Genomic DNA, 53,869 nt, shown 5'->3' on the forward strand with positions numbered 1-53,869 from the left:
CCCGCTTCGCCGCTGTCCGAGGGTTCTTCCTGGGTCTTGATGTCGACCAGCGAGACCTGGCCGGCTTCCAGCGCGGGCTGGCCGGCGGCGATGTCGTCCGCATAGATCTCGTTGATGGTCTGGGCGTATTGCTGACGGACCAGCTCGGCGGTCTTGGCCGCATCGCAACTGTAGTCATAGCCACCGCAGCCAGTCAGGGAAAGCACCGCAGCTGTGAGTATGAGGTGACGTCTGGACATGCCTGAATTCCTTGGAACGATGGGTAGAGCCTGGCGGCGCTGGCCGCGCCTGCGTCGATCCACAGTGCAGGAGGTTGGCGCAGCGGTCGGGGATGGCGAGGGCCCATGGTGCTGCCGCTCGCCCATCCTGTCCATCAGACGCCGCCAGCGTCATTCAGGACACCCGGCCTGGCTGGCCGGTCAGTGCCCGGCTCAGGCGCGGTCGGCGCTTTCGCAGGTTTCGAAGTCCTTGCTGTCGACGCGGTTCATGCTATCGAAGCCGATCGAATAGACCTGCTCCTTGCCGTCCTTGTTGAGCACATAGTTGTTGCAGGTGCCGGGGCGGTACTTGCGGGTATAGGTGCTCGACGGGGTACCGCCGATGCGCAGCACGTCAGCCTTGCTCATGCCCTTGTCCACCTGCTTCACCAGGGGTTGCTCGCGAAATTCGACGCGGCCCACGGTGTAGTCGGCGGTGTTCTTTACCGAGGCGCAGCCCGCCAGCACGGTGCCAGCCAGCAGGGCGGTCGCGACTGCAATCTTCTTGTTCATGGTGTGATCCCTTCAAAGGCGGAAGTGCCTGACACTTCGACGATGGCGGCGCCGATAAATTCGCTCTCCGTCGCACTTCTCGCCGTTTGCCGCTTTGACGGATCACCCACTGGCGACGGCAAGTGACTGTATCTAAAGCTGATTCTGCAAACGAACGCTATGCCCCCGTTTTTTAAGGATTATTTTGTCCGAACGGCAGTTGACAGGGGCCGGGCGGCAGGCGATCTTTAGCGTTATGTTGTAACTTCCCAGCCGTTTCTCGTTTCTCGCGAGGACCTCATGAATCGCCGTCGTCTGCTCAATCTGATCCTGGCTGGCATGACCTTGCCCGTCGGGTTGCCGGCGTTCGCCGCCCGGCAGCAACTCAAGGGTGCCCGGGCCTGGCAGGATGCCGACAAGCTCCGCCTGGTGTTCGATCTCACCGGGCCGGTCCGCTACAAGACCTTCACCCTGGTCGCGCCGGACCGCATCATTCTCGATCTCGCCGATACCCAGGCGCCGGCGGTACTCAATCATCTCGCCCTGCAGGGGTCGCCGGTGCGCGCCGTGCGCAGCGCCCACTACGGCGCCCAGGACACCCGGGTGGTGCTGGAACTGGCCCATCCGGTGGAGGTGGAGAGCTTCATCCTCGGTCCGGGCGAAGGCGCGGCCAATCGCCTGGTGCTGGATCTCAAGCGGGCCGGGGCGCCGGCGGTGGCCGCGCGCAAGCCGGTCGACGCCGAGCCGCCGCTGGAGGTCAAGCGCGGCAAGGGCCTGGCCACGGGTCGCGACATCATGGTGGTGGTCGATGCCGGTCACGGCGGCAAGGACCCGGGAGCGCTGAGCGCGCGCGGTGATCGGGAAAAGGACATCGCCCTGATCGTGGCGCAGAATCTGGCGCGGCGGATCAATCTGCAGAAGGGCTTCAAGGCCAAGCTGGTGCGCAACGACGACTTCTTCGTGCCGCTGCGCAAGCGCGTCGAGGTCGCCCGCAGCTACAACGCCGACATGTTCGTCTCGGTGCATGCCGATGCCGCGCCACGCCGCACCGCCTACGGTGCCTCGGTCTATGCCCTGTCGGAGCGGGGCGCGACCTCCACCACGGCGCGCTTCCTGGCCGACAGCGAGAACAACGTCGACCTGATCGGCGCCAACGAGATTCTCAAGGGCCGCGACCCCATGCTCGCCGGCGTGCTGCTGGACATGTCGATGAACGCCACCATCTCGTCGAGCCTGGACCTGGGCCACAAGGTGCTGGGGCAATTGTCGAGCATCACCAACCTGCACCAGAAACGAGTGGAGCAGGCGGGCTTCGCTGTGCTCAAATCGCCCGACATCCCCTCGATCCTGGTCGAGACGGGCTTCATTTCCAATGATCGCGATTGCCGACGCCTACTCGACAGTCGCCACCAGAAGCAGCTGGCCGATTCCATCTTTGCCGGACTGCATGGCTATTTCCAGGAGCGCCCCCCGCTGGGCACCTACCTGGCCAGCCTCAAGAACACCCAAGGAGTGACATGAGTTTGCAAGACAAGGCGCGTCGTTACTGGCGCGTGGTGGTGCTGGTGATAGGTGCGCTCTGTGTCGTGGCCGGGTTGATCGGCTACGGTCAGGGCGGTGGCGACAAGCAGGGCAGTGCCCAGGAAGGCTTCGTCAACAAGGTCTGGCAGATCAAGACCAGCAACAGCATCGAGCCGGGAATGCTCTACGTCTTTCTCAGCGATGGCACCCTGGTGATGGCCTCGCCGAGCAGCCAGCCCTCCCTGGGCCGCTGGACGCGCACCGAGAAGGGCCTGAACCTGATCGAGGAAGGCATCACCTATCCCACGGAAATCCTCAGCCTCTCGCGCGACGAATTCCGTATCCGCAGCCTCAATCCCGGCGATCCGGTGGAGCTGCAGCTGGCTCCGGCGGCGCGTTGAGACGCCCTCAGGCGTCGTCGGCGTAGCGCTGTTCCTGCCAGGGGTCGCCGCGGTCGTGATAGCCGCGCATTTCCCAGAAGCCCGGCGTGTCGCCGACCCGGAAGTCGATGCGCCTGAGCCATTTGGCGCTCTTCCACAGATAGAGGTGCGGGATCATTGCCCGCACCGGCCCGCCGTGCTCGGTGGTCAGCGGCTGACCCTCCCAGCTGTGGACCAGCATGGCACCCGGTACGGCGAAATCCGTAAGAGGCAGGTTGGTGATGTAGCCGTCGTAGCTGTGCAGGAGCACATGGGTCGCCTCGTCCCGCGGCTGCACTTCGTCGAGCAATTCGCTTACCGGCAGGCCGATCCAATGATTGTCATAGCGTGACCAGGTGGTGACGCAGTGCATGTCGCTGACGGCCTGGCTGGTCGCCCGCGCCGCGAAGGTCTCCCAGTTCCAGCGCAGCGTCCTGCGCACTGCGCCGGTCACCGCCAGTTGCCAGCGCTCCCGGCTGACCTCCGGCCGCACCCCCAGATCCAGGACCGGCCAGTTGCTAACGCGATGCTGGCCGGGCGGCAACCGCTCGCTTTCCGGACGGGCGCCCTGGCCGGTGAGGAAACGGCCCTCCTGGGCCCAGCGTTCCTTGGAACGGGTCAGCTTGCTTGGCTCATCGCTCATCGAGGGATCCTCTTCACAGGTCGTGGGCTTCTGACCGCCATGATGGCCTTTCGTCGGCACAGGCCGAACCCAGACGGCGTCTTGCGCCTCCTATCCTGCAGGCACTCAGAGAGGCGCCTCCTTTTTCTTAACCTGCCGGAGAACGACCATGGTAGATGCAACCCAGATCAAAGAGCATGCGGAAGTCGTCGGTTCGGACGGCCAGCACGTGGGCACCGTCGACCATATGGAAGGCGCCGATCGCATCAAGCTGACCAAGCGCGATCAGGATGCCCAGGGCAAGCACCACTACATCCCGCTGAGCTGGGTCCAGTCCGTGGAAGGCAGCCAGGTGCGCCTGGTCAAGACCCGCGACGAAGCCGAGCGCGAGTGGCAGGCCGCCTGAGGCGCCTGGCACAGCAACAAAAAGCCCCGCACTGGCGGGGCTTTTTGTTGGCCGGCGAATAGGGATCAGTTGATGTATTCGAACAGCTTGACGATGCGCTGCACGCCCGAGACGCTCTGGATCAGCTGCACGGCGTGGGCGGCTTCCTGCTGGGTTACCAGGCCCAGGAGGTAGACGATGCCGTTTTCGGTGACCACCTTGATGCGCGAGCCGGGGATGTCCTCGTCGGCGAACATCTGGGTCTTGATGCGGGTGGTCAGCCAGGAATCGTTGCTGCGCGCCAGCAGCGAGGAGTTGCCGGTCACCTGCAATTCGTTGTGGACGGTCTTGACCCGCTGCACGCTGCGCACGGCCTGTTCGGCCTGGGCCTTGAGATCGGCCCGCGGCGTCTGGCCAGCGATCAGCACCACGCCGTTGTAGCTCACCACCACGATGTGCGAGCTGGCGAGATCAGCATTGGCCTTGGAGATGTTGACCGAGGCCTTGGTCTCGATCAGGGCATCGTCCACGGTGCTGCCCAGGGTACGGGTGCCGCGGTTGTCGTCGATGGGCTTGTCGCGGCTGGCGGTGACCACGTTGCTGCAGCCGGCGACCGCAAAGGACAGCGCCAGGATGGCGAGCAGAGGAGCCTTCTTCATTCTTCGCTTCCAAACAGTTGCTGATCGATCTGGTCGCACAGGCAGTGGATCACCAGCAGGTGCACTTCCTGGATGCGGGCGGTGACCTTGGCCGGCACGCGGATCTCGACGTCTTCGGGCAGCAGCAGGGAGGCCATGCCACCGCCGTCGCGGCCGGTGAGAGCGACCACGGTCATCTCGCGGTCGTGGGCGGCCTGGATCGCCTGGATCACGTTGGCCGAGTTGCCGCTGGTGGAGATGGCCAGGAGGATGTCGCCCGGCTGACCCAGGGCCCGGATTTGCTTGGAGAACACCTCGTTGTAGCTGTAGTCGTTGGCGATGGAGGTCAGCGTCGAGGTGTCGGTGGTCAGGGCCAGGGCCGGCAGGCTGGGACGCTCGCGCTCGAAGCGATTCAGCAGTTCCGAGGAGAAGTGCTGGGCATCGCCGGCGGAACCGCCGTTGCCACAGGTGAGAATCTTGCCTTCGTTGAGCAGGGCCGCAACCATGACCTGGCTGGCCAGATCGATATGCGGAATCAGGACTTCCATGGCCTGACGCTTGGTTTCGATGCTGTCCCGGAAGAGTTTCTGGATGCGGGCGTGGGTGTCCATCGCGATATCTTTGACCTGTGCTGTAGAGGGCCTCAGGCGTCGAAGGCCTGTTTGATCCATTCGAGTGCCTGAGGGGATGCGTCGGCCCCGGGGCCGATCGCGATCACGTCGAAACGACAAGGCCGCTTGGCCCAGCGCGCTTCGGATTGCAGAAAGAGGGCGGCGCTGTTGACCAGTCGCTGCCGCTTGCGGGCATCTATGCTTTCCGCGGCGCCGCCCCAGGCGGTATGCCTGCGGGCGCGTACCTCGACGAATACTACTGTATCGCCGTCGAGCATGACCAGATCGAGCTCGCCACCCTGCCAGCGCCAGTTGCGGTCCAGCAGGTGCAGACCGCGCGTCTGCAGGAACTGCAGCGCGCGATCCTCGGCCTGCCGGCCGCACTGGAGGTGCGGCGCCTGCTTCACGGGGTGCTGAGCGAGGCCGGCACGCTGGTGGTGGGCAGCGGCGCATTGCTGGCCGGCAGCGGCTGGGCCACGCCGTTGCGGAATTCCGCCCAGGGCAGGTGACGCACCACGCGCTGATCGGGCGCCACGCTCAGGTTGCCGGACAGGCCGGGCAGCTCGGAGTTGGGCAGGGCCTTGAGCTGCTGCAGGTGCAGCGCCAGCAGGTAGGCGTCGGCGCCCATGGCGTAGAGGCGACCGATGCTGGTGCCGGCCTGGGGCCACTGGGCGGTGATCTTGGCGCGCAACGGATTGCTCGGGTCGAGCAGCCAGGGCGTTTCGCAGAACAGGATGCCGTTGAGGTCCTGGTTCACGCCGGGTTCATTGACCCCGCTGTTGAGGTTGGAGGTGGCGTACACCGGCAGATCGCGGGCGTTCTGGTAGACCAGGATCGGCTTGATCTGGCGGGCCTGGGCCGGGGTCGAGGCGAGGAAGATGAAGTCCATGCCCTGGCGCATCTGCAGCAGGCTGCTGATGCGATTGGCGATCTCGACCGGCTGGCCGATGCGCTCGGCGGCGACCAGGCGACCGCCCAGTTGCTGCCACTCGTTCTGGAAGGCAGCCAGCACGCGGGCACCCCAGTCACCCTGGGGCACCATGGCGCCGGCACTGCGCTTGCCATCGGCCCAGGCGCGGCGCGCGGCTTCGCGGGCCTCGTCCTCGGCGGCCAGGCCGAACTGGAAGAGTTGCGGCGGCTGAGCGCCCTGGCTGTCGCCATAGTTCAGCGCCAGGGTGTTGATCGGCAGCTGCGGGCGATCGCCGAGCTGCTTGACGAAGTTCTTCTCCAGCGGACCCACTACCAGCTGGATACCGGCGGCCTGGGCCTGGCGGTAGAAGGCGTCCAGCGAGCCCATCTGGGTGCTGTCGTAGACGGTCACGGCCGGCGCACTCTGGCCGGCGGCCAGGGCTTCGTAGCGGGCGGCCATGAAGCCGTCCTGCAGCGCGCGGGAGACGCCGGCGAGCTGACCCTGCAGGGGCAGCAGCAGGGCGACGCGATTGAGCGGTTCCCGCGCCAGGGTCTTCAGGCGCTCCAGATCATCGGGCAGGTTGCGCGCGGCGGGATGACCGGGGTGCTGCTTCTGCCAGTCCTCGATGGCGGCCAGCTGCTGATCCAGCGCCAGGTTGCCGCGGGTGATGGCGGCCAGCGCCAGCCAGCCATTGAGATCGGCGTCCTTCACGCTCTGGCGCAGTTGCGCATCCGGCAGGCTGGTGATCAGTTGCCAGATCTGCTCGCGATTGTCGTGGGCGGCATCGCCGTCCAGCAGCGGACCGAGAAAGATCCGCTCCTGGGCGGCGGCGAGCGGCTGGCCGTTGGCGGCCTGGGCATCGGCCTTGGTCAGGCCGCTGCGGATCTGCTGCTGGGCCGGCAATTCGCCCAGCTGGGCGAAACTCGGATGGTCGAAGCGCTTGACGGCCTGCGCCGGCTGCTTGTCGAGCAGGTCGAGCTGGGCCAGCAGGGTCTGGGCGAACATCTGCTGGGCCGGCTTGAGGCCTTCGAGATTGATGGAGCCCAGGATCTGCCGCGCTTCGCGGGAGTTCTGCTGGGCATAGGCCTTGTCGGCGGCGGTCAGGCGCAGCAGATTGGCCTGCTCGGACTGACTGGAGCCGGCCTGGTTCAGCAGTTGCTCGATGCTGGCCTGGCTGGGCTGGGGCAGGTCGCCGAGGGAGTTGTTGACGGGCGAGCTGCTGCAGGCGGCGAGCAGGGCGAAGGCGGTGGCGCAGAGCAGCGGACGCAGGCGGAACTTCATGCTGTGGTTCCTGAGCAAATGTCTGGAAAGGGGGCGATTGTCTCACAGCACCCAAGCGCTGCGAACGCCGAGGGCGAGAGCGGCGTACACTGTTGGGCTATTTCCAGTCCGTCAGGTTTCATCATGATTTCGCCGGGTACTCTTTATGTGGTTGCCACGCCCATCGGCAACCTGGACGACATCACCACCCGCGCGCTCAAGGTGCTGCGCGACGTGGCCCTGATCGCCGCCGAAGACACCCGTCATTCGGCGCGCCTGCTGCGCCATTTCGGCATCGAGACGCCCCTCGCGGCCTGCCACGACCACAACGAACGCGATGCCGGTGGCCGCTTCATCACCCGGCTGCTGGCGGGGGACGATGTGGCCCTGATCTCCGATGCGGGCACGCCGCTGATTTCCGATCCGGGTTTCCATCTGGTACGGGCAGCGCGCGCCCAGGGCATCAAGGTCTCGCCGATACCGGGCGCCTGCGCGCTGATCGCGGCGCTGTCGGCAGCCGGGCTGCCCTCGGATCGCTTCAGCTTCGAAGGCTTCCTGCCCGCCAAGGCGGTGGGCCGGCAGGGGCGCCTGGCGGCCCTGCGCGAAGACCCGCGCACCCTGATCTTCTACGAGGCGCCCCATCGGCTTGAGGATTGCGTGGCCGACATGGTGAGCACCTTCGGGCCTGAACGGCACATCGTGCTGGGTCGCGAATTGACCAAGACCTTCGAGACCCTGCGCGGCTTGCCCGCTGGCGAGCTGCTGGCCTGGATCCGCGCGGATCTGGATCAGCAGCGCGGCGAGTGCGTGCTGCTGGTGGCCGGTTGGGCGGCGACCGAGGACGCCGAGGTCGATGCCGAGACCCTGCGCATCCTCGATCTGCTGCTGGCCGAGCTGCCGATCAAGCGCGCCGCCGCCCTGGCCGCCCAGATCACCGGCGCGCGCAAGAATCTGCTCTATCAGCTGGCGCTGGAGCGCAAGGGCGAGTAGGGCGAATTAGTGGGCATCTTTCCTTGTTATCCGCCCCCAGTCTCTATACCCTTGCGCCGCGAGAGCCGACCGGGCAGTCGCTGTCGTGATCCGCAAGGGTTGCGAGGGAGGAAAGTCCGGGCTCCATAGGGCGAGGTGCCAGGTAACGCCTGGGAGGCGTGAGCCTACGGAAAGTGCCACAGAAAATAACCGCCTAAGCGCGCAAGCGCCGGTAAGGGTGAAAAGGTGCGGTAAGAGCGCACCGCACGGCTGGCAACAGTTCGTGGCTAGGTAAACCCCACCTGGAGCAAGACCAAATAGGAATCCATAGGCGTGGCCCGCGCTGGATTCGGGTAGGTCGCTAGAGGCAATCAGCGATGGTTGTCCCAGAGGAATGACTGTCCTCGACAGAACCCGGCTTACAGGTCGGCTCTCGCACCCCCTCCCTCCTGGGCCCCTGCGCCCGGGCTTGTGACCTCTTCTTGAGACATCACTTTAATCAATTGAGCCAATCAATTGACTTCATTTCCGTTTGTCGGAAATCGATGTCGTTCGTCCTGGTCGTGAACTCGTGCAATTTGCTCGAAATCCCCGTCCCACGCGGCCTGGGAACCCCCTCGCTTACCTTGACTGAAAGCGGCCCTCCTCAATATAGTGGCGGCCGGTGGTACGAAGTGGGGCGAAGTGGGATTTAATGGCAAGGACAGCCTATTAGAGGACGCGAAATTGTTCCGGGGAGCGAACGCCATCAGTCTCGACGCCAAGGGGCGCGCCGCGATGCCGAGCCGGTATCGTGACGAGCTGCTGGAGCGTTGTGCCGGCCAGCTCATCGTGACGATCGATGCCGTCGACCCCTGCCTTTGCGTCTATCCACTCCCGGAATGGGAAATCATCGAAAGCAAGCTGCGGCAGTTGCCCTCGCTACGCGAGGAGACTCGCCGCTTGCAGCGCTTGCTGATCGGCAATGCGGTGGATCTGGAGCTCGACGGCAGTGGCCGCTTCCTGGTTCCGCCGCGCCTGCGTGAATACGCCAAGCTGGACCGGCGCGTGATGCTGGTCGGGCAGCTCAACAAGTTCCAGTTATGGGATGAGGATGCCTGGAGTGCCGTGTGCGACGCGGATCTCCTGGCGATTAAGGAACCCGGCGGTATGCCGGATGAAATGCGCGATTTGATCCTGTGACCATGAACCCAGTCTTCCACCACGTCTCCGTTCTCCTGGACGAGGCCGTACAGGCATTGGCGATCCAGCCTGCCGGCCGTTATCTGGACGGCACCTTCGGCCGCGGCGGACACAGCCGGGCCGTGCTGCGCCTGCTGGGTGGAGAAGGGCGGCTGCTGGGTTTCGACAAGGATCCCCAGGCGATCGCCGCCGGCCAGGCCCTGGCCACGGAAGACCCGCGATTCGAGATCGTCCAGCGCAGCTTCGCCGAGCTGGGCGATGAACTCGTCGGCCGGGGCTGGTCCGGTCAGGTCGATGGCGTGCTGCTGGATCTGGGCGTGTCCTCGCCCCAGCTCGACGATCCCGAGCGCGGTTTCAGCTTCATGCAGGACGGCCCCCTGGACATGCGCATGGATCCGAGTCGGGGGCAGAGCGCCGCCGCCTGGATCGCCACCGCGCCCGAGGCCGACATCGCCCAGGTATTCAAGGAATTCGGCGAAGAGCGTTTCGCCAAGCGCATGGCGCGTGCCGTGGTGCAGCGCCGTGAGGTCCAGCCCTTCGAGCGCACCGGCGACCTGGCCAAGGTGCTCACCGAGGCCAATCCGGCCTGGGAAAAGGGCAAGCATCCCGCGACGCGCGCCTTCCAGGGTCTGCGCATCTACATCAACCGCGAGCTGAGCGATCTGGAGCAGGGCCTGCAGGCCGCTTACGAGCAGCTGGCCGTGGGTGGCCGGCTGGTGGTGATCAGCTTCCACTCGCTGGAAGATCGCATCGTCAAACAGTTCATGCGCCGGCTGGCCAAGGGCGAGGCCGATCAGTTGCCGCGCGACCTGCCGATCCGCGCCACGGTCTTCGAGCCCTCGCTGCGCCTGCTGGGCAAGCCGGTCTATGCCGGCGAAGCCGAACTGGCCGCCAATCCCCGCGCGCGCAGCGCCGTGATGCGCGTTGCCGAGAAGCTGAAATGAGCCGGCTCTTCGTCAAGAAACTGCCCCTGGGCAGCAGCGTCATGCTGGTGCTGTTCGCCGGTGTGCTGCTGTCGGCGGTGGCCGTGGCCTATAGCGCCCACTGGAATCGCCAGCTGCTCAACACCCTCTATGGCGAAATGGCCATCCGCGACAAGGCCCAGGCCGAATACGGCCGGCTGCTGCTGGAGCAGAGCACCTGGACCGCCCACAGTCGCGTCGAGGCCCTGGCCAGCGGCCAGCTGCAGATGCGCATCCCCGATCCGGCCGAAATTCGGATGGTCAATCCGTGAAAGGCCTGATCGCGCGCCTGCCATGGCGCTTCAGCCTCATCATCGGGCTGTTGCTGGTCATGGTCGGCACCATCATCTGGCGCATCGTCGATCTGCACGTGATCGACCGGGCCTTTCTGAAGGGGCAGGGCGATGCGCGCAGCGTGCGCACCATCCCCATTCCCGCGCACCGCGGCCTGATCACTGACCGCAACGGCGAACCCCTGGCCGTGAGTACGCCGGTCACCACTCTGTGGATCAATCCCAAGGAGCTGCTGGGCGCCGAGGATCGCTGGGCGACCCTGGCCGATGCCGTCGGCCAGCCACGGGCGGAACTGGCCAAGCGCATCGAGCAGAACGCCAGCAAGGAATTCCTCTACCTGGCCCGCGGCCTCACGCCCGAACAGGGCGATGCGGTGATGACCCAGGTCAAGGCGCACAAGATTCCCGGTGTCTACGACATCGAGGAATTTCGGCGTTTCTATCCGGCGGGTGAAGTGGCGGCCCATGTGGTCGGCTTCACCGACATCGACGACCACGGGCGCGAGGGCATCGAACTGGCGTTCAACGAGTGGCTGTCCGGCGTGCCGGGTCGTCGGCAGGTGGTCAAGGACCGCCGCGGTCGGTTGATCCGCGATGTCCAGGTCGCCAAGAACGCCAAGCCGGGCAATACCCTGGCGCTGTCCATCGATCTGCGTCTGCAGTATCTCGCCGCGCGCGAACTGCGCAACGCCCTGACCCAGTTCGAAGCCGAGGCCGGCAGCCTGACCATCGTCGACGTCAAGACCGGCGAGGTCCTGGCGATGGTCAACATGCCCACCTACAACCCCAACAATCGCCGCAGTCTGGAACCGGCCGCCATGCGCAACCGGGCGATGATCGACGTGATGGAGCCCGGTTCGGTGATGAAGCCGATCTCCATGACCGCCGCGCTCGCCAGCGGCCGCTGGAAGCCTACCGACAAGGTCAACGTCTATCCCGGTTCGCTGCAGATCGGTCGCTACACCATCAAGGACGTCTCCCACAGCGACGGCGCCCTGGACCTGACCGGCATCCTCATCAAGTCCAGCAACGTCGGCATGAGCAAGATCGCCTTCGACGTCGGTGGCGAGAACATCTACAACGCCATGCGCGCCGTCGGCCTCGGCCAGGACACCGGTCTGGGCTTTCCCGGCGAGCGGGTCGGCAATCTGCCCAACCATCGCAACTGGCGTCCGGCCGAGACCGCGACCCTGTCCTATGGCTATGGCCTGGCGGTGACCGCCGTGCAACTGGCCCACGCCTATTCGGTGCTGGCCAACGACGGTCGCTCTGTGCCGCTGTCCATGGTGCGCCTGGACAAGGCCCCGCCCAGCGATCAGGCAGTGGAAGAACGCGTTGCCAAGACTCTGCAGGGCATGTTGCAACAGGTCGTGGAAGCCCCCGGTGGCGCCTTCCGCGCCCAGGTGCCGGGCTACCACGTCGCCGGCAAGAGTGGTACCGCGCGCAAGACCAGCACCGGTACCCGTGGCTATGCCGAGAATTCCTATCGCTCGCTGTTCGCCGGCTTCGGCCCCACCAGCAATCCGCGCCTGGCCGCGGTGGTGGTGATCGATCGTCCCAGCAAGGGCGGCTACTACGGCGGCGTGGTCTCGGCGCCGGTGTTCAGCCGCGTGATGTCCGGTGCCCTGCGCCTGATGAACATCCAGCCGGACAACCTGCAGCCGCTGCCCGTGCAGCAGGCCCAGGCCCATGCTGCCGCCAAACCGCTGCTGGTCGGGGAGCGTGATCGATGAGCCGTCTGCTGACCGACCTCCTGCCTGAAGCCACCGCCGCCGTCGATATCGGCGGTCTGGCGCTGGACAGCCGCGAAGTTCAGCCGGGTTTCCTGTTCCTCGCCATTCCCGGTCTGCACAGCGACGGCCGCGCCCATATCGCCGCTGCCGCCGAGCGCGGAGCCGCGGCCATCGCCTACGAAGCGAAGGACGCCCCCGCGCTGCCGACCCTGGACATTCCCCTGATCGCCGTCGAGGGTCTGGCCACCCAGCTTTCCGCCATCGCCGGGCGTTTTCACAACGAGCCCAGCCGGCGCCTGGCGCTGGTCGGCGTCACCGGTACCAATGGCAAGACCAGTATCAGCCAGCTGATCGCCCAGGCCTGCGACCTGCTCGGTCAGCGTTGCGGCATCGTCGGCACCCTGGGTAGCGGCTTTTATGGCGCCCTGGCCGAAGGCCGCCATACCACGCCGGATGCCCTCAAGCTGCAGGCGACCCTGGCCGAACTGGCCGAGGGTGGCGCCGCCACCGTGGCCATGGAAGTCTCTTCCCATGGCCTGGCCCAGGGCCGGGTGGCGGCGCTGGCCTTCAAGGTCGCGGTCTTCACCAATCTCTCCCGCGACCACCTCGATTATCACGGGACCTTGGTCGCCTATGGCGAAGCCAAGGCCCAGCTGTTCGCCTGGCCCGGGCTCGGCACCCGCGTCCTCAATCTGGATGACGCCTTTGGCCGCGAGCTGGCGGCTCGCCCCAGCCCGGCCGCGACCCTGACCTACAGCCTGAGCGATCCGGCCGCCAGCCTCCATTGCCAGGCCGTCCAGTTCGACGACCACGGCGTGCGCGCCCAGCTGGTCACCGCCCAGGGCACCGGCGAGCTGCGCAGCCAGCTGATCGGGCGCTTCAACCTGAGCAATTTGCTGGCCGCCATCGGTGCCCTGCTGGGTCTCGGTCATGCACTGGCCGACATCCTCGCCATCCTCCCGCAGCTGCAGGGCCCGGCCGGACGCATGCAGCGCCTGGGCGGCGCTGGGCGGCCGCTGGTGGTGGTGGACTACGCCCACACCCCCGACGCCCTGGACAAGGTGCTCACCGCCCTGCGGCCCCATGTGGGTGCCGAGGGTCGTCTGGTCTGCGTGTTCGGCTGTGGCGGCGATCGCGATCGCGGCAAGCGACCGGAGATGGCCGCGGTGGCCGAGCGCCTGGCCGATCAGGTGGTGGTGACCGACGACAACCCCCGTACCGAGGATCCGGCCGCCATCGTCGCCGACATCCGCGCCGGCTTCGCACAGCCCGAGCAGGTGAGCTTCGCCGGCCGGCGCGAGGTGGCGATCGCCCAGGCCGTGGCCGCGGCGACCGCCCAGGACATCGTGGTGCTGGCTGGCAAGGGCCACGAGCCCTACCAGGAGATCGCCGGTGTCCGCCATCCCTTTTCCGATCTCGACCAGGCCGAGCGGGCCCTGACCGCCTGGGAGCGACAGCATGCTTAGATCCTTCACCCTCACCGAAGTGGCCGAGGCCCTGACCGGCAACCTGCTGGGCGCCGATGCCCTGTTCGACGGCGTCGGCACCGACAGCCGCAAGGCCGTGGCCGGACAGCTCTTCGTCGCCCTGACCGGGCCGCGCTTCGATGGTCATGCCTATCTGGCCGACGTGGCTGCCCAGGGCGCCGCAGCGGCCCTGGTCGAGCGTGCCGTCCCCGAAGTGCACCTGCCCCAGTTGGTGGTGGCCGATACCCGCCTGGCGCTGGGTCGCCTGGGCGCCTTCAATCGTGACCTGTTCCAGGGCCGGCTCGCCGCCGTGACCGGCTCCAGTGGCAAGACCACGGTCAAGGAGCTGCTCGCCGCCATCCTGCGTCAGCAGGGCGCCACCCTGGCTACCCAAGGCAATCTGAACAACGACCTGGGCGCGCCCCTGACCCTGCTGCAACTGGCCGCCGAGCATGCCTATGGCGTCATCGAGCTGGGTGCTTCCCATGTCGGTGACATTGCCTACACCGTGAGCCTGACACGCCCGGATGTCGTTATCATTACCAACGCCGGCCAGGCCCATGTGGGCGAATTCGGCGGCGTCGATCGTATCGTCGAGGCCAAGGGCGAGATCATCGAAGGCGTGGGCGAGGGTGGCACCGTGGTGCTCAATCGCGACGACGCGGCCTTCGAGACCTGGCAGCGCCGCGCGGCCGGTCGCAAGGTCGTCGCCTTCGGCCTGGATGACCGCGCCGACGTCCGCGCCAGCGCGGTCACCCTGGACGCCCAGGGCCGCCCGAGCTTCCTCCTGCACACCGCCCAGGGCGAGGCGCCGGTCACCCTGCAACTGCTGGGCGCCCACAACGTCGGCAACGCCCTGGCCGCAGCTGCCGCCGCCCTCAGTCTGGGCCTGGAGCTGGCCACCGTCGCCCGTGGCCTCGCTACCGCGGCACCGGTCCAGGGCCGCACCCTGACCCGCACCAGCCAGCGCGGTGCCCAGGTCATCGACGACAGCTACAACGCCAACCCTGCGTCGGTGAAAGCCGGGATCGACCTGCTGGCGGCCCTGCCGGGCCGTCGGGTGGTGGTACTGGGCGACATCGCCGAGCTGGGCGAGTGGACCGAAGAGGGCCATCGCGACGTGGGCGAGCATGCCCGCGGCAAGGTGGACGCCTTCTACAGCGTCGGTCCCGCCATGGCCCATGCGGCCCGCGCCTACGGCGCCGCGGCCCGGCATTTCACCGATCGCGAACAGCTGATCGAGGCCCTGGCGGACGAGGACCGGGCCGGAACCACCCTGCTGATCAAGGGATCCCGCAGCGCCGCGATGGACAAGGTCGTCGCCGCGCTCTGCGCCATTAATACCGAGGAGAAACACTGATGCTGCTGCTGTTGGCGGAGTTCCTGCAACAGTTCTACAAGGGCTTCGCCGTCTTCCAATACCTCAGCCTGCGCGGCATTCTGGGCGTCCTGACCTCCCTGTTGCTGTCGTTGTGGCTCGGCCCCTGGATGATCCGCACCCTGCAGATCCGCCAGATCGGCCAGGCCGTGCGCAACGATGGCCCCCAATCGCACCTGTCCAAGTCCGGCACCCCCACCATGGGCGGCGCCCTGATCCTGACCACCATCGGCATCAGCACCCTGCTGTGGGCCGATCTGCACAACCGTTACGTCTGGACCGTGCTGGCGGTGACCTTCCTGTTCGGCGCCATCGGCTGGGTCGACGACTATCGCAAGGTGATCGAGAAGAACTCCCGGGGCCTGCCCAGTCGCTGGAAGTACTTCTGGCAATCGGTATTCGGCCTGGGGGCGGCGATCTTCCTCTATGTCACGGCCAAGGCGCCCATCGAAACCACGCTGATCCTGCCGCTGCTGAAGAACATCGAAATCCCGCTGGGGATTTTCTTCGTTGTGCTGACCTACTTCGTCATCGTCGGCTCCAGCAACGCGGTCAACCTCACCGATGGCCTCGACGGCCTGGCGATCATGCCCACCGTGATGGTCGGCGGCGCCCTGGGCATCTTCTGCTACCTGTCGGGCAACGTGAAATTCGCCGACTACCTGCTGATTCCCTATGTGGAGGGTTCCGGCGAGCTGATCGTCTTCTGCGGCGCCCTGATCGGCGCGGGCCTGGGGTTCCTCTGGTTCAACACCTATCCGGCCATGGTCTTCATGGGTGACGTCGGGGCTCTGGCGCTGGGCGCCGCCCTGGGCACCATCGCCGTGATCGTCCGTCAGGAAGTGGTGCTGTTCATCATGGGTGGCGTCTTCGTCATGGAGACCCTCTCGGTGGTCATCCAGGTCGCCTCCTTCAAGCTGACCGGCAAGCGCGTCTTCCGCATGGCGCCGATCCACCACCATTTCGAATTGAAGGGCTGGCCCGAACCGCGGGTCATCGTGCGCTTCTGGATCATCACCGTGATCCTGGTGCTGTTCGGTCTCGCCACCCTGAAGCTGAGGTAATCGCAGTGCTCATCGCTTCCGACCAGTTCCGTATCGTCGTCGGCCTCGGCAAGAGTGGCATGTCGCTGGTGCGCTTTCTCGCGCGCCGGGGCGTGCCCTTTGCCGTGGCCGATACGCGGGAACAGCCGCCGGAACTCGCGACCCTGAGAACCCAGTATCCCCAGGTCGAGGTGCGCTGCGGCGAGCTGGATGCCGACTTCCTGGCCCGCGCCGCCGAACTCTACGTGAGTCCCGGCCTGGCCCTGGAAACACCGGCGCTGCAGGAAGCAGCCGCCCGCGGCGTGCGGCTGTCCGGCGACATCGATCTGTTCGCGCGCCATGCCCAGGCACCCATCGTCGCCATCACCGGTTCCAACGCCAAGAGCACCGTCACCACCCTGGTGGGCGACATGGCGCGGCGCGCCGGCAAGCGCGTGGCCGTGGGGGGCAACCTGGGCACTCCGGCGCTGGATCTGCTGGCCGATGACGTCGAGCTCTATGTGCTGGAGCTGTCGAGCTTCCAGCTGGAGACCTGCGAGCGGCTCAACGCCGAGGTCGCCACGGTGCTCAACCTCAGCGAAGACCACATGGATCGCTACACCGGCATGCCGGCCTATCACCAGGCCAAGCACCGTATCTTCCGCGGCGCCCGCCAGGTGGTGGTCAACCGCGACGATGCGTTGTCGCGGCCGCTGATCGGCGAGGGCGTGCCCTGCCTGACCTTTGGCCTGGGACGTCCGGATTTCCGTGCCTTTGGCATTCGCGAGGAGGAGGGCCGCCGCTATCTGGCGCTGGCCTTCGACAACCTGCTGGATGTCGAGGAACTCAGGATCCGCGGTACCCACAACCACAGCAATGCCCTGGCTGCGCTGGCACTCGGCCAGGCCGCCGGTCTGCCCATGGCGCCCATGCTGGAGGCCCTGCGCGCCTTCCCGGGGCTGGAGCACCGCTGCCAGTGGGTGGGCGAGGTCGCGGGCGTCAACTACTACAACGATTCCAAGGCGACCAATGTCGGTGCGGCGCTGGCCGCCGTGGAAGGCCTGGGCGACGACATCGCCGGCCAACTGGTGCTGATCGCCGGCGGCGACGGCAAGGGTGCCGATTTCAGCGCCCTGCGCGAACCCGTCGCCCGTCACTGCCGCGCCGTGGTGCTGCTGGGGCGTGATGCCGCGCGGATCGCCGAGATCCTGCCGGCCACCGTGCAGCAGCTGCGCGTCGCCACCCTGGAAGAGGCCGTGGCCGAGAGCCGTCGGCTGGCCCAGCCGGGCGACGCCGTGCTGCTGTCGCCGGCTTGTGCCAGTCTCGACATGTTCCGCAACTTCGAAGAACGCGGACGGCTGTTCGCCCAGGCCGTGGAGGCATTGGCATGATCCTCAGCCTGCTGCGTCCCTATCCCTCGCCGCTGGCGAGCCGCCACGGCATCGACCTGGACTTCCCGCTGCTGGCCGGCTGTCTGTTGCTGCTCGGCCTCGGTCTGGTGATGGTGACCTCGGCGTCTTCCGAGGTGGCTGCCGCCCAGTCCGGCAATCCGCTGTACTTCATGTACCGCCACCTGATCTACCTGGCGATCGGCTTCGTCTCCTGCGGCGTGGTGATGCTGATCCCCATGGCCACCTGGCAGCGCTTCGGCTTTCCGCTGCTGATAATCGCCTTCCTGCTGCTGGTAGCGGTGCTGGTGCCCGGCATCGGTCGAGAGGTGAACGGCTCCCTGCGCTGGATCGGCTTCGGCATCTTCAACGTGCAGCCCTCGGAGATCGCCAAGGTCTTCGTGGTGCTCTATCTGGCCGGCTACCTGGTCCGTCGCCAGCATGAGGTGCGCCACACCTGGGCCGGCTTCTTCAAGCCCTTCATCGTGCTCCTGCCGATGGCCATGCTGCTGCTGCGCGAACCCGACTTCGGCGCCACCGTGGTGATGATGGGCGCTGCCGGCGCCATGCTGTTCCTCGGCGGCGTCGGCCTGTTCCGCTTCCTGCTGATGGTCGCCCTGGCGGTGCTGGCGGTGTTCGTGCTGGTGCAGACCCAGTCCTACCGGATGCAGCGCCTGATCACCTTCACCGATCCCTGGGCCGACCAGTTCGGTTCCGGCTACCAGCTGACCCAGGCGCTGATCGCCTTCGGTCGCGGCGGCTGGACCGGCCTCGGGCTGGGCAACAGCATCCAGAAGCAGTTCTATCTGCCCGAAGCCCATACCGACTTCCTCTTTGCCGTACTGGCCGAAGAGCTGGGGCTGATCGGCGCCATGGCCACCGTCGGCCTGTTCCTCTTCGTCTGCGTGCGCGGCCTGTTCATCGGTCACTGGGCCGAGCAGTCCAAGCAGTTCTTCTCGGCCTACGTGGCCTATGGCCTGTCGATGCTGTGGATCGGCCAGTTCCTGATCAACATTGGCGTGAACGTCGGCCTGCTGCCGACCAAGGGCCTGACCCTGCCGTTCCTCAGCTATGGCGGCAGCTCCCTGGTGATCTGCTGCGTGAGCATGGGCCTGCTGCTGCGCATCGAATGGGAGAGACGCACCCTGGTGGATACCGAGGATGTGGAATTCACCGAAGAGGATTTCGCCGATGTCCGCTAACGTCCTCATCATGGCCGGCGGTACCGGCGGGCACGTCTTCCCGGCCCTGGCCTGCGCCCGTGAATTCGAAGCCCGCGGCTATACCGTGCACTGGCTGGGTACCCCGCGCGGCATCGAGAACGACGTGGTGCCCAAGGCCGGCATCACCCTGCACCACATTCCGGTCACCGGGTTGCGGGGCAAGGGTGTGCGCTCCCTGGTGAAGGCGCCGTTGCAGCTCAGTGGCGCGCTCATGCAGGCCATCGGCCTCATGCGCCGGCTCAAGCCGGTCTGCGTGCTGGGTCTGGGTGGCTTCGTCACCGGTCCGGGTGGCCTGGCCGCCAAGCTGTGCAACATCCCGCTGGTGATCCACGAACAGAATGCCCACGCCGGCACCGCCAATCGCCTGCTGGTGCCCATGGCCGCGCGCGTCTGCGAGGGGTTCGCCGATACCTTCCCGGCGTCCGCCAAGCGCCTGTCCACCGGCAATCCGGTGCGCGCCGAACTCTTCGCCCCGGTGACCCGTGCACCGCTGGAAGAGCGCGCCGCCAACCTGCTGGTGCTGGGCGGCAGCCTGGGCGCCGAGCCGCTCAACAAGCTCTTGCCCGAGGCCCTGGCGCAACTGCCGGCCGGACTTCGCCCGCAGGTGCGCCACCAGGCCGGTCGCCAGCACGCCGGGGTCACCGCCGAGCGCTATGCCAACGTCGCCGTGGAGGCCGATGTCCAGCCCTTCATCGCCGACATGGCCGCCGCCTATGCCTGGGCCGACCTGGTGATCTGCCGGGCCGGTGCCCTGACCGTCGCCGAGCTGACCGCCACCGGTCTGCCGGCGCTGCTGATTCCCCTGCCGCACGCCATCGACGACCACCAGACCAGCAATGCGCGCTTCCTGGAGCGCGCCGGTGCCGGTGTGGTGCTGCCGCAACATTCCACCCGCCCGGCGGATCTCGCCGCGCAGCTTACCGAGGTCCTGATGCATCCCGAACGTCTTGCCGGCATGGCCGCTCGCAGCCGAGCCCTGGCCAAACCCGATGCCACCCGTGCAGTCGTCGACGCCTGTCTGGAGGTTGCCCGTGGTTAAGTCGCAAAGTGCCATTCAGGCCGAAGTTCGGCGCATGCGCAGCATTCGACGCATCCACTTCGTCGGGATCGGCGGCGTCGGCATGTGCGGCATCGCCGAGGTGCTGCTGAACCTGGGTTACGAAGTCTCGGGTTCGGACCTCAAGGAGTCCGCGGTGACCGCGCGCCTGCAGCAATTCGGCGCGCGCATTTACATCGGCCATCGCGCCGAGAACCTGGATCAGGTCGATGTGCTGGTGGTGTCCAGCGCCATCAACAGATCCAACCCGGAGGTCTCCGCCGCCCTCGAGCAGCGCATTCCCGTGGTGCCCCGCGCCGAGATGCTCTCCGAGCTGATGCGCTATCGCCACGGCATCGCCGTCGCCGGTACCCATGGCAAGACCACCACCACCAGCCTGATCGCCTCGGTGTTCGCGGCCGAAGGCCTGGACCCGACCTTCGTCATCGGTGGCCGCCTCAACGCCGCCGGCACCAATGCCCAGCTCGGCACCAGCCGCTACCTGATCGCCGAGGCCGACGAGAGCGACGCCAGCTTCCTGCACCTGCAGCCCATGGTCGCCGTGGTCACCAACATCGACGCCGACCACATGAGCACCTACGAGGGTGACTTCAACCGGCTCAAGCGCACCTTCGTCGACTTCCTGCACAACCTGCCGTTCTATGGCCTGGCCGTGCTCTGCGTCGACGATCCGGTGGTGCGCGAGATCATTCCCCAGGTCGCCCGGCCCACCGTCACCTACGGCACCGCCGAAGACGCCGACGTGCGCGCCGTGGACATCCGCCAGGAAGGCATGCGTACCCATTTCACCGTGCTGCGCGAGGGCCGCGCGCCCCTGGCGGTCTCGGTCAACATGCCGGGCGTGCACAACGTGCTCAACGCCCTGGCCACCATCGCCATCGCCACCGACGAAGGCGTCAGCGACGAGGCCATCCTCAATGGCCTGTCCGGCTTCCAGGGGGTAGGGCGGCGCTTCCAGGTGTACGGCGAACTGCCGGTCGCCGGTGGCAGCGTCATGCTGGTGGACGACTACGGCCACCATCCGCGCGAGGTCGCCGCGGTGATCAAGGCCGTGCGTGGCGGGTGGCCCGAGCGCCGACTGGTGATGGTCTATCAGCCGCACCGTTTCAGCCGTACCCGCGATCTCTACGAAGACTTCGTCCAGGTGCTGGCCGATGCCAACGTCCTGCTGCTGATGGAAGTCTATCCGGCCGGCGAAGAACCCATCCCCGGCGCCGACAGCCGTCAGCTCTGCCACAGCATCCGCCAGCGCGGCCAGCTTGATCCCATCTATGTGGAGCGCGGCAGCAACATCGCCCCGCTGGTCAAGCCGCTGCTGCGCCCAGGCGACATCCTGCTCTGCCAGGGCGCGGGCGACATCGGCGCGCTGGCGCCGCAACTGCTCAAGCACCCGCTGTTCGCCACTGCCGCGACCGCCGGGAGTTCGGCATGAGCCTTCATCCGTACAACCCCTTGCCGGCAACCGCTGTTGCCGGCGCGCACGTGGAGGGCTGAACCTTGGTCGCCACCCTACGTCACAACCAGCCCGGCTTCGGCCGGTCGCGCAACGCCGAGCAGCGGGGCGCCAGTCGCCTGGTCGCCGAAGAGCCGCTGTCGACACGCCTGCCACGCCCGAGCCTGGGGCTGCTCAAGCGCATCCTCTGGCCGTTCCTGCTGCTGGGGCTGGGCTTCGGTACCTACGAAGGTGCCCAGCGCCTGCTGCCCTATGCCGACCGGCCGATCGCCAAGGTCAGCGTCAAGGGCGACCTGTCCTACATCAGCCAGGGGGCGGTGCAGCAGCGCATCGCGCCCTTCGTCGGCACCACCTTCTTCCAGGTCGACCTGGCCGACATGCGCCACGAACTGGAAACCATGCCGTGGATCGCTCACGCCGAGGTGCGCCGCGTCTGGCCGGACGAGATCAGCATCCGCCTGGAAGAGCAGATGCCCATCGCCCGCTGGGGCGACGAGGCGCTGCTGAATAACCAGGGTGAGGCTTTTGCCCCGCAGGATCTGGCCAACTATGACAATCTACCGCGGCTGTACGGCCCCAAGCGGGCCCAGCAGCAGGTAATGCAGCAGTACCAGATGTTCAGCCAGATGCTCCGGCCGCTCGGTTACACCGTGTCGCGCCTGGAAATGCACGAGCGCGGCAGCTGGTACCTCACCACCGGTCAGGGCCTGGAACTGGTGTTTGGCCGCGACCAGTTGGTGGAAAAGATGCGGCGCTTCATGCGCCTGTACGATCAGGTGCTCAAGGCACAGATGGACAATATCGCGCGGATCGATCTGCGTTATCCGAACGGTCTGGCCGTGGCCTGGCGTGATCCCGCTGTCGCCGCCACCCCCGTGACCGAACCGGCCAAGCATTGAGGAGAAGTTTTTTACTATGGCAAGCGTGCAAAGCGGCAAGATGATCGTCGGCCTCGACATCGGCACTTCCAAGGTCGTGGCTCTGGTCGGCGAGGTGTCTTCCGATGGTCAGATCGAGATCGTCGGGATCGGCACCCATCCGTCGCGCGGGCTCAAGAAGGGCGTGGTGGTCAACATCGAATCCACCGTCGCCTCCATCCAGCGGGCCATCGAAGAAGCCCAGCTGATGGCCGGTTGCCGGATCCATTCGGCCTTCGTAGGCATTGCCGGCAATCACATTCGCAGCCTGAATTCCCACGGCATCGTGGCGATCCGCGATCGTGAAGTGAGCCCTGCTGACATCGAGCGGGTGCTCGATGCCGCCCAGGCGGTGGCCATCCCCGCCGACCAGCGCGTGCTGCACACCCTGGCCCAGGACTATGTGATCGACAACCAGGAAGGGGTGCGCGAACCCCTGGGCATGTCCGGCGTCCGCCTGGAAGCCAAGGTTCACGTCGTGACCTGCGCCGTCAACGCCGCGCAGAACATCGAGAAATGTGTTCGTCGTTGCGGCCTGGAAGTCGACGACATCATCCTCGAACAACTGGCCTCGGCCTATTCGGTGCTGACCGACGATGAAAAGGAACTAGGCGTCTGCCTGGTCGACATCGGCGGCGGCACCACCGATATAGCCATCTTTACCGAAGGCGCCATCCGCCATACGGCGGTGATACCTATTGCTGGCGACCAAGTCACAAATGACATTGCCATGGCCTTGAGAACCCCAACGCAATATGCCGAAGAAATCAAGATTCGGTATGCTTGTGCCTTGGCGAAACTGGCTGGACCGGGCGAAACCATCAAGGTGCCCAGCGTGGGTGACCGTCCGCCGCGAGAATTGTCGCGTCAGGCCCTCGCGGAAGTGGTCGAGCCCCGTTACGATGAGCTATTCACACTGGTGCAAGCGGAACTGCGCCGCAGTGGTTACGAGGATCTGATCCCCGCTGGGATCGTACTCACCGGTGGTACCGCGAAGATGGAAGGCGCGGTCGAGCTGGCGGAAGAGATTTTCCATATGCCGGTACGCCTGGGGGTGCCCCAGACGGTCAAGGGTCTGACTGACGTGATCAGCAACCCGATCTATTCCACAGGCGTCGGCCTGTTGCTCTATGGCCTGCAAAAGCAGACCGATCCCTTGCCGGTTGTTTCTGGCGGATATAGCAGCGAAACCAAATCCACAGTCCTGGAACGCATGAAGCGTTGGGTCCAGGGCAACTTGTAATTCACAATTAAACCGCGGCAGTAGGCGAAGATCCGAAAGGAAGAGAGGGGACCATGTTCGAACTCGTAGACAACATTCCACAAAGCGCCGTGATCAAAGTCATCGGCGTGGGCGGTGGCGGTGGCAACGCCGTCAACCACATGGTCAAAAGCGGTGTTGAAGGCGTCGAATTCATCTGTGCAAATACCGACGCCCAGGCCCTGAAGAACGTCACATCCCGTACCGTGCTGCAACTCGGCCCGGGCGTCACCAAGGGTCTTGGTGCAGGCACCAACCCGGAAATCGGCCGCCAGGCGGCCATGGAAGATCGTGAGCGCATCGCCGAAGTCCTCGAAGGCGCCGACATGGTCTTCATCACCACCGGCATGGGCGGTGGCACCGGTACCGGTGCGGCGCCGATCATCGCTGAAGTGGCCAAGGAAATGGGTATCCTGACCGTTGCCGTGGTCACCCGTCCGTTCCCCTTCGAAGGCCGCAAGCGCATGCAGGTCGCCGACGAAGGCATTCGCTCCCTGTCCGAATGCGTCGACTCGCTGATCACCATCCCCAACGAGAAGCTGCTGACCATTCTGGGCAAGGACGCCAGCCTGCTGGCCGCCTTCGCCAAGGCTGACGACGTCCTCGCCGGCGCCGTCCGCGGTATCTCCGACATCATGCAGCGTCCCGGCCTGATGAACGTCGACTTCGCCGACGTCAAGACCGTGATGGGCGAGATGGGCATGGCCATGATGGGTACCGGCCACGCCAGCGGTCCGAACCGTGCGCGCGAAGCCACCGAAGCCGCCATCCGCAACCCGCTGCTGGAAGACGTCAACCTGCACGGCGCCCGCGGCATCCTGGTCAACATCACCGCCGGCCTGGATCTGTCCCTGGGTGAATACGCCGCCGTCGGCGAGATCATCGAGGACTTCGCGTCCGAGCACGCCACCGTCAAGGTCGGCGCCGTGATCGATCCGGAAATGCGCGACGAGCTGCACGTCACCGTGGTCGCCACCGGCCTGGGTGCGCGCATCGAGAAGCCGGTCAAGGTGGTGGACAACACTGCCCAGACCCTGGCCGCGGCCCGTCAGGAAACCGCTCCGGTCAACTACGACGACCTCAAGTACCCGACCTCGATGCGCTCCGGTCGTGGCAGCCAGAATCATGGCGGCTCGGCAGCGGCGACCAAGGTCAATCCCAACGACGACCTGGATTACCTAGACATCCCGGCCTTCCTGCGTCGTCAGGCTGATTGATCGGGTATATCACAAGCCAGGGTGTGATTAGTGGGCATCGATTTTCGCTTCTGCTATCATCGCGACTTCGTTGAACACCATTCGCACCCTGCGACCGAGCGGCCCTGGCATGATTAGACAACGCACCCTCAAGAACACCATTCGCGCCACTGGCGTTGGCCTGCATTCCGGGGAAAAGGTTTACCTGACCCTGAAGCCGGCGCCGGTCGACACGGGGATCGTGTTCCGTCGCACCGATCTCGATCCGGTCGTGGAAATCCCGGCCTGGGCCGAGAACGTGGGTGAAACCACCATGTCGACCAACCTGTTCAGCGACACCGGCGTCAAGGTCGGTACCGTTGAACACCTGCTGTCGGCCATGGCCGGTCTGGGTATCGACAATGCCTACGTCGAGCTGTCCGCGGTCGAAGTGCCGATCATGGACGGCAGTGCCGGTCCCTTCGTTTTCCTGATCCAGTCCGCCGGTCTGCAGGAACAGGAAGCGGCCAAGCAGTTCATCCGTATCAAGCGTGAAGTGACCGTCGTCGACGGTGACAAGCGCGCCACCTTCGTGCCCTTCGACGGCTTCAAGGTGACTTTCGAAATAGATTTCGATCACCCGGTGGTCAACAACCGTACTCAGAAGGCCTCGGTGGACTTCTCGAGCACCTCCTTCCTCAAGGAAGTCAGCCGTGCCCGTACCTTCGGCTTCATGCGCGACCTGGAATTCCTGCGTTCGCACAACCTGGCCCTGGGCGGCAGCGTCGACAACGCCATCGTGGTGGACGAGAAGGGTGTGATCAACGAAGACGGTCTTCGTTACGAAGACGAATTCGTCAAGCACAAGATCCTCGACGCCATCGGCGACCTGTACCTGCTCGGCAAGAGCCTCATCGGCGAATTCCGTGGCTACAAGTCCGGTCATGCCATGAACAATCGCCTGCTGCGTGCGCTGCTGGCCGATCGTGATGCCTGGGAAGTGGTGACCTTCGAAGATTCCGGTCTGGCGCCGATTTCCTACATGAGACCTGCGGCTGCCGTCTGAGTCCGGTCCAAGAAAAAGCCCTGCATCCGCAGGGCTTTTTTTATGGCCGCTGAAAAGGCCTAGCGACGCGCCAGGGGCTCGCCCTGGAAGCTCACTCCGGCCAGGCCGTGGGCGATAAGGGCGCGGATGTTGGCGTGGTCGCTGCCCTCGGGGGTCTGCAGCACGCTGCGATAGTGCTCGCCAAAGGCCAGCAGGGCTTCCTGATCGCTCAAACCTTCGAGCTTGGCCAGGCCCAGGGTCTTGCAGGAGCCTTCGTTCTGGCCCGCCGCATTGTCCACCGCGCCATTGCGAAAGGCTGTGGGCTGGTAGTGGTAGTGCTCGGCGACAAAGGCCAGGGTGTCGGCGAAGGCATGGTCGCCCTGGGCCAGGCGGGCGCGGAAGCTGGCGAGATCGCTCATTTGTTCTGCTGCTCCTGGAAGGCCGCAGCCTGGGCCGGCGAGGCCTCGGTCTGGTACTGGGCTTTCCAGTCGGCATAGGGCATGCCGTAGACGGCCTCGCGGGCATCGTCCAGGCTCAGCGCCAGGCCCTTGTCGTCGGCCGCGGCCTTGTACCACTTGGACAGGCAGTTGCGGCAGAAGCCGGACAGGTTCATCAGGTCGATGTTCTGCACGTCGGTGCGCTTGCGCAGGTGCTCGACCAGGGTGCGGAAGGCGGCGGCCTCCAGTTCCAGGCGGTCTTGTTCGGTCATGGCTGATTCCTCTTGCTAGCGGCGGCCGTGGCGCAGGTGGCGCCCGCCGTTGACGGTAAAGGTGCTGCCGGTGGCGTACTGGGTCGACAGCAGATAGAGCACGGTATCGACGATGGGATCGGCGCCGGGTTCGAAATCCAGCAGCGCCTTGTCCAGGGTCGCCTGGCGATAGGCCTCGTCGGCGCCTTCCTTGAAGATCAGCAGGCCCGGCGCGATGGTGTTGACCCGGACGATGGGCGCCAGGGCCTCGGCAAAGGACAGGGTCAGGTTGTGCAGGGCGGCCTTGGTGGCGGCGTAGCCGATATGGTTGCGGCTGCCGCGGGTGGCGCTGTCGTCGCCGATATGGATGATGTCGGCCCGGGGCGCGGCCAGCAGCAGGTCCTGCAGGCCCAGGTTGAGGTGGTAGGGCGCTTCCAGGTGCAGGCGATAGAGCAGCCGCAGATTGTCCAGGCCGTCTTCGGCCCAGACCGAAGCGTTGTGCACGATGCCGCGCAGCGCCGTATGGCGTTCATGCAGCTGCAGCAGCAGGTTTTCGCGCTGCGCCTCTTCCGCCAGATCGACCTGATAGGCCTCGATCTCCAGGTCACGCAAGGGACCGGGATCGTCGCGATAGACGGCGATGACGGGTTGGCCCTCCGCCAGCAGCCGGCGGGTCAAGGCGAGACCGACACGGCGATTGGCGCCGGTGACCAGAAGGGGAAGGGTTGCGGACATGAGGGTACCCGATCCTGATGAACGAGGCGGCCAGAGGGCTGGCCGCCGCTATTGTACGCATTCGACGCGTCAGGATGCAGGCCGATCCGTGCGGGCCTAGCGGGCGCTGCCTCGCCAGTCGTTGGCCCGCGAGGCGTTGTGCAGCCAGCGCTTCAGCACCCGGGTGATCAGCGGGATGAAGACGCAGACCATCACCGGAGTAAGGATCAGGGTGCTCAGCAGGATGCGCGGCAGCAACGGCAGATGGGCCAGGTAATCGCCGAAGGCGGCATTGAACAGCAGCGAGATGGGAAAGAACGCCAGCCAGACCGCGATGCTCTGCTTCCAGCGCGGTGGCGGCTGCAGGCCGGCGCCGAACCAGTCGTCCATGCCTTGGGCGCGCCGTGCCAGGGGCGCTTCGAACAGGCCCTGGCCACGCTCCAGCCAGAGGCGCCGCGTGTCAGAGTGTTCCCAGGCGTCGAGGGTCTGGGGGCAGGCGAAGCGAAAGACGATCTGCACCAGGTTGTCGCCTGGAGGCGGGGTCAGGACCCCCGAACCGAGATAGCCGGGATGCCCGGTGGCCAGGGCTTCGCCTTCGCGCAGCCAGACCAGAAAGGCGTCGTATTGGCCAGCCGCGACGCGCCGCGCGACCATGAGGGTAACAGGCTGATTCATGCTCTAACTCCGGGCGATCGGGCCGGATAGGCCGGATGCCGTCACGCCGCCGGGTAGGCGGACAGGTGGCGAAGACGCCTGGGGTAGCAGGCGGCGCTAGCATAACAAGCCTTGAGACCCTTGGCTGCAGCCGGGGTTGCCAGCGGAGTCGTCTTGCTGACGGAGCGCCAAGCCGGGCCGCGCCAGGCATACTGGGCGGGATTCCACGCAAGAGGTCCGTATGAAAGTCGCACTGTTGAATGGCTCGGTCTATGGCACTGCCGAAGATATCGCCCGTCAGGTGAAGGCGCGCCTGAGCGCGGCAGGCCATGAGGTCTGGCACCAGCCCAATGCCGATCTCGCCAGCCTGGAGGCCTTCGCGCCCGAGGCCCTGCTGGCTATCACCTCCACCACCGGCATGGGCGAATTGCCGGCCAACCTGGAATCCCTGTATTTCCAGCTGCGCGATCGGCTGCCGCCCTGGTCCGGACGACCCGGCGCCGTGCTGGCCCTGGGTGATTCCAGCTATGGCGACACCTATTGCGGCGGCGGCGAGCTGATGCAGGAATTGTTCGCCGAACTGGGGCTGCGCGAAGTGCTGCCCATGCTGCGCATCGATGCCAGTGAAACGGTCACGCCGGACGAAGACGCCGAGCGCTGGGTCGCCGAGGTCATCGCCGCCCTGGGCTGATCTTGCCCCGGCAGCAACGCTGCTTTACCCGCGCGGAGCGCGCCGCCGGGCCCGGTTCGCTGTCCTCGCCCCCTCAGCCTCGGTATCCTTGGCGCCTGTCGAGGATTTGAGAAGGAGCCCTGGGTGAATAGATATCTGCGCCTGGCTCTGGAGCTGTGCGGATTGGGCGCGCTGTGGGGTGTGGGTACCTGGCTGGCCACCTATTTCGCCTTGCCGGTACCAGGCGGGGTGGTGGGGCTGGCCATGCTGCTGGTGCTGCTGGCCGCGCGCATCGTCGAGCCCGAGTGGTTGCAGGGCGGCGTGCGCCTGCTGCTGGGAGAAATGCTGCTGTTCTTCATTCCCGCGCTGCTGAGTCTGCTCGACTACGGTCCGTTGCTGCGGCAAGAGGGTGTGCGCATCCTGCTGGCCATCCTGCTCAGCACCGTGCTGACCATGGTCGCGACCGCCCTTACCGTGGACTGGATGTTTCGCCGGCGAGGGCGTCGCGATGCTTGATCTGCCCGGACTCTTCTGGCTGCTGCTGACGGTGGCGGGCTATGGGGTGAGTCGGCTGCTCTATGCCCGGCTGCGCTGGTATGTGGTCAGTCCGATCATCTTCGTCACGGTGCTGCTCTATGCCGCCACCCTCTGGCAGCAGGTGAGCTATGCCGAGTACGCCCACTACAGCCACTGGCTGATCACCCTGCTGGGGCCGGCGACGGTGGCCTTCGCCGTGCCGATCTGGCAGCAGAGACGCCTGCTGGCGCGCTACTGGCAGGCGTTGCTGGCCGGCCTCTGCGTCGGCAGTGGCGTGGCCATTGGCAGTTCCTGGTTGTTGGCCCGGCTGCTGCTGCTCGATGACCGGGTGCTGCTGTCCATGCTGCCGCGCTCCATCAGCACCCCCTTTGCCATGCCGATGTCCGCCACCGTGGGAGGCGTCCCCGAGCTGACCGCGGCCTTCGTGATGATCACCGGCCTGGGGGGCGCCATCCTCGGCAGCCTGCTGATCAGGCTGCTGCCGCTCAAGTCGGCCCTGGCCCGCGGTGCCCTGTTCGGCATGGGCGCCCACGGCGTAGGGACCAGCAAGGCCTACGAGGTCGGCCTGGAGGAGGGCACCGTGGCCGGCCTGGTCATGGTGCTGGCCGGCCTGAGCAATCTGCTCGGCGCCCAGCTGGTGCTCTGGCTGCTGCACCGCTAGTGCAGGGTGGCGGAAGGCGCGCCCAGTTGCGCCAGCCGCCGCCGCACCTGCTCGCGTTCGGCATCGTCTTCGCTGATCAGCAGGGCGTGCTGCAGGTCGTAGCGCTCGGCCTGGGGGCAGTCGAGCTGGCGGTACAGATCGGCGCGCGCCAGGTGATCGATGACCCCGACCGTGCCCAGCTCGATGACCCGCTGGGCATCCTTGAGCGCGGCCAACGGCTGGTCGCCCTGGCGATGCAATTCCCGCAGATTGCGCGAGAGTCGCTGCATCATCTGCCGCGGACCGAGGGGCGCCAGATAGCTGGCCTGCAGTTGCGCGTTGGGCCCGAACTGATCCACCAGCAGTTGGCGGCAGTCGTTCATGTACAGGCGACGACCGCCGAAGGGTTCGAGCAGATGATCCGCGCCCGGCACGCGCAAGAGGAAATGTCCGGGAAAGCCGATGCCCTGCAGGTCGATCTCCAGGCGCCGGGCCAGTTCCAGAGCCACCAGGGCGATCGACAGCGGCTGGCCGCGTCGCCGCGCCAGGACCTCGTCGAGCAGGGCAGCCGTAGGGTTCAGGGGCCACTCGGCCGCGCGAAAACCGGCATCGCAAAGCTGCCGCAACAAGGCCTGGGCCCGCTCGGCGTGACTGGCATCGCCATCCAGGCTGGCGACCAGGCGCAGTGCCAGGTCGTCCAGCGAGTGCAACAGGGCCGGGGGATCGATCTGTTCGTGGTGTTCGGCCGCGATCCACAGGGCGGCTTCCAGCAGCCGGGGATCGGGCCGGTCCAGGCAGGCGAGGCAGGAAAGACGCGCGTCCACGGTAGACTCCAGAGCCCTCGCGGGCTTTTCCTCAGGTTTTAGCCTGCCAGCGCCGGGCCGTCCAGTCTGCGACAGTTGCGCACTGGCCGACGGTCCGGCTTCTCGCTATAAGAGCGACTGACGCCAGGGCAACCTCGAGAACGGGATTCCGGCATGGATCTATCTTCGAGTGGAGGTCTTCACTCTTGCGGAGGGAGCAGCACGCCATGAAATGGGCAGACAACGGTCGCAAACGCATGCACGACGGGGCGAACTCCCTCGGCAACCTGCTGGTGGAAGGCTTCCACTACTTCGGGCTGTTCGCCATTGGCGCGGCCACGGCCTGGGCCTCGGTGCTGGCCTTCCTCGGCATGCTCGACAAGGGCCAGGCGAGCATCGATGACATCCTGCTGCTCTTCATCTACCTGGAGCTGGGTGCCATGGTCGGCATCTACTTCAAGACCAACCACCTGCCGATCCGCTTCCTGCTCTATATCGCCATCACCGCCCTGACCCGCTACCTGATCGGTGACGTCTCTCATCATCGGCCGCCGGATGTCGGGCTGCTGTATCTCTGCGGCGGGATCTTCCTGCTGTCGCTTGCGGTGCTGGCGGTCCGCGTCGCCTCGAACAGGTTTCCTTCCAGCAGGGCGCTGGATGCGGCGGGTGATGTGGTGGGCGAGGGCGCGGGCGACAAGTAGCCCGCGGCACCGCTATCCGCTGCGTTCCCGGCAGCGCAGCTGGCCAGGCCAGGCGCTGCCGGGATGACCCGCTGGCGGGTGCCTAGCGGTCCAGCGGCGCCAGCAACTGGGCCAGGTCGCTTTCGGTCAGGCGCCAGTCGCCGCTGTTCTCGCTGAGAATGCCGGCGCTCAGGCGCGCCTTTTCCTGCTGCAGCTGCTGGATGCGTTCTTCCAGGGTGCCGCGGGCGATCAGCTTGTAGACGAACACCGGACGATCCTGGCCGATGCGGTAGGCGCGGTCGCTGGCCTGCTGCTCGGCGGCCGGATTCCACCAGGGATCGAAGTGGATCACGGTGTCGGCCGCCGTCAGGTTGAGACCGCTGCCGCCGGCCTTGAGGCTGAGCAGGAATACCGGCACCTCGCCGTTCTGGAAGCGCTGCACCGGGGTGCGCCGATCCCGGGTTTCGCCGGTCAGGGTGACGTACGGGATGCCGCGCTGGTCGAGATCGGCGGCGATGAGGTCGAGCATGCTGGTGAACTGGGAGAACACCAGGACCCGGCTGCCACCGGGGAGCAGGGCGTCGAGGCGCTCGTTCAGCGCCGCCAGTTTCGCCGAGGGCTTGGCCACGCTGGCGTCTTCGTTGGGCACCAGGCGCAGGTCGCAGCAGACCTGGCGCAGGCGCAGCAGGGCATCGAGGATCAGCAGCTGGCTGCGACCGATGCCCTGACGGGCGATCTCGGCGCGGACGCGCTCGTCCAGCAATAGGCGCAGGTCTTCGTAGCGTTCGCGTTGCGCCGCGCTGAGTTCGACCAGCTGGACGATCTCGGTCTTGGGCGGCAATTCGCTGGCGACCCGCTGCTTGGTGCGGCGCAGCATGAAGGGGCGGACCCGTGCCTTGAGCGCCGCCAGGCGCTGCACATCGCCTTCACGCTCCACGGGGATGCGATAGGCCTGCTTGAAGCCTTTCTCGTCGCCCAGCCAGCCGGGCATCAGGAAGTGGAATTGCGACCAGAGTTCGCCCAGGTGATTTTCCAGCGGCGTGCCGGTCAGGCAGAGGCGATGGCGGGCGCGCAGGTGGCGCGCCGCCTGGGCGGCCTTGGTGGCGGCATTCTTGATCGACTGGGCTTCGTCGAGCACCTGCAGGTGGAAGTCGTAGCCGGCCAGGCGCTCGGCGTCACGGGGCAGCAGGGCATAGGTGGTGAGCACCACGTCGTGCTCCGGAATCCGCTCGAAGCGACTGCTGCGGGCGCTGCCCTGCAGGGTCAGCACGCGCAGGCCGGGGGCGAAGCGGGCGATCTCGTCCTGCCAGTTGGGGATCAGGCTGGTGGGCATGACGATCAGCGCCGGCGCGGTCAGGCGACCGGCCGCCTGCTCGACGAGGATGTGCGCCAGGGTCTGCAGCGTCTTGCCCAGGCCCATGTCGTCGGCCAGGATGCCGCCCACGTCCAGTTCACGCAGCGCCTGCAGCCAGGCCACGCCGTCGCGCTGATAGGGCCGCAATTCGGCGTGCAGGGTGTCCGGCAGGACCACCGGCTCGGCGGCATAGCTGCGCAGGCGTTCGGCAAAGCTGCGCAGGCGCTCGCCGCCTTCCCACTCCAGCGGCAGGCGTTCGTCCAGCTCGGCCAGGCGCGCGGCGTCCAGGCGCGGCAGGCGCAGGGCACGGTCCTGGGTGAGGCGATCGGTGGCATAGAGTTCACCGAGGATCTGCAGGATCGGCTTGAGCCGCCCCAGGGGCACGGCGACCCGTTGCACCCGGCCCTGCTGGCCGGCCAGGCGCGGCGGCTCGATACGCAAGAGCACGGGTTCGTCGTCGGCGCGCTTGGCCAGCATCGCCGGTTCGTACTGGGAGGGCTCGCGCCGTATGGCATCGATCAGCAGCGGGATCAGGCTGACGCGGCGCTGGCCCAGGCGGATGCCCAGTTCGACGTCGAACTGGCCGCTCGCGGCGGTCGCGTCCTGCACCTCTTCGAGGTGACCGTACCAGCCTTCCACCGGTGTCAGGTCGAAGGTGAATTCGGGATGGGCCTCGATCTGCCAGCCGGCTTCGCGCAGACCGGGGATGACCTGCTGCACGAATCTGAGCCAGGCGGGGTCGTCCGGCAGTTCGAACATCTCGCCACTGTCGTCGGGCAGCGCGGCGCTGCGCCGGGTGGCCAGGCGCAGACCGTGGTCGAGCAGCGTCTGCCGCCAGCGTTGTTCGGCCGGCAGCTGGCGCGCGGGATAGTCGGCCTCCGGGGTGCGCGGCGGCGCCCCGAACAGGCGCCGCGAGCCATAGGCGAAGGCCAGGGCGGCGCGATGGCGTACCGTGGGTCTCATCTTGCCGATGTGGCGGTCGTAATCGATCTGGGTATGGCTGCCAAGGGTCAGGACCGGGCGAGGCAGCTCCGGATGGGCGACCGGCGTGGCCGGCAGGGCGGCCTCGCTGCGTTGCAGCCGCTCGAGTTCGATGAGGGCGGCGGCGGCATGCTTGCAGTTGCGGCCGACCGGGCAGGTGCAGCGGGCGTCGACCCGCCAGGCGGTCTCGCCCGCGCGCAGGCTGATCGCCTGCCGATAGGCCGGTCCGGCCGGGCTGTGGCACTCGGCATAGAGCTGACCCTTGGCGGCCGAGCGCAGCTGCACCAGGCCGTCGAGCGCCAGCCGCCGGCCGCGCTCGTAGTTGCGCTCCGTGAAGGCGCCTTTCCAGTCCTGCCACTTGAGCCGTTCGAAACGTAACGCCATCGTTCACCCAGGCTGTTCGTACCAAACCGGCTATTCTGCCACAGTCCGCCAGGCGCCCGCCGGACTCCCTTGACCTATGTGAGAATGAGAATATAGTGCATTTAAATGGGTAGGGAGCGAGACGATGCGTGAACAGCCGTTGACCAGCGTAGCCCTGATCGATGCCAGTCGCCTGGAAGCACGGCGGGAAGGGCGCTTGCGCGCGCTGCAGCGCGGCATCCTCATCAGTTGCAGTCTGGGTGTCCTGGGCGCTGCGGCCCTGCACCTGGCCTACTTGGCCGCCGGCGGTCGCTAGGGCTGCCTGGCCCCGATCCGTCCAGAAAAAAGCCCCGCACAGGGACCTGTGCGGGGCTTTGTCTTCAGCACCGGTCGGAGACCGGCGGCGGGGGTCAGACCAGCAGGTCGCCCACGCGGTACATCTTCATGGTGTTGGTGCCGTCACGCTTGGTGTAGCTGTCGCCCTTGGTCAGGATGACCCAGTCGCCGTGCTCGACGATGCCGCGCTTGAGCAGCTCGTCCACCGCGGCCTGGCTCACCTTGTTCGCCGGCATGGTGGTCGGGTCGAAGGGGATGGTGTGCACGTTGCGGAACAGCGCGGTGCGGGCTTGGGTGGCGCGGCTGGACGCGAAGGAGAAGATCGGCACCGAGGAACGCAGGCGCGACATGATCAGCGGGGTGTAACCGGTGTCGGTCAGGCTGATGATGGCCTTCACGCCGGGGAAGTGGTTGGCCACGTAGATGGAGGCCAGGGCGATGCTCTCGTCCCAACGGGTGAAGGTATGGCCCAGGCGGTGGCTGGACAGCTTGCTGGTGGGCTGCTTCTCGGCACCGACGCAGACGCGCGCCATGGCCTTGACCGCTTCCACCGGATACTGGCCGGCGGCGCTCTCGGCGGAGAGCATCACGGCGTCGGTGTTGTCCAGCACGGCGTTGGCCACGTCGGAGACTTCCGCGCGGGTCGGCATGGGGCTGCTGATCATCGACTCCATCATCTGGGTCGCGGTGATCACCGCCTTGTTGAGGCGCCGGGCGTGGGAAATGATGCGCTTCTGGATGCCCACCAGCTCGGCGTCACCGATTTCCACGCCCAGGTCGCCTCGGGCCACCATCACGGCGTCACTGGCATGGATCAGGCCGTCCAGGGCTTCGTCGTCGGCCACGGCTTCGGCGCGCTCGATCTTGGCCACCAGCCAGGACTTGCCACCGGCGGCTTCCATCAGGCGACGGGCTTCGTGCATGTCTTCGGCATCACGCGGGAAGGACACGGCCAGATAGTCGACCTCCATGGAGGCGGCCAGCTTGATGTCTTCGCGGTCCTTGTCGGTCAGCGCCGGAGCGGTGAGGCCACCGCCGCGACGGTTGATGCCCTTGTGGTCCGACAGCGGGCCGCCGATCAAGGTGGTGCAATGCAGTTCGGTGGCGGTCATGCCTTCCACGCGCAGGACCACGCGGCCATCGTCCAGCAGCAGTTCGTCACCCACGCGGCAGTCGGTGACCAGGCCCGGGTAGTCGATACCGACCACTTCTTCGGTGCCTTCGGTGCGCGGATGGGCGATGGACAGGCGGAAGGGATCGCCGACCTTGAGTTCGATGCGCTTGTTGACGAACTTGGCGATGCGGATCTTCGGACCCTGGAGGTCGCCGAGCAGGGCGACATGGCGACCGTGCTTGGCGGCGAGATCCCGTACCAGCTGACCACGAGCCCGGTGCTCGTCGGGCGTTCCATGCGAGAAGTTCAGGCGGGCGACGTCGATGCCGGCGATGATGAGCTGCTCGAGGACTTCCGGAGAATTGCTGGCCGGGCCCAGGGTGGCGACGATCTTGGTACGGCGATAAATCATGCAGTCTTTCCTTTAGCGGATTGCAACCATGAGTCGGCGCCTTAGCGCCGAGTCGACGTAGAACACGGAGCGCAGCTCATTGTAGCGCTGTCGCGTGGCCAGCACATGACGGCTTTTCGCAGCTTGGTCACACCAATGGTCGTTTGCCCTCAAGAAGCGGGCCCCGGCGCCGATCTAGCGAGCAGGAGGACTTTCCATGCGCCCTTATCTCTGCCTGTTCCTGCTGCTCGGCCTCACCGGCTGTACCAGCGTCTCGATGAATTCCTATCTGGATGCCGCCTATAAATCCTATAGCGAAGGCGACTGCAACAATGCCTTGCTGCAGATCTCCCAGGCTGAACGCAAGGGGCGGGCACGGCCCTGGCTGCAACCGGAATTTTCCATGCTGCGCGGCCAGTGTCTGGAGCAGCAGCAACTGTACGCCGACGCGGTCCAGACCTATCGTTTCATCCAGGTCCGGTTTCCGGCCAGCGAATACGCCTATCGGGCCCAGGCCCGACTGGACACCCTGCGCCAATTGGGGCTAGATGGCGGAACGGCCGTTGCGACGCCCCAACCGGTGCGAAAACTACCGCAGCGCTGAGCTTTCCAGGACGTTGTCGGTAAAGTGGCTTTACCGTGTGCAGGATGAATCGCACCATGACTCAGAATCGTCGTATCGAGCGCCACCAGCTGCCCTACTATCTGAAGGTGTTCAACCGCTTTACCGACAAGCCCATGGGCTACATCGGCAACATTTCCCGCGAGGGGCTGCTGATGATCAGCCAGCTGCCCATGCTGGTGAACGCGCGCTTCGAACTTCGGCTGAAGATTCCGGGGCAGGACGGTCAGCTGCATTTCGTCGATTTCGACGCCCGCTGCCAGTGGAGTCATGAAGACGTGACCCCAGGCAACTACGATTCGGGCTTCAGCGTCGCCGAGCCGCCGGCCGAATTCGCCGAATTGATCGACGTGCTGCAGCACTACTTCACCTTCGGCCGCCTCTCTCAGTCGGCGGCCTGATCCGGGTCACCGGCATTCCATAGCTGCAGCAGGCAGGTCTGCAGATCCGCCGTGGCGCCGGCCGCCAGCCAGCGGACGGGCCTTCGCTCCAGCCGCGCGGCCAGCCGCTCGCCCTGGATCCGGGCCTGCCAGGCGTCGGCATAGCGGCGCGCAGCGCGCCAGCTGCGGATGTCGTCGGGTTCCGCCACCTGCTGCCGTGCGGTGTCGACCAGCCAGAGCTGCAGGCCGCGTCGGACCAGGTCCAGACGGCCGAGCCAGACCGCCAGCTCTTCATCCAGCGGTGCCGCCACCACCAGCACACTGCCCGGGCGCGCCTGACGGCAGAGCCGTGCCAGCGCTGCCCTGAGATCGCTCGTCGCACCTGGCAGCCGCACCGGCAGTTCGGCTGGCGTCAGGCGGCAAGCAGCCGTGCCTGCCGCCAGCAGGCGCAGCTCGGGATCGAGACCATAGAGCCACAGCTCATTGCCACTGGCCGCCAGGGCCTGCCCGAAACCCAGCATCTGCTGGTAGTCGCCTGACCGCTCGGCCTGTCCTCGTCCCTGGGCCGGGCTGGCGATCAGCAGGTGCAGGGGGGTATCCGCGCGCAGGCGTGCCCTGGAGGCCGGCGCGGCGAGCGGCGGATGCTCACCACTCGCTCGCCGGCGCCGGCGGGCGTTCAGCCGCCCCATAACGCTCAGTCCCAGCAGCAGGGCACCCGCCGCCGGCAGGCCCTGCCAGCGCAGGGGCGCCAGTCCGCCCAGGATCAGGCTGAGCAGCGCCAGGGCGACCAGCGCCAGGGGCAGGCAGCGCTGGATCATGGGCGCGGTGCCGGACACTGTCCCAGCAGCTTGAGGATCTGGCCGTCCAGGCTGTCACCCTCGAATTCGCGTTCTGGCGTCAGCCGCAGCCGCGGCCGCAGCACGGCGGGCAGCAGGGTGCGCACATCCTCGGGCGTCACGCTGTCGCCACCCCGCAGAAAGGCCTGTGCCTGGGCCAGGCGCAGCAGGGCCTGACCGGCGCGCGGTCCGGCGCCCTGTTCGAAGGCCGGCCATTCCCGGGTGAGACGGATCAGGCGCACGGCATGCTCCAGGACCGGCTCCGCAACCGGCAGGCCGGCCACCAGTCGCTGCAGCGCCGGCAGATCCCGCGCCTGCAGCAGGGGGCGCAGCGCCGCCGCTTCCAGGGGGTCGCCCAGACCCTGCTGCACGGCCAGGCGCAGGGCGGCCAGTTCCTGGCCTTCTGCCGGCCACTCCAGACGCAGTTGCACCAGGAAGCGATCCCGCAGCGCCAGTGGCAGCTCGCTGCCCGGGGTGCGGGTGGCGATCACCATGAAGGGCGCCGGCAGGGGCAGCTGGCGACCGCCCAGGCTCAGCTGGCGGCCCTGCAGGGCGTCGTCCAGCAGCTGGAGGACCACCGGCGGCGCCCGATGCAGGTCTTCGAGCAGGACCAGGGAATTGAACAGCGGACCCCGGCGCAGACGGGCACTGTCGCTGCCGACGTCCGTGACGATTTCGCCGGCCACCTCGGCGGGGGTCAGGGCCGGATGGCAGTGCAGCCGGGCGAAACCGGCATCCAGGCTGGCCGCCAGGGCGCGTGTCAGCAGCGTCTTGCCGGAGCCGGTGGGACCTTCCAGCAACAGGTGACCGCCGGCCAGCAGGGTGGCGAGCAGTCCGTCCACGGCGGCGTCCTGCTGTGGCAGCACCTTGAGCAGGGCCTGCCGCAGGGCCTGCAGGCGGGTCAGGGCGCGGGCCTTGACGCCGGTATCGCCAGCGTCCACCGGAGTGGCGTCAGGAGGGGAACTGTCGGTCATCGGAAGTCCTCGGGAGCGGGGGGCGCACGGCCAGGTGCAACAGGCGCAGCTGGACGATGCGGCGGGTGAAGTCGCGAGCGGAGAGGCGCGCCGGGCTGGGGCGCATCGCCTCGCCCACCGCGCGGGTGCTCAAGCCGCTAAGACGCGCAAGATATTGCCAGCGCTCGGCCACGCCTTGGTCGGCGAGTTCGGGGCGGCGGCGGTGCACCTCGCGCTGGATATCGCGCTGCAGCGTGGCGATCAGTTCAGGCCAGCGTTGGGCATCACGTCGTGGAGCCGGATTCTGCCGACGACGTCTCAGCCAGATCCCTGCCGCCAGCGTCAGCAGCCCAAGGGCCAGGCCATAGCGTTGCAAGGCGTCCAGCCACAGGGGGAGCGGTGGCGCCGGGGCGATCAGGGTCACCGGCGCGCCCTGGGTGAGGTACCACAGCAGCCAGGCATTGTCGTACTGGGCGAGATGGGCGTTGCTCCAGAGGTCGCTGTCCGACAGCAGGGTCACGCTGCCATCGCCCCAGGGCAGCATCAGCATATGGGTGGCGCTGGCGCTGCTGGCCCAGGCCACCGCCTGATCGCCGACATCGAACAGATGGCGACTGTCGTCGAAGCCGAGGTAGGCGGGAGCATCGTCTTCGGCGAGATAGAGCTGGGTCAGGTTGGGCCACAGGGGCAGCGCCATGATCGGCGGGGCGGCGCCGCCCAGTTCGCGGGTCGCCATGGGACGCACGCCCAGGGTCGCACTGAGCGCCAGGGTGCTGTCATCGGCGACGGCCACCAGCCGGCCGCCCGCCTCGACCCAGTCCAGCAGCGCCTGGGCCTGAGCCTCCGCCAGGGGCGGGTTGCCGGCCAGCCAGAACCTGACGTCCTGGGGTGGTAATTCGGCGAGCTGCTCGGGCTGGCCGCGTTGCACCCGGCTGCCGAAGTGCTGCAGGTAAGCCGCCGCCCGCGCCTGGGGGTCGGTGCTGCGGGTAGTCGCGGTGAGTTGGGTGGCGAGTTGGCGCGCGGTCCGGCTGTCGAGTCCCTGATGGGTCAGGCGCAGGCTGGCCGGGCCACTGTCGGTCTGTGGCGGCAGGGGGCAGGACAGCGGCTCCTGCTGCGCTAGGCACGCCAGCGACAGGGTCAGCGCCCAGACGGCGGCGCCCAGGCGTACGCCGATACCTCGGCACCTGGAGCGAACGGAGAGCCGATCGACTGAACGCATGGGAAGGGAGGATACGCGGAAGACGGACGCCAGAGCCTAGCGGGTGCGGGCGCCCGGGAGCAAGGCGCGCGACGATGCTAGACTGCGCCGATTCTAGGGGAGGGCGGTGTGACGCAAAGTATCTTCTGGTACGACTTCGAGACCACGGGCATCGATCCACGGCGGGATCGTCCGCTGCAGGTGGCCGGGGTGCGTACCGATCTGGACCTCAACGAAATCGAAGCGCCGCTCAATCTGCATTGCCAGCTGAGCGAGGACGTCCTGCCCCATCCGGCAGCCTGCCTGGTCACCGGTATCCTGCCCGCCACCCTGCAGCGCCTGGGGCTGCGCGAGCGGGACTTCGTCCAGCGTCTGCATGAGGAGTTGCGGCGTCCCAATACCTGCAGCGTCGGCTACAACAACCTCAGATTCGACGACGAAATGGTACGGCACAGCCTGTACCGCAACTTTCACGACCCCTATGCCCGCGAGTGGCAGCAGGGCAACAGTCGCTGGGATGTGCTTGGCCTGATCCGGGCGCTCTATGCCTTTCGCCCGGAAAGCCTGGACTGGCCGCAGGACGAGCAGCGCGTTTCCCTGCGCCTGGATCGCCTGACCGTCGCCAATGGCATCGAACACGCCCAGGCCCATGACGCCCTGGCCGATGTCCGCGCGACCCTGGCCCTGGCGCGCCTGGTCAGGCAGCGGCAGCCAAGGCTCTATGACTATCTCTGGACGCAGCGCCAGAAGAAGGCGGCGCTGGCGCGCATTCGTCTGCTCGAACCCCTGCTGCATGTCTCGGGACGCTTCAGCGCCGAGCGGCACTTTCTCGCCCCTGTCCTGCCGCTGGCCTGGCATCCGGTCAATCGCAATGCGTTGATCGTCTGCGACCTCGGCCTGGCGCCGGAGCCGCTGCTGGACCTGGACGTCGAGACCCTGCGCGAACGCCTCTATACCCGGCGGGATGCGCTGGCCGAGGGTGACCTGCCGGTGCCGCTCAAGCTGGTACAGGTCAACAAATGTCCGATTCTGGCGCCCTTCAGCGTCTTGCGTCCGGCGGATACGGAACGGCTTAACTTCGATCTGGCCGCCGTCTGGCGCTGCGTCCGCCAATTGCTCGACCAGCGTGCGACCTGGCAACCCAAGGTGCAGGCCCTCTATGCCGAGGCATCCGGATTGGCCGCCCAGGAACAGGAGGCCGAAGCAAGACTGTACGACGGCTTCATTGCCGCCGAAGAACGGCAACTCTGCGACCAAGTTCATCAGTGTCCGGCAGAGCAACTTGGCAGCCGCGCCTGGCCCTTTCGGGATGAGCGACATCCAGAGCTGTTCTTTCGCTATCGAGCGCGCAACTTTCCCGAGTTGCTGACGGCGGAAGAAGAGGCTCGTTGGCGACAATTCTGTCGGCAGCGTCTGCTGGGTGAAGAGCAACAAGGTCATATGACCTGTACGCAGTTCCTCACCCTGACCGAACAATTGCGGCGGGAAGTCCCGGTTGATCAGGTGCCGATTCTCGAGGCCTGGTCCGCTCATGTTCGAGCGGTGATGCAGCGATTGGATCGGGCGGTTGCCTGAAGTCGCAAAAGCCGGATACCGATCCGAGACGTTTGTTAACCAAAAAAGAGTGGCAAGCAGCAAATTCGGACGGACGCTATCCGACCGCGGTTGAAGCAAGGGAAAAGTGAAAGGGAAGTACCGCGCCGGAGATGAAAGCGCTTCGGGCGCTGTGGTGCGGGATATCGATAACGGCGAGCGGTCACCAGGCCTAACCTGGGTCCGCGCCTGGCAGGCTGCGGTAAACGCCTGCCAGGCGGGCAAAAAGAACGCCGGCTAGCCGGCGTTCTTCTGATCAATCCAGCAGCGTTGCCCAGGATTCGACGTCGTCCGAACCCCATTTGGCTTTCCACTCTTTCAGCGTCTTGTGATTGCCACCCTTGGTTTCGATCACTTCGCCATTGTGCGGATTCTTGTATTGCTTAACTTTGCGCGCGCGCTTGGGCGTACTGCCAGTGCTGGCCTTGGGAGTGCGCGCCTGGCGGGCAGGCTTGGCTTCGGTATCGAGAATGCCGATGATGTCGCGCAGGGACTTCTGATACTCACCCATCAACGCGCGGAGTTTCTTTTCGAATTCCAGTTCGCGCTGGAGTTTGTCGTCCTCTTGCAGCGACTTCAGGCGCTCCTGCAATTCCTTGATGGCTTCTTCGGTCTGGCGGTATTCATTGATGAGCGACATAAACGGCCTTTGTTCTGAGTGATGCAGAGATGAAAGTCTGCATCGATCATAGATTGGCTATCGGGATAAGTAAACTGTCCGCCTGACAGGTCGATAATTGCAGCCCGTTTCGTCGCAACAGCGAAGTTGTCGAATACGCGTAACTTTCGACAGGGCATTGGCGGAACTTATCGGTTCTTACTTGTCCTTTGCAAAGTCTTTACCCTGGCTCTACAGTCGCGCGCTATGGCGCCCTGCGCCGCTCGACGCTGCCGGCGACTGCGCCTAGAATGCAGCCCCTTTTCGTTCGAGGTTGTGCTATGCAAACGTTTCGTCTGGTGATCGCCTGTCCGGACGGGGTAGGTATCGTGGCCAAGGTCAGCAACTTCCTGGCGACCTATAACGGCTGGATTACCGAAGCGAGTCACCATTCGGATACGGAGAGTGGCTGGTTCTTCATGCGCCATGAGATCCGCGCCGATTCACTGCCCTTCGATCTGGCCGGCTTCAGTCAGGCCTTCGCACCCATCGCACGGGAATTCTCCATGCAATGGCGGATTACCGATTCGGCCCAGCGCAAGCGCGTGGTGCTCATGGCCAGTCGCGAATCCCACTGCCTGGCCGACCTGTTGCACCGCTGGCACAGCGGCGAGCTGGATTGCGAGATCCCCTGCGTCATCTCCAACCACGACACCCTGCGCAGCATGGTCGAATGGCACGGCATTCCCTTCTTCCATGTGCCGGTCGATCCCGCCAACAAGCAGCCGGCCTTCGACGAGGTGTCGCGGCTGATCGATCTGCACCAGGCCGATACCGTGGTCCTGGCGCGCTACATGCAGATCCTGCCGCCGGATCTCTGTGCGCGCTATGCCCACCAGGTGATCAACATCCACCACAGCTTCCTGCCGTCCTTTGTCGGGGCCAAGCCCTATCACCAGGCGGCGCAGCGCGGCGTCAAGCTGATCGGCGCCACCTGCCACTACGTGACCGAAGAGCTGGATGCCGGGCCAATCATTGAGCAGGACGTGGAACGCGTCAGCCACCGGGACAACGTCGAAGACATGGTGCGCCTGGGCAAGGACGTCGAGAAGATGGTGCTGTCGCGCGGCCTGAGATACCACCTGCAAGAGCGGGTCATGGTTCATGGCAACAAGACCGTCATCTTCGACTGACCACGAACGGCCAGCGGCGGCGCCCGGTGCCGCGGCGCCGCCACCGCGCCTGGGCGAGGGCTGCCTGGCGCGCTATGACCTGCAGGCCATGACTGAAGAGGGCGGCGCCGACTTCAGTGCCGCCGCCGCGCTCTGGCAGCAACTGCAGGCACGGCAAGAGCACGAGGACGTCGCAGAAGACGCCCCGGACAGCAGGGATACGGACTCGACTCAGGCGTCCTGAGCGGTGGCCTCGGCGCTGGTCTTGGCCTTGAGATCGGCGATCTTGCGTACTTCGGAGGCGAACACCTCGTCCTGCACGGTCGGCCGTTTCTTCCAGGGCTTGCGGTCGGGCTTGGGTTGAGCGGCGTAGGTGACGATTTCGCCACCGTAGACATCCTGATAGCGCTGGGCCTGGCGTTCCAGTTCAGCGCGAAGTTGATCTTTGGTCACGGGTTCGATCTTGTTCGAGTGTCGCGAGAGGCGAGCGGTCGTCAGGACCGCTCGAAGCCGTTGCGCAAAGGGCGCGGCTGCGGAGTCTAGCCGCCGCGAGGTCCTTTGCCTATCCCACTCGATCCAGGACGCGCATGGACAGGTCGATGGCCTTGACGTCCTTGGTCAGGGTGCCGATGGAGATGTAGTCGACACCGGTCTGGGCGATGCCGAGCAGGGTGTCCTGGTTGACGCCACCCGAGGCTTCCAGCTTGGCCCGGCCGGCGGTCAGGGCCACCGCCGTACGCATGTCGGCCAGGCTCAGCTCGTCCAGCATGACGATGTCCGCGCCGGCGCTCAGGGCCTGTTCCAGCTCCTGCAGATTTTCCACCTCGACCTCCACCGGACGCCCCGGCGCCAGTTGCCGGGCGGTGGCCACGGCCTGGGCGATACCGCCACAGGCGGCAATGTGGTTTTCCTTGATCAGGAAGGCGTCGAACAGGCCGATGCGGTGGTTGTAGCAGCCGCCGCAGGTGACCGCGTATTTCTGGGCGCGGCGCAGGCCGGGCAGGGTCTTGCGGGTGTCCAGCAAGCGGACGGCGGTGTCCTGCACCAGATCGGCATAGTGGCGGCAGCGGGTGGCGGTGCCGGACAGCAACTGCAGGAAATTCAGGGCGCTGCGCTCGCCGGTGAGCAGGGCGCGCGCGGGACCCTGGAGTTCGAACAGCACCTGGTCGGGCGCGACCCGCTCGCCGTCGGCCACCTGCCAGCGGACCTCGACTGCGGGATCCAGCACCCGGAACACCTCGTCGACCCAGGCCGTGCCCGCCACTACCGCGGCCTCGCGGGTGATGATCCGCGCCCGGGCCTGCTGGTGAGCGGGGATCAGACCCGCCGTGAGATCACCACTGCCGACGTCTTCGCGCAGTGCAGCGGCGACGTTTTCGGTGATGACCTGGGCGAGATCGGCAGAGGTGGCGCTGGACATGAACGGACTCCGGTAGGGGTAGCGGCGGACGCGCGGGCAACTTTAGGGGAGGTTGACGATCTGAGATAGACAACGTTGAGTTATTCTAAGGGCAGGCGCTGACAGACAGGTGCCTTGTGAACCCTGTCATGTACTGTGCAGATGCCGATTGGTCGATGCCTTAGCAGAGCAAATAATGGCACATCGACAACGTTTCACCTCGCGGCCAGGGCGGCCAACGTTGTTCAATGCTCCTGTAGTGGAACGCGATTCAGCCGAACGCAAGAACGGTTGTGGGAGGCGGTGGTGCAGAACGACGTAAACGTAGTTCATTTCAAGGCGCTCGGGGAGTCCTCTTCCCGATTGCCTGCAGTGCTTTTACCGGTCAGGGATCGCGCCGCTCAGCGACTCAACGCCTCCTTGCAGCAGCTGTTCGACAACGCCGACGATGCGCTGTTTGAAATGGCCGATCGCGCCGGCAGCAACCAGGAACAGAGCCTCTATTTCGAAGCGATGCGCGACCTGCGTCTGCGCCGCAAGAGTATCGAGCGCAGCTTTCTCCAGCAGTATTTCGAGCGCTTCGCCGCGCTGAACAACCTGGTCGGCAGCAAGCCGGAGATGCGCCTGGACAGCGTCTCCTATGAAGACCTCAGTCTGGTGCAGAACGATGCGCTGGAAGAGAGCGTCGCCGTGGACACCATGGTGGCCAAGGCGCTCAGCAACAACGCCATGGCCATCAGCCACCTGACCATCAGATTCAATACCCAGCTGTCGAGCAAGCTGGACGACTCGACCCATCCGCTGGGCCCGCGCCGTCTGTGCGAGGCCTTCGTCGAAGCCTGTCGCGATCTCGACACCGACATCAAGGTCAAGCTGATCATCTACAAGCTGTTCGAGCGTTTCGTGCTCAATGGTCTGGGTCAGCTGTACGCGGAATCCAATCGGCAGCTGGTCGACGCCGGCGTACTGCCCCAACTCAAGGCCATCCCCCAGCAGGTGCCGAGCCGCTCGGCCAAGGGCTACAGCGGGCGCACCCCGGCCCACGTCAACAGCGAAGACGACGGTCAGGAGCTCTTTGGTACCCTGCAGGGCCTCCTGGCCCAGCTGCGGACGCCGGGCAGCGCCACCCTGGGTGGCGGCATGGCGGTCGATGAGGGGGCCGCGACCGGTGATGGCCAGGCCATCACTAGCTACGACCTCATGCGGCTGCTGTCGCACCTGCAGCAGCAGATTTCCGGCCAGTCCCTGGAGGGCTATGATCTCAAGGCGCAACTGGGGGTGGCCCTGGGCCGCATCAGCGAGCGCTCGGGTCGAAAGCGCGTGGTGGGGCAGGTCGACGAAGACGTCATCAACCTGGTGGCGATGCTGTTCGAATTCATCCTCGACGACCTCACCCTGCCGGATTCGCTCAAGGCGCTGATCGCCCGCCTGCAGATTCCCATGCTCAAGGTCGCGGTCCTCGACAAGACCTTTTTCAGCCGTGGCAGTCATCCGGCCCGGCGGCTGCTCAACGAGATCGCCGCCGCCTCCCTGGGCTGGGGCGAGCAGAGCGATCTGCAACGCGACGGCCTGTACCAGAAGATCGAGCAGATCGTGCAGCGCCTGCTGTCCGATTTCGTCGACGATCCGGAGATCTTCGCCGAGCTGCTGGCCGACTTCATGGCCTATGTCAGTGACGAACAGCGGCGCAGCGAGTTGCTCGAACAGCGCACCCGCGACGCCGAGGAAGGTCGGGCTCGCGCCGAGATCGCCCGCTTGCAGGTCGAGCACGTGCTGAGTCAGCGCCTGCAGGAACACCCGTTGCCGGCCGCCGTGCAACGCGTCCTGCGCGAGGCCTGGAGCCAGGTGCTGCTGCTGACCTGCCTGAAGCAGGGCTACGATTCCAGCGAATGGCGCGCAGCGCTCAAGACCATGGACGATCTGATCTGGAGCATCCAGCCGCACCACGACGTGGCGTCTCGCCAGCGTCTGCTGGAAATGGTACCCGGCCTGCTCAAGGCGTTGCGGGAAGGCCTGGCCAGCGCGGCCTTCGATCCCTTCTCCACCTCCGAATTCTTCACCGAACTCGAATCCCTGCACGTCCAGACCTTTCAGCAGACCCGTCCCGAGCTGGCGGATGCGGCAGCAGACACCGCAAGCGTGGCACCTGCCTCGCCTGCTGCCGAGGAACCCTTCGAGCTGCCACGCCCGGGTGAGCGGATCACCGGGCTGACCAACGACTCCCTGGAGTGGGTGGATGCCCTTTCGGTAGGCGCCTGGCTCGAGATCCAGGACGTCGAGCAAAAGCTGCGCTGCAAGCTGGCCGCGGTCATCCGGCCCATGGGCCGCCTGGTGTTCGTCAATCGGACCGGCATGAAGGTGCTGGATCGCACCCGTGAGGAGCTGGCGCTGGATTACCAGGAAGACCGGGTACGGCTGCTGGACGATGCCTTGCTGTTCGACCGGGCCATGACCTCGGTGATCGGCAACCTGCGGGGCCAGTCGCCTTCCTGAGATCGCTGCGACACAAAAAAGCCGTCCCTCGGGACGGCTTTTTTCATGCCTGGGCCAGGGGCCTAGTGCAGTTTGAGGCGCGGCTCGGTCTTGCGTCTCAGGTGATCGCCGGCAAACAGCGCCAGGGCGCGCAGCGGGCCATAGAGGGCCACCTGGTGCATCCGGTAGAGCGAGACATAGAAGGTCCGCGCCAGCCAGCCTTCCAGGGTCAGACTGCCCAGGGCGCCGCCCATGAGATTGCCGACCGCGCTGAAGCGCGACAGCGAGATCAGCGAGCCGTAGTCCTTGTAGACGTAGTCGGGTAGCGGCTTGCCTTCCAGGCGTGCCTTGAAGGTCTTCACCAGCAGCGAGGCCTGCTGGTGGGCGGACTGGGCACGCGGCGGCACGGTACGGGTATCGCCGGGGGTCAGCGGGCAGGCCGCGCAGTCGCCCAGGGCGAAGACATTCGGGTCGCGGGTGGTCTGCAGCGTCGAGTTGACCACCAGCTGGTTGATGCGGTTGGTCTCGAGACCCGCCAGGTCCTTGAGAAAGGCCGGTGCGCGGATGCCGGCGGCCCAGACCTTGAGGCTGGCCGGGACGAATTCACCCGCGGTCTGCAGGCCGTCGGCGCGGACTTCCTTGACCGCCGAACCGGTCAGCACCCGCACGCCGAGTTTTTCCAGGGTGCGATGCGCCTGGCCGGCGATCCGCTCGGGCAGGGCCGGGAGGATGCGCGGACCGGCTTCGACCAGGGTGATGCGCAGGTCTTCGGGGCGGATGCGATCCATGCCGTAGGCCTGCAGCTCTTCGGCGGCGTTGCGCAATTCGGCCGCCAATTCCACGCCGGTGGCGCCGGCGCCGACGATGGCCACTTCGATGAATTCACCCGGCTGCTCGCTGACATGGGCACGCAGGTAGTGGGTCAGCAGCTTGCGGTGGAAGCGCTCGGCCTGGGCCCGGGTGTCGAGGAAGATGCAGTTTTCCGCGGCGCCCGGCGTACCGAAATCGTTGGTGGTGCTGCCGATGGCCAGTACCAGGGAGTCATAGCCGATCTCCCGTTCCGGGACCAGGACGGCGCCGTCGTCCTCGATGGCGGCCAGTTGCACCTTGCGGCGCTCGCGATCCAGGCCGGTCATGCGTCCGAGCTGGAATTCGAAGTGATTCCACTTGGCCTGGGCGACATAGCTCAGTTCGTCTTCGGTGGAGTTGAGCGAGCCGGCGGCCACCTCGTGCAGCAGCGGTTTCCACAGGTGGGTGGCATTGGCGTCGATCAGCACGATCTGCGCCTGGTCGCGCTTGCCCAGGCTACGGCCCAGGCGGGTAGCCAGTTCCAGGCCGCCGGCGCCGCCGCCGACGATAACGATGCGATGGGTCATGGAGAGCACTCATAGAGAAGGAAAGCGTGAGCCGGACCGGGCGCGTCGCCGCGTGCGGGCGCAGTCCCGGGCTGGTGAAAATCTGGGGTCGTCGAAGCGCGCGAATCGAGACATCTAGCAAGGAAGATGGGCGAAAAGTCGTCAAATTCAAGGGAAGCGGCCTGCATCTGCTCTGGCAGGGACGTCTGCGGCGACGAGAGGTAGCGCTAGTTTAACCGGGCTGGCCCGGCCATTCGACCCTAGGGAAACTGGGGTCAATCCAGGACCTCCAGCCGATCGCCCAGGCGGATGATGCCGCTTTCCAGGACCCGGGCCGTGAGGCCGCCGTGGCCGCGCATGGCCTGGAAGGTCCCTGGCCCGAGGCGCTCTTCCAGGCGCGCGCAGGGCTGGCACCAGCCGGTGGTCTCCAGCACCGCCTGGCCGATGCGAAAGCGCCGATTCTTCAGGCTGAACAGATTGATCCCGGCGATGGCCAGATTGCGGCGCAGGTCGGCGGGTGCGACCGCCTTGCCGATCAGCGCGGCCACCACCGGCAGGTGTTCCCACTGGATCAGGGTGACCTGGCGCTGGTTGCGCGGGGTGGGCCGGGCGTGGTCGCCGGTCAGGCCGGCGTCACGCCGGGCCTCCACCGCGTCGATTTCGACCATGGGTGCGCGCGCGCTGGGTCGCACGCCGATCCAGCGCACCTCGCCCGACTGGGGAACCTGGGCCAGCAGTTCTTTGAGAGGGATCATGGGGCTCCTCGACGCCATGGTGGTGCCAATCCGAGCGGTAGGGCAGGATAGCGGCCTCGATAGACCGTTCAAGAGAGGATGCCATGCGCGCTGGAGTTCTGGCGTTGTTGCTGTCGTGTCTGCTGCTGCCCCTGACCGCTCTGGCGCTCGAACCGGGTGAGCGAGTGGCGCCCTTCACCCTGCTCGATCAGCGTGACCAGCCCTATACCTTCGACGACCAGCTGCAGGTCCTGCTGCTGGCGCGCAGCATGAGCGGCTCGGGGCTGGTCAAGGAAGCCATGCGCGATCAGCCGGCAAGCTATATCGACGGCACCCGGGTGGCCTACATCGCCGACATCAGCAGCATGCCGGCGGCCATCACCCGGATGTTCGCCGTGCCGGCCATGCGCAAGTACGGCTACCGGGTCCTGCTCGACCGCGAATCGCGCATCGTGCCGCGCTTTCCCGGCGCGGCCGACAAGGTGCTGTGGGTGACCCTGGACCATGGCCGTTTCGTCGGTCAGCGGGAATTCAGCGACGCCAGCGCGCTGCGCGACGCGCTCAAGGCCAAGGCCCGCTGATGGACGGGGTGTTCGTCGATGGCTGGTATCGCGAGGCGCGGCTGTGTCCTTCGCCCAACCACAACGAACGCCCGGCAGGGACGGAAGTGTCCCTGCTGGTGATCCACAACATCAGCTTGCCGCCCGGGCAATTCGGCACCGGCTGCGTCCAGGCCTTCTTCCAGAATTGCCTGGATCATTCGGCCCATCCCTTCTTTGCGGAGATCGCCGAGCTGAAGGTGGCGGCGCACTTTCTCATCGAGCGCGACGGGACGGTGACCCAGTTCGTCTCCTGCGCCCAGCGCGCCTGGCATGCCGGCGTCTCGTCCTTCGACGGCCGCGAGAACTGCAACGACTTCTCCCTGGGCATCGAACTGGAAGGCACGGACGACCTGGCCTACACCGACGCCCAGTACCGTGCCCTGGGGCGGCTGACGCGGGCGCTGCAGCGCGCCTATCCGGCGATCACCGCGGAACGTATCCAGGGCCACAGCGACATCGCCCCGGGGCGCAAGACCGATCCCGGTCCGGCCTTCGACTGGGCGCGGCTGCAAGGCGAATTGGCGGTCGAGGAGAACTAGGCGAGGCCGGCGGCGTCCCAGCCGAACACCGCGCAGGCATTGCGGGTGGTGACGGTGGCCAGGGTCTCGGGCGAGACCTGCCAGAGTGGCGCCAGGGCCGCGCAGATGGCCGGCAGATGGGTGGGGCTGTTGCGCACGTCCGGATGCATGGCGGGCGGCATGTCGGGCGCATCGGTCTCCAGCACGATGCCCTCCAGCGGCAACTGTGGCAGTACCCGCTGCAGTCTCTTCGCCTGCGGCCAGGTGGGTGCGCCGCCCAGGCCGATCTTGAAACCCAGGCGCAGGTATTCGCGGGCTTCCTCGAAGCTGCCGGAAAAGGCATGGGCGATGCCGGCCCGGGGTGGCTTGAGACGCTTCAGGATCCTGACCACATCGGCATGGGCGCGGCGCACGTGCAGCAGCACCGGCAACTCCAGCTCCATGGCCAGGCGCACCTGCTGTTCGAAGAACCAGGCCTGGCGCGCCTTGTCGGGCGCTTCGATGAAATAGTCCAGGCCGATCTCGCCCAGGGCGCAGAGGCGGGGATCGCTCCGGCGCTCCAGGCAGAAGGCCCGGAGCGCTTCGATATCGGCTTCCTGATGACGCTGCAGGTACAGGGGATGCAGGCCGGGCGCCGCATGGAGGCCGGCATTGGCCGTGGCGATCCGCCAGAGTTGCGGCCATTGGCTGCGCTCGACGCCGATCAGCACCTGGCGGACCACCCCGAGGCGCGCGCACTCGGCCAGTAGCGCCGGTCGCGCGGCGTCGAAGTCCGGATAGTCCAGGTGATTGTGGGTGTCGATCAGCAGGCTCATGACAGGCGGCGTTTGAGGACCCTCGGGATGGCTTGGACACCGGGCAGATAGTGGTCGTTTTCCAGGGCGTCCAGCATCAGTTCCAGGGCGCGCTCGGTGATGACCTCGTGCTGCTGGGAGATGGCGTTGACCTTGAACGGCAGATAGTCCAGCAACTGGGTATCGCCAAAGGTGGCCAGGCGCAGGGTATCGCCCTCGGCCAGCGGATGATCGCGCAGCACGTCCAGCACGCCCTGCAACAGGACGTAGGAGGTGGTCAGCAGCGCCTCGGGCCAGTGGCCGAGTTCCTCGATCATGGCCAGCGCCTGGGCGCGACCGCCTTCCCGGCTGTAGTGGGGCGCATGCCGCTCCCAGTGGCGCGCCGGGTGATCGGCGAGGGCGGCGGCGAAGCCGGCGGCACGGGCGCGGCTGATGGCGAGGTCGGGGCGGGCGCCGATCAGGGCGATGCTGTGGGTGCCCGGCGTCAGCAGGGTGGCGGCCAGTTGCCGGCCGGCGGTGTGGTCGTCGCTGACCACCGAGCAGAATTGCGCCGGATCGAGCTGGCGATCGATGGCGATGATCGGGATGTTGTGTTCCTGCAGCTGGCGGTAGGGGGCGTCGTCCTCGGCCAGGCTGCTGGCGGTGAACAGGCCGTCGCAGCGGCGGGCGCGAAACAGCGCGATGAGCTGGCGTTCGCTGTCGGGATTGTCGTCGGTGCAGGCGATCAGCAACTGATAGCCACGCGCCCGTGCCCGGCGTTCCAGCTGCTTGGCCAGGCGTGCGTAGCTGGGGTTTTCCAGATCCGGCAGCAGGAAGCCCAGGGTGTGGGTGGCCCCGCGGCGCAGGCCGGCGGCGCGCTGGTCGGGCTGGTAGCCGTGGGCTTCGACCACGGCCATGACCCGCGCCACGGTGGCTGCGCTGATGCGCCTTTGCGCCGCCTTGCCGTTGATGACGTAGCTGGCGGTGGTGAGGGATACGCCGGCCAATTGGGCGATGTCGCTGAGTTTCACGCCTGTTCCTCGTGGGACCTGAATGGCCTGGCGCTGTACGGCGCTGGCGAGACGGTCTTTATTGTGTGTTGTGCTTCAAGGATCGGCGATTATCGAGTAACGTTCCAGTCCCATTGGGTGAAACGTTTCAGCTTTCTGTTGTCCGAGGGCTGGCACGAATCTGCCAAGGGCCCTGTCACGCCTCTCCCGACGCGGTTGCAGGGCTGAGCGAGCCGGCAAGCATCTATTACAAGAAAGGCACGGCGCCAGGATCAGGCGCGCGGCGCCGGAGGTATCCTTCCATGTTCGAACTCAATGCCCAGCATATCCGCATGGCCCAGCAGGCGCCGGACAAGGCGACCGCCCTGGCCATGCTCGCCGAGTCCCTGGTGACCGATGGCCTGGTCGCCCCGGGTTATCTCGACGGGCTCAAGGCCCGCGAGGCCCAGGGCTCCACCTACCTCGGCCAGGGTATCGCCATTCCCCATGGTACGCCCCAGACCCGCGACCAGGTGTTCGTCACCGGCGTGCGGATGATGCAATTCCCGCATGGCGTGGACTGGGGCGACGGTCAGCTGACCTACCTGGCCATCGCCATCGCCGCCAAATCCGACGAACACCTGCGCATCCTGCAGCTGTTGACCCGCGCCCTGGGCGAGAGCGATCTGCAACAGGCGCTGCGCGACGCCCGCGAACCCCAGCAGATCCTCGACCTGCTGCAGGGGGCGCCCCAGGCCCTGGCGCTGGACGAAGAACTGGTGCAGCTGGCCATCGATGCCGAGGACCTGGAAGACCTGGCCTGGCAGGGTGCGCGCATGCTCAAGCACATGGAATGCGTGGGGGCCGGTTTCGCCGGTGCCCTGCAGGCCAGCCAGCCGCTGCCCCTGGGCGACGGCCTCTGGTGGCTGAACAGCGAGACCGCGGTGAAACGTCCCGGCCTGGCCTTCGTCACCCCACTGCAGACCCTGCAGGTGCAGGAGCAGCCGGTCCGTGGCCTGTTCTGCCTGGCCAGCCTGGGCGAGGGCCATCGCGCCCTGCTCGAACGCCTCTGCGATCTGCTCGTCGCCGGCCGTGGCCAGGAGCTGGCCCAGGCCACCTCCCGCCGCGCCGTGCTAGAAGCCCTGGGCGGCGAAGTCGCCCCGGACTGGCCCAGTGCCCAGGTGGTGCTGGCCAATGCCCATGGCCTGCACGCCCGTCCGGCCAAGGAGCTGGCGCGGCTGGCCAAGGCCTATGACGGCGAGATCCGCGTGCGCGTCGACCACGGCGCCCCGGTCTCGGCCAAGAGTCTGTCGCGGCTGCTGGCGCTGGGCGCCCGGCGCGGCCAGACCCTGGAATTCCTGGTCGAGCCCGGCACCCCGGCCGAGGCCGCGCTGAACGATCTGATCGGCGCCGTACAGGCCGGTCTCGGCGAAGAGGTGGAACCGGTCACCGCCAGCGCCCCGGCTCCGGCCGGTGCCGCCCGGGTCACCGCCATCAGCCTGGTGGACCCGTCCGAGCAACTGCCGCTGGCCCCGGGCGATCGCGCCCAGGCCGTGGCCGCCGCCCCCGGCCTGGCCGTGGGCCCGGCCCATGTGGTGGCGCCCCAGCACTTCGACTATCCCGCCACCGGTGAAGGCGCCGCCGCCGAGCGCCAGCGCCTGGACGCGGCCCTGGCCGCGGTACGCGCCGACATCGAGGCGCTCATCGCGCGCAGCGAGGCCAGCGCCCTGCGCGAGATCTTCCTGACCCACCTGGAAATGCTGGAAGACCCGGATCTGCAGCAGGGCATCGCCACCCGGCTCAAGGCCAACGCCAGCGCCGCCGCGGCCTGGGACGCCCAGATCGAGGAGGCGGCCAGCCAGCAGGAAGCCCTGCACGACCGGCTGCTCGCCGAGCGCGCCGCCGACCTGCGCGACGTCGGTCGTCGGGTACTGGCCCAGCTGTGCGGCGTCGAATCCGCCCGCGAACCCGAGGAACCCTATGTGCTGGTGATGGACGAGGTCGGCCCGGGCGATGTGGCGCGGCTGGACCGCGAGCGCGTCTGCGGCATCCTGACCGCCCGTGGTGGCGCCAGCTCCCACAGCGCCATCGTCGCCCGCGCCCTGGGCATC

General features: G+C 66.5%; 57 protein-coding genes and 1 other RNA gene (2 of these 58 running past the window's edge). 34 read left to right on the forward strand and 24 right to left on the reverse strand.

The window, feature by feature from the left end; genetic code table 11:
- Together PSK12I2_RS0123125 and osmE are read right to left on the reverse strand one after the other, a co-directional pair.
- Nucleotides 1-239, reverse strand: the beginning of a protein-coding gene (locus PSK12I2_RS0123125; protein ID WP_007162074.1) for a hypothetical protein. Its footprint begins 283 nt before the window's first position; the window shows 239 of its 522 coding nt (coding positions 1-239); it begins with the start codon at nt 237-239; its stop codon lies off the left edge, out of view.
- Between the two features lie 192 nt (nt 240-431).
- Complete coding sequence (gene osmE, locus PSK12I2_RS0123130; RefSeq protein ID WP_007162073.1) at nt 432-770, reverse strand: osmotically-inducible lipoprotein OsmE; 339 nt, start codon at nt 768-770, stop codon at nt 432-434.
- Nucleotides 771-1,049: 279 nt separating this feature from the next.
- Between osmE and PSK12I2_RS0123135 the strand changes: the two genes are divergently transcribed.
- On the forward strand, nt 1,050-2,270 hold the full coding sequence (locus PSK12I2_RS0123135) for an N-acetylmuramoyl-L-alanine amidase (RefSeq protein WP_007162072.1): 1,221 nt from the start codon (nt 1,050-1,052) through the stop codon (nt 2,268-2,270).
- A complete protein-coding gene (locus PSK12I2_RS0123140) occupies nt 2,267-2,671 on the forward strand; it encodes a hypothetical protein (protein WP_007162071.1) in 405 nt (134 codons plus the stop codon). The genes PSK12I2_RS0123135 and PSK12I2_RS0123140 overlap by 4 nt, the downstream gene beginning before the upstream one ends.
- 7 nt (nt 2,672-2,678) lie before the next feature.
- Here PSK12I2_RS0123140 and PSK12I2_RS0123145 read toward each other — a convergent pair whose 3' ends face one another.
- The gene (locus tag PSK12I2_RS0123145) at nt 2,679-3,332 is read right to left on the reverse strand and encodes a sulfite oxidase-like oxidoreductase (protein WP_027600262.1); all 654 of its coding nucleotides are present in this window, start codon (nt 3,330-3,332) and stop codon (nt 2,679-2,681) included.
- 148 nt (nt 3,333-3,480) lie between these two features.
- Here PSK12I2_RS0123145 and PSK12I2_RS0123150 point away from each other — a divergent pair, with 148 nt between their 5' ends.
- Nucleotides 3,481-3,717, forward strand: a complete 237-nt coding sequence (locus PSK12I2_RS0123150) for a DUF2171 domain-containing protein (protein ID WP_027600263.1) — start codon at nt 3,481-3,483, stop codon at nt 3,715-3,717.
- A 65-nt stretch (nt 3,718-3,782) separates the two neighbouring features.
- Here the strand turns inward: PSK12I2_RS0123150 and PSK12I2_RS0123155 are convergent, their stop codons facing one another.
- From PSK12I2_RS0123155 to PSK12I2_RS0123170, 4 genes are read right to left on the reverse strand one after another with little or no spacing between them, the layout of a single operon-like run.
- Complete coding sequence (locus tag PSK12I2_RS0123155; RefSeq protein WP_007162068.1) at nt 3,783-4,355, reverse strand: BON domain-containing protein; 573 nt, start codon at nt 4,353-4,355, stop codon at nt 3,783-3,785.
- A complete protein-coding gene (locus PSK12I2_RS0123160; protein WP_007162067.1) occupies nt 4,352-4,945 on the reverse strand; it encodes a phosphoheptose isomerase in 594 nt (197 codons plus the stop codon). Before PSK12I2_RS0123160 ends, PSK12I2_RS0123155 begins: the two co-directional genes overlap by 4 nt.
- A gap of 32 nt (nt 4,946-4,977) precedes the next feature.
- Nucleotides 4,978-5,352 (reverse strand): YraN family protein, encoded by a 375-nt coding sequence (locus tag PSK12I2_RS0123165; RefSeq protein WP_027600264.1) that lies wholly within the window; start codon nt 5,350-5,352, stop codon nt 4,978-4,980.
- Entirely contained in the window at nt 5,349-7,136 is a 1,788-nt protein-coding gene (locus PSK12I2_RS0123170; protein ID WP_027600265.1) for a penicillin-binding protein activator, read from the reverse strand. The genes PSK12I2_RS0123165 and PSK12I2_RS0123170 overlap by 4 nt, the downstream gene beginning before the upstream one ends.
- 123 nt (nt 7,137-7,259) lie before the next feature.
- Between PSK12I2_RS0123170 and rsmI the strand changes: the two genes are divergently transcribed.
- From rsmI to lpxC, 17 genes are all read left to right on the forward strand, one after another.
- Nucleotides 7,260-8,105 (forward strand): 16S rRNA (cytidine(1402)-2'-O)-methyltransferase, encoded by an 846-nt coding sequence (gene rsmI / locus PSK12I2_RS0123175; RefSeq protein WP_051398790.1) that lies wholly within the window; start codon nt 7,260-7,262, stop codon nt 8,103-8,105.
- A 61-nt stretch (nt 8,106-8,166) separates the two neighbouring features.
- Nucleotides 8,167-8,522, forward strand: an RNA gene (gene rnpB / locus PSK12I2_RS24440) — RNase P RNA component class A.
- Nucleotides 8,523-8,810: 288 nt separating this feature from the next.
- Nucleotides 8,811-9,266: a division/cell wall cluster transcriptional repressor MraZ gene (gene mraZ / locus PSK12I2_RS0123180; RefSeq protein WP_007162063.1), complete on the forward strand. Its 456-nt coding sequence runs from the start codon at nt 8,811-8,813 to the stop codon at nt 9,264-9,266.
- 2 nt (nt 9,267-9,268) lie between these two features.
- Entirely contained in the window at nt 9,269-10,210 is a 942-nt protein-coding gene (gene rsmH, locus PSK12I2_RS0123185; protein WP_027600267.1) for a 16S rRNA (cytosine(1402)-N(4))-methyltransferase RsmH, read from the forward strand.
- Nucleotides 10,207-10,500 carry a cell division protein FtsL gene (ftsL, locus tag PSK12I2_RS0123190; protein ID WP_007162061.1) on the forward strand — a complete coding sequence of 98 codons (294 nt, stop codon included), beginning with the start codon at nt 10,207-10,209 and terminating at the stop codon, nt 10,498-10,500. Before rsmH ends, ftsL begins: the two co-directional genes overlap by 4 nt.
- A gap of 59 nt (nt 10,501-10,559) precedes the next feature.
- Nucleotides 10,560-12,254 carry a peptidoglycan D,D-transpeptidase FtsI family protein gene (locus PSK12I2_RS0123195; RefSeq protein ID WP_371100895.1) on the forward strand — a complete coding sequence of 565 codons (1,695 nt, stop codon included), beginning with the start codon at nt 10,560-10,562 and terminating at the stop codon, nt 12,252-12,254.
- Nucleotides 12,251-13,720 (forward strand): UDP-N-acetylmuramoyl-L-alanyl-D-glutamate--2,6-diaminopimelate ligase, encoded by a 1,470-nt coding sequence (locus PSK12I2_RS0123200; protein ID WP_027600269.1) that lies wholly within the window; start codon nt 12,251-12,253, stop codon nt 13,718-13,720. Before PSK12I2_RS0123195 ends, PSK12I2_RS0123200 begins: the two co-directional genes overlap by 4 nt.
- Nucleotides 13,713-15,080 carry a UDP-N-acetylmuramoyl-tripeptide--D-alanyl-D-alanine ligase gene (murF, locus tag PSK12I2_RS0123205; RefSeq protein WP_027600270.1) on the forward strand — a complete coding sequence of 456 codons (1,368 nt, stop codon included), beginning with the start codon at nt 13,713-13,715 and terminating at the stop codon, nt 15,078-15,080. The genes PSK12I2_RS0123200 and murF overlap by 8 nt, the downstream gene beginning before the upstream one ends.
- Nucleotides 15,080-16,162, forward strand: coding sequence for a phospho-N-acetylmuramoyl-pentapeptide-transferase (gene mraY, locus PSK12I2_RS0123210; protein ID WP_027600271.1), 1,083 nt, complete (start codon nt 15,080-15,082; stop codon nt 16,160-16,162). Before murF ends, mraY begins: the two co-directional genes overlap by 1 nt.
- Nucleotides 16,163-16,167: 5 nt before the next feature.
- Nucleotides 16,168-17,511 (forward strand): UDP-N-acetylmuramoyl-L-alanine--D-glutamate ligase, encoded by a 1,344-nt coding sequence (murD, locus tag PSK12I2_RS0123215; RefSeq protein ID WP_027600272.1) that lies wholly within the window; start codon nt 16,168-16,170, stop codon nt 17,509-17,511.
- Nucleotides 17,511-18,710: a putative lipid II flippase FtsW gene (ftsW, locus tag PSK12I2_RS0123220; protein ID WP_027600273.1), complete on the forward strand. Its 1,200-nt coding sequence runs from the start codon at nt 17,511-17,513 to the stop codon at nt 18,708-18,710. Before murD ends, ftsW begins: the two co-directional genes overlap by 1 nt.
- The gene (gene murG / locus PSK12I2_RS0123225) at nt 18,700-19,770 is read left to right on the forward strand and encodes an undecaprenyldiphospho-muramoylpentapeptide beta-N-acetylglucosaminyltransferase (protein ID WP_027600274.1); all 1,071 of its coding nucleotides are present in this window, start codon (nt 18,700-18,702) and stop codon (nt 19,768-19,770) included. Before ftsW ends, murG begins: the two co-directional genes overlap by 11 nt.
- 34 nt (nt 19,771-19,804) lie before the next feature.
- The gene (murC, locus tag PSK12I2_RS0123230; RefSeq protein WP_007162053.1) at nt 19,805-21,220 is read left to right on the forward strand and encodes a UDP-N-acetylmuramate--L-alanine ligase; all 1,416 of its coding nucleotides are present in this window, start codon (nt 19,805-19,807) and stop codon (nt 21,218-21,220) included.
- A 65-nt stretch (nt 21,221-21,285) separates the two neighbouring features.
- On the forward strand, nt 21,286-22,140 hold the full coding sequence (locus PSK12I2_RS0123235; RefSeq protein ID WP_007162052.1) for a cell division protein FtsQ/DivIB: 855 nt from the start codon (nt 21,286-21,288) through the stop codon (nt 22,138-22,140).
- Between the two features lie 16 nt (nt 22,141-22,156).
- Complete coding sequence (gene ftsA, locus PSK12I2_RS0123240; protein ID WP_007162051.1) at nt 22,157-23,401, forward strand: cell division protein FtsA; 1,245 nt, start codon at nt 22,157-22,159, stop codon at nt 23,399-23,401.
- Nucleotides 23,402-23,454: 53 nt separating this feature from the next.
- On the forward strand, nt 23,455-24,636 hold the full coding sequence (gene ftsZ / locus PSK12I2_RS0123245) for a cell division protein FtsZ (RefSeq protein WP_007162050.1): 1,182 nt from the start codon (nt 23,455-23,457) through the stop codon (nt 24,634-24,636).
- 109 nt (nt 24,637-24,745) lie between these two features.
- Complete coding sequence (gene lpxC / locus PSK12I2_RS0123250) at nt 24,746-25,660, forward strand: UDP-3-O-acyl-N-acetylglucosamine deacetylase (RefSeq protein ID WP_007162049.1); 915 nt, start codon at nt 24,746-24,748, stop codon at nt 25,658-25,660.
- 59 nt (nt 25,661-25,719) lie between these two features.
- Here lpxC and PSK12I2_RS0123255 read toward each other — a convergent pair whose 3' ends face one another.
- From PSK12I2_RS0123255 to PSK12I2_RS0123270, 4 genes are all read right to left on the reverse strand, one after another.
- The gene (locus PSK12I2_RS0123255) at nt 25,720-26,058 is read right to left on the reverse strand and encodes a HopJ type III effector protein (RefSeq protein WP_027600275.1); all 339 of its coding nucleotides are present in this window, start codon (nt 26,056-26,058) and stop codon (nt 25,720-25,722) included.
- Nucleotides 26,055-26,348, reverse strand: coding sequence for a DUF1244 domain-containing protein (locus PSK12I2_RS0123260; RefSeq protein ID WP_007162047.1), 294 nt, complete (start codon nt 26,346-26,348; stop codon nt 26,055-26,057). The genes PSK12I2_RS0123255 and PSK12I2_RS0123260 overlap by 4 nt, the downstream gene beginning before the upstream one ends.
- Nucleotides 26,349-26,363: 15 nt before the next feature.
- Nucleotides 26,364-27,062 carry a dihydromonapterin reductase gene (gene folM, locus PSK12I2_RS0123265; RefSeq protein ID WP_027600276.1) on the reverse strand — a complete coding sequence of 233 codons (699 nt, stop codon included), beginning with the start codon at nt 27,060-27,062 and terminating at the stop codon, nt 26,364-26,366.
- 96 nt (nt 27,063-27,158) lie between these two features.
- Nucleotides 27,159-27,716: an antibiotic biosynthesis monooxygenase gene (locus PSK12I2_RS0123270; RefSeq protein WP_027600277.1), complete on the reverse strand. Its 558-nt coding sequence runs from the start codon at nt 27,714-27,716 to the stop codon at nt 27,159-27,161.
- 220 nt (nt 27,717-27,936) lie between these two features.
- Here PSK12I2_RS0123270 and PSK12I2_RS0123275 point away from each other — a divergent pair, with 220 nt between their 5' ends.
- From PSK12I2_RS0123275 to PSK12I2_RS0123285, 3 genes are all read left to right on the forward strand, one after another.
- Nucleotides 27,937-28,386: a flavodoxin gene (locus PSK12I2_RS0123275; protein ID WP_027600278.1), complete on the forward strand. Its 450-nt coding sequence runs from the start codon at nt 27,937-27,939 to the stop codon at nt 28,384-28,386.
- 123 nt (nt 28,387-28,509) lie between these two features.
- Nucleotides 28,510-28,881: a CidA/LrgA family protein gene (locus PSK12I2_RS0123280; protein ID WP_007162043.1), complete on the forward strand. Its 372-nt coding sequence runs from the start codon at nt 28,510-28,512 to the stop codon at nt 28,879-28,881.
- Nucleotides 28,874-29,563 carry an LrgB family protein gene (locus PSK12I2_RS0123285; RefSeq protein ID WP_027600279.1) on the forward strand — a complete coding sequence of 230 codons (690 nt, stop codon included), beginning with the start codon at nt 28,874-28,876 and terminating at the stop codon, nt 29,561-29,563. The genes PSK12I2_RS0123280 and PSK12I2_RS0123285 overlap by 8 nt, the downstream gene beginning before the upstream one ends.
- On the opposite strand, the gene PSK12I2_RS0123290 is transcribed toward PSK12I2_RS0123285, so the two are convergent.
- The gene (locus PSK12I2_RS0123290) at nt 29,560-30,366 is read right to left on the reverse strand and encodes a SirB1 family protein (RefSeq protein WP_027600280.1); all 807 of its coding nucleotides are present in this window, start codon (nt 30,364-30,366) and stop codon (nt 29,560-29,562) included. The genes PSK12I2_RS0123285 and PSK12I2_RS0123290 overlap by 4 nt on opposite strands.
- 206 nt (nt 30,367-30,572) lie before the next feature.
- Here PSK12I2_RS0123290 and PSK12I2_RS0123295 point away from each other — a divergent pair, with 206 nt between their 5' ends.
- Nucleotides 30,573-31,046, forward strand: a complete 474-nt coding sequence (locus tag PSK12I2_RS0123295; RefSeq protein WP_007162040.1) for a phosphate-starvation-inducible protein PsiE — start codon at nt 30,573-30,575, stop codon at nt 31,044-31,046.
- Between the two features lie 82 nt (nt 31,047-31,128).
- Here the strand turns inward: PSK12I2_RS0123295 and PSK12I2_RS0123300 are convergent, their stop codons facing one another.
- The gene (locus tag PSK12I2_RS0123300) at nt 31,129-33,744 is read right to left on the reverse strand and encodes a DEAD/DEAH box helicase (RefSeq protein WP_027600281.1); all 2,616 of its coding nucleotides are present in this window, start codon (nt 33,742-33,744) and stop codon (nt 31,129-31,131) included.
- 124 nt (nt 33,745-33,868) lie between these two features.
- Here PSK12I2_RS0123300 and PSK12I2_RS25140 point away from each other — a divergent pair, with 124 nt between their 5' ends.
- The gene (locus PSK12I2_RS25140) at nt 33,869-34,039 is read left to right on the forward strand and encodes a hypothetical protein (protein WP_007162038.1); all 171 of its coding nucleotides are present in this window, start codon (nt 33,869-33,871) and stop codon (nt 34,037-34,039) included.
- Between the two features lie 94 nt (nt 34,040-34,133).
- Here PSK12I2_RS25140 and pyk read toward each other — a convergent pair whose 3' ends face one another.
- On the reverse strand, nt 34,134-35,585 hold the full coding sequence (gene pyk / locus PSK12I2_RS0123310; protein WP_007162037.1) for a pyruvate kinase: 1,452 nt from the start codon (nt 35,583-35,585) through the stop codon (nt 34,134-34,136).
- 196 nt (nt 35,586-35,781) lie between these two features.
- On the opposite strand from pyk, the gene PSK12I2_RS0123315 reads away from it, so the two are divergent.
- The gene (locus PSK12I2_RS0123315) at nt 35,782-36,168 is read left to right on the forward strand and encodes a tol-pal system YbgF family protein (RefSeq protein ID WP_007162036.1); all 387 of its coding nucleotides are present in this window, start codon (nt 35,782-35,784) and stop codon (nt 36,166-36,168) included.
- Between the two features lie 56 nt (nt 36,169-36,224).
- A complete protein-coding gene (locus tag PSK12I2_RS0123320) occupies nt 36,225-36,587 on the forward strand; it encodes a PilZ domain-containing protein (RefSeq protein WP_007162035.1) in 363 nt (120 codons plus the stop codon).
- Here the strand turns inward: PSK12I2_RS0123320 and PSK12I2_RS0123325 are convergent.
- Genes PSK12I2_RS0123325 through PSK12I2_RS0123335 form a run of 3 tightly spaced genes read right to left on the reverse strand, consistent with a single transcriptional unit; the run spans nt 36,572 to nt 39,574 of the window.
- Nucleotides 36,572-37,384: a hypothetical protein gene (locus PSK12I2_RS0123325; protein WP_027600282.1), complete on the reverse strand. Its 813-nt coding sequence runs from the start codon at nt 37,382-37,384 to the stop codon at nt 36,572-36,574. The genes PSK12I2_RS0123320 and PSK12I2_RS0123325 overlap by 16 nt on opposite strands.
- Nucleotides 37,381-38,376, reverse strand: a complete 996-nt coding sequence (locus PSK12I2_RS0123330) for a MoxR family ATPase (protein ID WP_027600283.1) — start codon at nt 38,374-38,376, stop codon at nt 37,381-37,383. Before PSK12I2_RS0123330 ends, PSK12I2_RS0123325 begins: the two co-directional genes overlap by 4 nt.
- Nucleotides 38,354-39,574: a DUF4350 domain-containing protein gene (locus PSK12I2_RS0123335; protein WP_027600284.1), complete on the reverse strand. Its 1,221-nt coding sequence runs from the start codon at nt 39,572-39,574 to the stop codon at nt 38,354-38,356. Before PSK12I2_RS0123335 ends, PSK12I2_RS0123330 begins: the two co-directional genes overlap by 23 nt.
- Nucleotides 39,575-39,682: 108 nt before the next feature.
- Between PSK12I2_RS0123335 and sbcB the strand changes: the two genes are divergently transcribed.
- Complete coding sequence (gene sbcB, locus PSK12I2_RS0123340; protein ID WP_027600285.1) at nt 39,683-41,128, forward strand: exodeoxyribonuclease I; 1,446 nt, start codon at nt 39,683-39,685, stop codon at nt 41,126-41,128.
- 274 nt (nt 41,129-41,402) lie between these two features.
- On the opposite strand, the gene mvaT is transcribed toward sbcB, so the two are convergent.
- Complete coding sequence (gene mvaT, locus PSK12I2_RS0123345) at nt 41,403-41,786, reverse strand: histone-like nucleoid-structuring protein MvaT (RefSeq protein WP_027600286.1); 384 nt, start codon at nt 41,784-41,786, stop codon at nt 41,403-41,405.
- Nucleotides 41,787-42,085: 299 nt separating this feature from the next.
- Between mvaT and purU the strand changes: the two genes are divergently transcribed.
- Both purU and PSK12I2_RS24770 read left to right on the forward strand, forming a co-directional pair.
- Nucleotides 42,086-42,937, forward strand: coding sequence for a formyltetrahydrofolate deformylase (gene purU / locus PSK12I2_RS0123350; protein ID WP_007162029.1), 852 nt, complete (start codon nt 42,086-42,088; stop codon nt 42,935-42,937).
- A complete protein-coding gene (locus PSK12I2_RS24770) occupies nt 42,909-43,160 on the forward strand; it encodes a hypothetical protein (RefSeq protein WP_084222135.1) in 252 nt (83 codons plus the stop codon). The genes purU and PSK12I2_RS24770 overlap by 29 nt, the downstream gene beginning before the upstream one ends.
- On the opposite strand, the gene PSK12I2_RS0123360 is transcribed toward PSK12I2_RS24770, so the two are convergent.
- Nucleotides 43,148-43,369: a hypothetical protein gene (locus PSK12I2_RS0123360; RefSeq protein ID WP_027600287.1), complete on the reverse strand. Its 222-nt coding sequence runs from the start codon at nt 43,367-43,369 to the stop codon at nt 43,148-43,150. The two genes, PSK12I2_RS24770 and PSK12I2_RS0123360, sit on opposite strands and share 13 nt — an antisense overlap.
- Before the next feature lie 109 nt (nt 43,370-43,478).
- Nucleotides 43,479-44,336 (reverse strand): carboxylating nicotinate-nucleotide diphosphorylase, encoded by an 858-nt coding sequence (gene nadC / locus PSK12I2_RS0123365; protein ID WP_027600288.1) that lies wholly within the window; start codon nt 44,334-44,336, stop codon nt 43,479-43,481.
- Nucleotides 44,337-44,621: 285 nt separating this feature from the next.
- On the opposite strand from nadC, the gene PSK12I2_RS0123370 reads away from it, so the two are divergent.
- Nucleotides 44,622-46,808 (forward strand): DUF1631 domain-containing protein, encoded by a 2,187-nt coding sequence (locus PSK12I2_RS0123370; RefSeq protein ID WP_027600289.1) that lies wholly within the window; start codon nt 44,622-44,624, stop codon nt 46,806-46,808.
- A 62-nt stretch (nt 46,809-46,870) separates the two neighbouring features.
- On the opposite strand, the gene PSK12I2_RS0123375 is transcribed toward PSK12I2_RS0123370, so the two are convergent.
- Both PSK12I2_RS0123375 and PSK12I2_RS0123380 read right to left on the reverse strand, forming a co-directional pair.
- On the reverse strand, nt 46,871-48,163 hold the full coding sequence (locus PSK12I2_RS0123375; protein ID WP_027600290.1) for an NAD(P)/FAD-dependent oxidoreductase: 1,293 nt from the start codon (nt 48,161-48,163) through the stop codon (nt 46,871-46,873).
- A 254-nt stretch (nt 48,164-48,417) separates the two neighbouring features.
- Nucleotides 48,418-48,897, reverse strand: a complete 480-nt coding sequence (locus PSK12I2_RS0123380; protein WP_027600291.1) for an MOSC domain-containing protein — start codon at nt 48,895-48,897, stop codon at nt 48,418-48,420.
- Between the two features lie 83 nt (nt 48,898-48,980).
- Here PSK12I2_RS0123380 and PSK12I2_RS0123385 point away from each other — a divergent pair, with 83 nt between their 5' ends.
- Both PSK12I2_RS0123385 and ampD read left to right on the forward strand, forming a co-directional pair.
- Complete coding sequence (locus PSK12I2_RS0123385; RefSeq protein WP_027600292.1) at nt 48,981-49,457, forward strand: hypothetical protein; 477 nt, start codon at nt 48,981-48,983, stop codon at nt 49,455-49,457.
- Entirely contained in the window at nt 49,457-50,017 is a 561-nt protein-coding gene (ampD, locus tag PSK12I2_RS0123390; RefSeq protein WP_007162021.1) for a 1,6-anhydro-N-acetylmuramyl-L-alanine amidase AmpD, read from the forward strand. Before PSK12I2_RS0123385 ends, ampD begins: the two co-directional genes overlap by 1 nt.
- Here ampD and PSK12I2_RS0123395 read toward each other — a convergent pair.
- Together PSK12I2_RS0123395 and cra are read right to left on the reverse strand one after the other, a co-directional pair.
- Complete coding sequence (locus PSK12I2_RS0123395) at nt 50,014-50,811, reverse strand: TatD family hydrolase (RefSeq protein ID WP_027600294.1); 798 nt, start codon at nt 50,809-50,811, stop codon at nt 50,014-50,016. The two genes, ampD and PSK12I2_RS0123395, sit on opposite strands and share 4 nt — an antisense overlap.
- The gene (gene cra / locus PSK12I2_RS0123400) at nt 50,808-51,800 is read right to left on the reverse strand and encodes a catabolite repressor/activator (RefSeq protein ID WP_027600295.1); all 993 of its coding nucleotides are present in this window, start codon (nt 51,798-51,800) and stop codon (nt 50,808-50,810) included. Before cra ends, PSK12I2_RS0123395 begins: the two co-directional genes overlap by 4 nt.
- A 281-nt stretch (nt 51,801-52,081) precedes the next feature.
- On the opposite strand from cra, the gene ptsP reads away from it, so the two are divergent.
- Nucleotides 52,082-53,869 carry the 5' portion of a phosphoenolpyruvate--protein phosphotransferase gene (gene ptsP, locus PSK12I2_RS0123405; protein ID WP_027600296.1) on the forward strand. 1,095 nt of this gene lie beyond the right edge of the window, so 1,788 of the gene's 2,883 nt are visible here — the first part of the coding sequence; its start codon is at nt 52,082-52,084; its stop codon lies off the right edge, out of view.

Source organism: Pseudomonas sp. MOIL14HWK12:I2 (assembly GCF_000510745.1).
GTDB classification, from domain to species: domain Bacteria; phylum Pseudomonadota; class Gammaproteobacteria; order Pseudomonadales; family Pseudomonadaceae; genus Chryseomonas; species Chryseomonas oryzihabitans.

Bases quoted from the DNA above. Each gene is read 5' to 3' on its own strand.
- PSK12I2_RS25140 (WP_007162038.1), top strand. From the start codon at position 33,869: ATGCGTGAACAGCCGTTGACCAGCGTAGCCCTGATCGATGCCAGTCGC.
- PSK12I2_RS0123330 (WP_027600283.1), bottom strand. From the start codon at position 38,376: ATGACCGACAGTTCCCCTCCTGACGCCACTCCGGTGGACGCTGGCGAT.
- PSK12I2_RS0123200 (WP_027600269.1), top strand. From the start codon at position 12,251: ATGAGCCGTCTGCTGACCGACCTCCTGCCTGAAGCCACCGCCGCCGTC.
- PSK12I2_RS0123285 (WP_027600279.1), top strand. From the start codon at position 28,874: ATGCTTGATCTGCCCGGACTCTTCTGGCTGCTGCTGACGGTGGCGGGC.
- rsmI (WP_051398790.1), top strand. From the start codon at position 7,260: ATGATTTCGCCGGGTACTCTTTATGTGGTTGCCACGCCCATCGGCAAC.
- PSK12I2_RS0123150 (WP_027600263.1), top strand. From the start codon at position 3,481: ATGGTAGATGCAACCCAGATCAAAGAGCATGCGGAAGTCGTCGGTTCG.
- folM (WP_027600276.1), bottom strand. From the start codon at position 27,062: ATGTCCGCAACCCTTCCCCTTCTGGTCACCGGCGCCAATCGCCGTGTC.
- murF (WP_027600270.1), top strand. From the start codon at position 13,713: ATGCTTAGATCCTTCACCCTCACCGAAGTGGCCGAGGCCCTGACCGGC.
- PSK12I2_RS0123260 (WP_007162047.1), bottom strand. From the start codon at position 26,348: ATGACCGAACAAGACCGCCTGGAACTGGAGGCCGCCGCCTTCCGCACC.
- PSK12I2_RS0123255 (WP_027600275.1), bottom strand. From the start codon at position 26,058: ATGAGCGATCTCGCCAGCTTCCGCGCCCGCCTGGCCCAGGGCGACCAT.
- ampD (WP_007162021.1), top strand. From the start codon at position 49,457: ATGGACGGGGTGTTCGTCGATGGCTGGTATCGCGAGGCGCGGCTGTGT.
- murC (WP_007162053.1), top strand. From the start codon at position 19,805: ATGCGCAGCATTCGACGCATCCACTTCGTCGGGATCGGCGGCGTCGGC.
- PSK12I2_RS0123145 (WP_027600262.1), bottom strand. From the start codon at position 3,332: ATGAGCGATGAGCCAAGCAAGCTGACCCGTTCCAAGGAACGCTGGGCC.
- PSK12I2_RS0123395 (WP_027600294.1), bottom strand. From the start codon at position 50,811: ATGAGCCTGCTGATCGACACCCACAATCACCTGGACTATCCGGACTTC.
- PSK12I2_RS0123325 (WP_027600282.1), bottom strand. From the start codon at position 37,384: ATGATCCAGCGCTGCCTGCCCCTGGCGCTGGTCGCCCTGGCGCTGCTC.
- PSK12I2_RS0123170 (WP_027600265.1), bottom strand. From the start codon at position 7,136: ATGAAGTTCCGCCTGCGTCCGCTGCTCTGCGCCACCGCCTTCGCCCTG.
- PSK12I2_RS0123320 (WP_007162035.1), top strand. From the start codon at position 36,225: ATGACTCAGAATCGTCGTATCGAGCGCCACCAGCTGCCCTACTATCTG.
- ftsZ (WP_007162050.1), top strand. From the start codon at position 23,455: ATGTTCGAACTCGTAGACAACATTCCACAAAGCGCCGTGATCAAAGTC.
- PSK12I2_RS0123375 (WP_027600290.1), bottom strand. From the start codon at position 48,163: ATGACCCATCGCATCGTTATCGTCGGCGGCGGCGCCGGCGGCCTGGAA.
- nadC (WP_027600288.1), bottom strand. From the start codon at position 44,336: ATGTCCAGCGCCACCTCTGCCGATCTCGCCCAGGTCATCACCGAAAAC.
- PSK12I2_RS0123160 (WP_007162067.1), bottom strand. From the start codon at position 4,945: ATGGACACCCACGCCCGCATCCAGAAACTCTTCCGGGACAGCATCGAA.
- murG (WP_027600274.1), top strand. From the start codon at position 18,700: ATGTCCGCTAACGTCCTCATCATGGCCGGCGGTACCGGCGGGCACGTC.
- PSK12I2_RS0123270 (WP_027600277.1), bottom strand. From the start codon at position 27,716: ATGAATCAGCCTGTTACCCTCATGGTCGCGCGGCGCGTCGCGGCTGGC.
- ftsL (WP_007162061.1), top strand. From the start codon at position 10,207: ATGAGCCGGCTCTTCGTCAAGAAACTGCCCCTGGGCAGCAGCGTCATG.
- PSK12I2_RS0123385 (WP_027600292.1), top strand. From the start codon at position 48,981: ATGCGCGCTGGAGTTCTGGCGTTGTTGCTGTCGTGTCTGCTGCTGCCC.
- PSK12I2_RS0123195 (WP_371100895.1), top strand. From the start codon at position 10,560: ATGGTCGGCACCATCATCTGGCGCATCGTCGATCTGCACGTGATCGAC.
- osmE (WP_007162073.1), bottom strand. From the start codon at position 770: ATGAACAAGAAGATTGCAGTCGCGACCGCCCTGCTGGCTGGCACCGTG.
- mvaT (WP_027600286.1), bottom strand. From the start codon at position 41,786: ATGTCGCTCATCAATGAATACCGCCAGACCGAAGAAGCCATCAAGGAA.
- PSK12I2_RS0123275 (WP_027600278.1), top strand. From the start codon at position 27,937: ATGAAAGTCGCACTGTTGAATGGCTCGGTCTATGGCACTGCCGAAGAT.
- PSK12I2_RS0123295 (WP_007162040.1), top strand. From the start codon at position 30,573: ATGAAATGGGCAGACAACGGTCGCAAACGCATGCACGACGGGGCGAAC.
- ftsA (WP_007162051.1), top strand. From the start codon at position 22,157: ATGGCAAGCGTGCAAAGCGGCAAGATGATCGTCGGCCTCGACATCGGC.
- PSK12I2_RS24770 (WP_084222135.1), top strand. From the start codon at position 42,909: ATGGCAACAAGACCGTCATCTTCGACTGACCACGAACGGCCAGCGGCG.
- pyk (WP_007162037.1), bottom strand. From the start codon at position 35,585: ATGATTTATCGCCGTACCAAGATCGTCGCCACCCTGGGCCCGGCCAGC.
- PSK12I2_RS0123300 (WP_027600281.1), bottom strand. From the start codon at position 33,744: ATGGCGTTACGTTTCGAACGGCTCAAGTGGCAGGACTGGAAAGGCGCC.
- PSK12I2_RS0123155 (WP_007162068.1), bottom strand. From the start codon at position 4,355: ATGAAGAAGGCTCCTCTGCTCGCCATCCTGGCGCTGTCCTTTGCGGTC.
- PSK12I2_RS0123135 (WP_007162072.1), top strand. From the start codon at position 1,050: ATGAATCGCCGTCGTCTGCTCAATCTGATCCTGGCTGGCATGACCTTG.
- PSK12I2_RS0123380 (WP_027600291.1), bottom strand. From the start codon at position 48,897: ATGATCCCTCTCAAAGAACTGCTGGCCCAGGTTCCCCAGTCGGGCGAG.
- PSK12I2_RS0123315 (WP_007162036.1), top strand. From the start codon at position 35,782: ATGCGCCCTTATCTCTGCCTGTTCCTGCTGCTCGGCCTCACCGGCTGT.
- lpxC (WP_007162049.1), top strand. From the start codon at position 24,746: ATGATTAGACAACGCACCCTCAAGAACACCATTCGCGCCACTGGCGTT.
- purU (WP_007162029.1), top strand. From the start codon at position 42,086: ATGCAAACGTTTCGTCTGGTGATCGCCTGTCCGGACGGGGTAGGTATC.
- PSK12I2_RS0123335 (WP_027600284.1), bottom strand. From the start codon at position 39,574: ATGCGTTCAGTCGATCGGCTCTCCGTTCGCTCCAGGTGCCGAGGTATC.
- mraY (WP_027600271.1), top strand. From the start codon at position 15,080: ATGCTGCTGCTGTTGGCGGAGTTCCTGCAACAGTTCTACAAGGGCTTC.
- PSK12I2_RS0123140 (WP_007162071.1), top strand. From the start codon at position 2,267: ATGAGTTTGCAAGACAAGGCGCGTCGTTACTGGCGCGTGGTGGTGCTG.
- rsmH (WP_027600267.1), top strand. From the start codon at position 9,269: ATGAACCCAGTCTTCCACCACGTCTCCGTTCTCCTGGACGAGGCCGTA.